This is a genomic window from Pseudomonas sp. BIOMIG1BAC, assembly GCF_001705995.2.
In the GTDB taxonomy this organism is placed as follows: domain Bacteria; phylum Pseudomonadota; class Gammaproteobacteria; order Pseudomonadales; family Pseudomonadaceae; genus Aquipseudomonas; species Aquipseudomonas sessilinigenes.
On sequence record NZ_CP049045.1, the window covers coordinates 3391717 to 3449387 of the forward strand.

26 protein-coding genes (1 of these 26 running past the window's edge) are annotated in these 57671 nt (G+C 61.7%); 19 read left to right on the forward strand and 7 right to left on the reverse strand.

The genetic code is table 11. The annotated features are described in order from the left end of the window. From ATY02_RS15965 to ATY02_RS15975, 3 genes are all read right to left on the reverse strand, one after another. A protein-coding gene (locus tag ATY02_RS15965; protein ID WP_164823679.1) for a non-ribosomal peptide synthetase crosses the window boundary here: on the reverse strand, positions 1–10119 show its 5' portion. Its footprint begins 9282 nt before the window's first position; only the first 10119 of its 19401 coding nucleotides appear in the window; it begins with the start codon at positions 10117–10119; its stop codon lies off the left edge, out of view. Next, positions 10116–29357 carry a non-ribosomal peptide synthetase gene (locus ATY02_RS15970; RefSeq protein ID WP_164823680.1) on the reverse strand — a complete coding sequence of 6414 codons (19242 nt, stop codon included), beginning with the start codon at positions 29355–29357 and terminating at the stop codon, positions 10116–10118. The genes ATY02_RS15965 and ATY02_RS15970 overlap by 4 nt, the downstream gene beginning before the upstream one ends. Before the next feature lie 462 nt (positions 29358–29819). Continuing rightward, positions 29820–31517: a cyclic peptide export ABC transporter gene (locus ATY02_RS15975; protein ID WP_068588121.1), complete on the reverse strand. Its 1698-nt coding sequence runs from the start codon at positions 31515–31517 to the stop codon at positions 29820–29822. Between the two features lie 309 nt (positions 31518–31826). On the opposite strand from ATY02_RS15975, the gene ATY02_RS15980 reads away from it, so the two are divergent. The 5 genes from ATY02_RS15980 to plcR (ATY02_RS16000) all read left to right on the forward strand — a co-directional run bounded on the left by ATY02_RS15980 (position 31827) and on the right by plcR (ATY02_RS16000) (position 37676). Continuing rightward, positions 31827–32648 carry a helix-turn-helix transcriptional regulator gene (locus ATY02_RS15980; protein ID WP_068588118.1) on the forward strand — a complete coding sequence of 274 codons (822 nt, stop codon included), beginning with the start codon at positions 31827–31829 and terminating at the stop codon, positions 32646–32648. Positions 32649–32710: 62 nt separating this feature from the next. Next, a complete protein-coding gene (locus ATY02_RS15985) occupies positions 32711–34150 on the forward strand; it encodes an efflux transporter outer membrane subunit (RefSeq protein WP_124347615.1) in 1440 nt (479 codons plus the stop codon). Continuing rightward, positions 34147–34341 (forward strand): hypothetical protein, encoded by a 195-nt coding sequence (locus ATY02_RS15990; RefSeq protein ID WP_068588115.1) that lies wholly within the window; start codon positions 34147–34149, stop codon positions 34339–34341. The genes ATY02_RS15985 and ATY02_RS15990 overlap by 4 nt, the downstream gene beginning before the upstream one ends. A 478-nt stretch (positions 34342–34819) precedes the next feature. Next, positions 34820–36826, forward strand: coding sequence for a neutral/alkaline ceramidase (locus tag ATY02_RS15995; protein WP_068588110.1), 2007 nt, complete (start codon positions 34820–34822; stop codon positions 36824–36826). A 409-nt stretch (positions 36827–37235) separates the two neighbouring features. After that, positions 37236–37676: a phospholipase C accessory protein PlcR gene (gene plcR / locus ATY02_RS16000; RefSeq protein ID WP_068588107.1), complete on the forward strand. Its 441-nt coding sequence runs from the start codon at positions 37236–37238 to the stop codon at positions 37674–37676. Positions 37677–38291: 615 nt separating this feature from the next. Here the strand turns inward: plcR (ATY02_RS16000) and ATY02_RS16005 are convergent. After that, on the reverse strand, positions 38292–39272 hold the full coding sequence (locus ATY02_RS16005; RefSeq protein WP_010466230.1) for an IS5-like element IS1384 family transposase: 981 nt from the start codon (positions 39270–39272) through the stop codon (positions 38292–38294). Between the two features lie 28 nt (positions 39273–39300). Here ATY02_RS16005 and ATY02_RS16010 point away from each other — a divergent pair, with 28 nt between their 5' ends. The 13 genes from ATY02_RS16010 to gspD all read left to right on the forward strand — a co-directional run bounded on the left by ATY02_RS16010 (position 39301) and on the right by gspD (position 52112). Next, the gene (locus tag ATY02_RS16010) at positions 39301–41475 is read left to right on the forward strand and encodes a phosphocholine-specific phospholipase C (RefSeq protein ID WP_083236080.1); all 2175 of its coding nucleotides are present in this window, start codon (positions 39301–39303) and stop codon (positions 41473–41475) included. Between the two features lie 17 nt (positions 41476–41492). After that, positions 41493–42089, forward strand: a complete 597-nt coding sequence (plcR, locus tag ATY02_RS16015) for a phospholipase C accessory protein PlcR (protein ID WP_164823681.1) — start codon at positions 41493–41495, stop codon at positions 42087–42089. 73 nt (positions 42090–42162) lie between these two features. After that, positions 42163–43863: a type II secretion system ATPase GspE gene (gene gspE / locus ATY02_RS16020; protein ID WP_068576968.1), complete on the forward strand. Its 1701-nt coding sequence runs from the start codon at positions 42163–42165 to the stop codon at positions 43861–43863. Between the two features lie 2 nt (positions 43864–43865). Continuing rightward, positions 43866–45077: a type II secretion system inner membrane protein GspF gene (gene gspF / locus ATY02_RS16025; protein ID WP_068576966.1), complete on the forward strand. Its 1212-nt coding sequence runs from the start codon at positions 43866–43868 to the stop codon at positions 45075–45077. A gap of 12 nt (positions 45078–45089) precedes the next feature. Continuing rightward, positions 45090–45512, forward strand: coding sequence for a type II secretion system major pseudopilin GspG (gene gspG / locus ATY02_RS16030; protein ID WP_068576964.1), 423 nt, complete (start codon positions 45090–45092; stop codon positions 45510–45512). A gap of 2 nt (positions 45513–45514) precedes the next feature. Next, the gene (locus tag ATY02_RS16035) at positions 45515–45979 is read left to right on the forward strand and encodes a GspH/FimT family protein (RefSeq protein ID WP_068576962.1); all 465 of its coding nucleotides are present in this window, start codon (positions 45515–45517) and stop codon (positions 45977–45979) included. Then, positions 45976–46356: a type II secretion system protein gene (locus tag ATY02_RS16040; RefSeq protein ID WP_068576959.1), complete on the forward strand. Its 381-nt coding sequence runs from the start codon at positions 45976–45978 to the stop codon at positions 46354–46356. Before ATY02_RS16035 ends, ATY02_RS16040 begins: the two co-directional genes overlap by 4 nt. After that, the gene (locus ATY02_RS16045; RefSeq protein WP_068576957.1) at positions 46353–46964 is read left to right on the forward strand and encodes a prepilin-type N-terminal cleavage/methylation domain-containing protein; all 612 of its coding nucleotides are present in this window, start codon (positions 46353–46355) and stop codon (positions 46962–46964) included. The genes ATY02_RS16040 and ATY02_RS16045 overlap by 4 nt, the downstream gene beginning before the upstream one ends. Beyond that, the gene (locus tag ATY02_RS16050; protein WP_068576956.1) at positions 46961–47674 is read left to right on the forward strand and encodes a type II secretion system protein GspK; all 714 of its coding nucleotides are present in this window, start codon (positions 46961–46963) and stop codon (positions 47672–47674) included. Before ATY02_RS16045 ends, ATY02_RS16050 begins: the two co-directional genes overlap by 4 nt. Continuing rightward, positions 47671–48768 carry a PilN domain-containing protein gene (locus tag ATY02_RS16055; protein ID WP_083236073.1) on the forward strand — a complete coding sequence of 366 codons (1098 nt, stop codon included), beginning with the start codon at positions 47671–47673 and terminating at the stop codon, positions 48766–48768. Before ATY02_RS16050 ends, ATY02_RS16055 begins: the two co-directional genes overlap by 4 nt. After that, on the forward strand, positions 48743–49342 hold the full coding sequence (gene gspM / locus ATY02_RS16060; RefSeq protein ID WP_068576953.1) for a type II secretion system protein GspM: 600 nt from the start codon (positions 48743–48745) through the stop codon (positions 49340–49342). Before ATY02_RS16055 ends, gspM begins: the two co-directional genes overlap by 26 nt. Continuing rightward, on the forward strand, positions 49339–49875 hold the full coding sequence (locus ATY02_RS16065) for a DNA utilization family protein (RefSeq protein WP_068576952.1): 537 nt from the start codon (positions 49339–49341) through the stop codon (positions 49873–49875). The genes gspM and ATY02_RS16065 overlap by 4 nt, the downstream gene beginning before the upstream one ends. After that, positions 49872–52112, forward strand: a complete 2241-nt coding sequence (gene gspD / locus ATY02_RS16070) for a type II secretion system secretin GspD (protein ID WP_068576950.1) — start codon at positions 49872–49874, stop codon at positions 52110–52112. The genes ATY02_RS16065 and gspD overlap by 4 nt, the downstream gene beginning before the upstream one ends. Before the next feature lie 538 nt (positions 52113–52650). On the opposite strand, the gene ATY02_RS16075 is transcribed toward gspD, so the two are convergent. Beyond that, positions 52651–53697, reverse strand: coding sequence for a hypothetical protein (locus tag ATY02_RS16075; RefSeq protein ID WP_141698214.1), 1047 nt, complete (start codon positions 53695–53697; stop codon positions 52651–52653). Positions 53698–54406: 709 nt separating this feature from the next. Between ATY02_RS16075 and ATY02_RS16080 the strand changes: the two genes are divergently transcribed. Next, positions 54407–54730, forward strand: a complete 324-nt coding sequence (locus tag ATY02_RS16080) for a hypothetical protein (protein ID WP_068576948.1) — start codon at positions 54407–54409, stop codon at positions 54728–54730. Positions 54731–55006: 276 nt separating this feature from the next. Here ATY02_RS16080 and ATY02_RS36100 read toward each other — a convergent pair whose 3' ends face one another. Next, positions 55007–56692 carry a hypothetical protein gene (locus ATY02_RS36100; protein WP_228022296.1) on the reverse strand — a complete coding sequence of 562 codons (1686 nt, stop codon included), beginning with the start codon at positions 56690–56692 and terminating at the stop codon, positions 55007–55009. A gap of 129 nt (positions 56693–56821) precedes the next feature. Beyond that, entirely contained in the window at positions 56822–57256 is a 435-nt protein-coding gene (locus tag ATY02_RS36105) for a hypothetical protein (RefSeq protein ID WP_228022297.1), read from the reverse strand. Between the last annotated feature and the right edge of the window lie 415 nt (positions 57257–57671).

Consider the following 57671-nt stretch of genomic DNA (forward strand, 5'->3'; position numbering starts at 1 on the left):
CAGGGCGGTCCGCAGGATATCGTGACGGGCAATCACTGCCTGCAAGGCCTGGGCAAATGCATCCAGGCGCTCGCGACTGTCAAATGCAAACAGCGCGTGCTGCTGGTATGGATCGCCGTGGCTGGCGGTGACGTGGTGATACAACAGGCCTTCCTGCAACGGTGCCAGCGCATAGATATCCTGCACGTTGGCCACGCCGCCCGGTACACCGGCGACCACACGATCAATGCCCGCCTGGTCCAGGTTGGCCAAGGGCAGCATGTCAGGCGTGATGCGCTCACAGCCCAGGCCGATGCGATTGGCCGGTGCCGCGGTCATGCGCCCGTTATCGACGGCCGCCGCCAAAGCGGCGAGTGTCGGCTGGCTGAACAGGACCCGCACATCGGCGCTGAGCTCGACCTGGCGCATCCGCTCGATCAGGCTGACCGCCAATAGCGAATGGCCGCCCAGTTCGAAGAAGTTGTCGTGGCGCCCGACTTGCTCAACCTTGAGCACATCGGCCCAGATCTGCGCCAACAGGGTTTCGATTTCGCCCTGGGGCGCTTCGTAGCCACGGCTGAGCAGTGCGTCCTGATCGGGCGCTGGCAAAGCCTTGCGGTCGACTTTGCCGTTGTTGGTCAGCGGCAGGCTGTCCAGACGTACGTAGGCGGCCGGAACCATGTAGTCCGGCAGTTGATCGTGCAAATGGTCGCGCAGGGTTTCAATGTTGATGGTTTCGCGTTCGGTGAAATAAGCCACCAGGCGCTTGTGCCCTGGTTCATCCTGACGGGCCAGTACCACCACGTCCTTGACCTGGGGGTGTTCGCCCAGGCGCGCTTCGATCTCGCCCAGTTCGATACGGAAGCCGCGAATCTTCACCTGCTGGTCGTTACGCCCCAGGTACTGCAGGGTGCCATCGGCACGCCAGGCCACCAGGTCGCCGGTGCGGTACATCAGGCCGCCGTCGTTGAACGGGTCGACCAGGAACGCGTGGGCCGTCAGGTCGGTACGGTTCAGATAACCCAGGGCCACGCCCTGCCCGCCGATGTACAGTTCGCCGGCGACACCCACCGGCACCGGTTGCTGACGGGCATCGAGTACGTAGGCGCGGCTGTTGCCGACCGGTTTGCCGATCGGAATGCTGCCCTCGTCCGCACGCTGAATTTCATAGGTGGTCGAGAAGGTGGTGGCTTCGGTGGGGCCGTAGCCGTTCAGCAGGTGCTTCGGTGCGCCGTCCCTGAGCACGCGGGCGATCACGCTTGGGTCCAGCACATCGCCGCCGACAATCAGGTAGCGCAGTTGCGGGAATACCGGCAACAGGCCCTCGGCGTACTGATGGAACAAACCGGCGGTCATCCACAGCACGCTGACCGACTGCTCTTGCAGCAAGGTCGCAAAGGCCTCACGGGACAACAGCGTGTCCTGATCGACCACCACCACTGCGCCGCCGTTGAGCAACGGTGCCCATACGTCGAGGGTGCTGGCGTCGAACGCCGGGTTGGAGGCAAAGGCCACGCGGTCCTGGGGATTGAACTCGGCATAACCGTTGTTGATCACCAGTCGCGTGATCGCCCGGTGCGGCACCAGCACGCCTTTCGGCGTACCGGTAGAGCCGGAGGTGTACATGATGTACGCCGCGGTTTCCGATGACTGCTCCAGGCTCGGGTTGTGCTCGGATTCCGTGCTCAGGTCGAGGCGGTCCAGGTCCAGACGATGGCCAGCCACCTCGGTTGTGCTGGTGGTCAACACCCAGCGGGCGCCGCTGTCTTCAATCATGAAGGCTTGGCGATCCGTCGGCGCATTCACATCCAGCGGTACATACACCGCCGCGCACTTGCTGATCGCCAACTGCGCCACCAGCAAATCCAGGGAGCGTTCCAGCAGGATTGCCACCCGCTCACCCGGTGCTGCGCCGAGCTCCAGCAGGTGGTGGGCCAGTTGGTTGGCCCGCGCATTCAGTTCACCATAGGTCAGTGAAACTGCACCCTGCACCGCCGCCACGGCGTGCGGGGTTGCCGCTGCCTGCTGCTGGAACACGTCGTGCACGGTCTGCCCGTCGGGATAGGCACGTGCCGTGGCGTTGAATGCCTGCAGCACTTGCCGCGCTTCTTCCTCCGGCAACACCGTGACGTGCTCCAACGGCAGCTGCGGCGTCTGCTCCAGTGCCTGCACCAAGTGCGTGACGGCGGTCAGCAGGTAGTCACAAATGCGGCGCGCCTCAATCGGCGAGACCACCAGCGCGCTGAGATTGAACTGCTCGCCCAGGTCATCGACGCTCAGGGTGATGGGGTAGTTGGTGCGTTCTTCGGCGTGCAGCAGGTACATGCCGTGCCACGCCTGGTCCATCTCCACCGCGTCTTCGACCCCGGCACTGTGGCGGTAGTTGAGCAAGGCATTGAACAACGGCGTGGTGGCCGCGACTCCGCTGCAACGCTGGGCCAGGGCCAGTGAGGCATGTTCATGCCCCAGCAATGCCGTGAGCCGCGCATGGGTGGACTTGACCGCCCCCTGCACGCTGACCTGTGCCACGTCCACGCGCAGCGGCAAGGTATTGATAAACATCCCCAGCGCCCGGTCCGCCCCCTCGCCGCCTTGCATGCGCCCCAGCAGCACGGTGCCGAACACCACATTCTGACGACCCGACAGCGTGCCCAATACACGGGCCCAGGCCAGGTGGAACAAACTGGCGGCACTCACGCCGGCCTGACGCGCCTGCTCACGCAGCCGCAGGCTGAGGTCGACGTCCAGCAAGTGCGTGGCCTCGCCCACACCGTGACCTTCGCCCTGCACATCCTGCAGGCCGAACGGCAAGGTGGGCTCATCGAGGGTGCCGAGCATCTCGCGGAAAAACGCCTCGTGCTCCGCTTCGCTGCTGCCCAGCCGGGCCTGCGCCACATAATTGCGGTAAGGCACGGCATGCCCCAGCGCCTCGCCGTGGCCCAGCAGGATCTTGCGCATTTCCTGCTGCACGGTATCGAGCGCGGTGTGGTCCATGACCAGGTGATGGAACATCAGCACCGCGACGATGCGCCGGTTGGCCGGGTCCTGGGCGTAGACCATGCGCATCAAGGGGGCCTGAGTCAGGTCGAGGCGATAGTGACGGGCGTCGAAACGCTCGCGCAGTTGCGCCAGCACGTCACCTGCCGCTGGGTCGCATACGACCTCCTGCACCACCAGTCGGGCCTTGCGCCAGACCACTTGCATCGGGCTTTCCAGACCTTCCCAGACCAGGCCGGTACGCAGGATGTCATGCCGGTCGATGACCGCTTGCAGCACATCGGCGAACACCTGGAAACGCTCAAGGTTGTCGAAGCCGTAGCTTGATTGCAGCAGGTAAGGGTCACCTTCGTCGGTACGGATATGGTGGTAAAGCACCCCTTCCTGCAACGGCGCCAAGGGATAAATATCCTGCACATTGGCCACGCCGCCCGGTACCGAGGCGACAATGCGGTCGATGCCGGCCTGGCTCAGTTGGGCCAGCGGTAACAGTGCCGGGGTGATGCGCTCGCAGTCAGGGGTAATCAGGTTGGCCGGCACGGCCACCTCCCGTCCGCTGCCAACCGCAGCCGCCAGCGCGGCCAGGGTTGGCTGGCGGAACAACACGCGCACATCGGCGCTGAGCTCGACCTGGCGCATGCGCTCGATCAGGCTCACCGCCAATAACGAGTGGCCACCGAGTTCGAAGAAATTGTCGTGGCGCCCTACTTGCTCGACCTTGAGCACATCGGCCCAGATCTGCGCCAGCAGGGTTTCGATTTCGCCTTGGGGCGCTTCGTAGCCACGGCTGAGCAGTGCGTCCTGATCCGGCGCCGGCAAGGCCTTGCGGTCGACTTTGCCGTTGTTGGTCAGCGGCAGGCTGTCCAGGCGCACGTAGGCGGACGGGACCATATAGTCCGGCAGCTGGTCATTCAGATAGTCGCGCAGGGTTTCGATGTTGATGGTTTCGCGTTCGGTGAAATAAGCCACCAGGCGCTTGTGCCCTGGCTCATCCTGACGGGCCAGTACCACCACGTCCTTGACCTGGGGGTGTTCGCCCAGGCGCGCTTCGATCTCGCCCAGTTCGATACGGAAACCGCGAATCTTCACCTGCTGGTCGTTACGCCCCAGGTACTGCAAGGTACCGTCGGCACGCCAGGCCACCAGGTCTCCGGTGCGGTACATCAGGCCGCCGTCGTTGAACGGGTCGACCAGGAACGCATGGGCCGTAAGGTCGGTACGGTTCAGATAACCCAGGGCCACGCCCTGGCCGCCAATGTACAACTCGCCGGCGACACCCACTGGCACCGGCTGCTGACGGGCATCCAGCACATAGGCGCGGCTGTTGCCGACCGGCTTGCCGATGGGAATGCTGCCCTCGTCCGCACGCTGAATTTCATAAGTGGTCGAGAAGGTGGTGGCTTCGGTGGGGCCATAGCCGTTGAGCAGGTGCTGCGGTGCGCCGTCCTTGAGTACGCGAGCGATCACGCTTGGGTCCAGCACATCGCCGCCGACAATCAGGTAGCGCAGTTGCGGGAATACCGGCAACAGGCCCTCGGCGTATTGATGGAACAGGCCAGCGGTCATCCACAACACGCTGATTGACTGCTCTTGCAGCAAGGTCGCAAAGGCCTCACGGGACAACAGCGTGTCCTGATCAACCACCACCACTGCGCCGCCGTTGAGCAACGGTGCCCACACGTCGAGGGTACTGGCATCGAAAGCCGGGTTGGAAGCGAAGGCCACGCGGTCCTGCGGGTTGAATTCGGCATAACCGTTGTTGATCACCAGCCGCGTGATCGCCCGGTGCGGCACCAGCACGCCTTTCGGAGTGCCGGTGGAACCGGAGGTGTACATGATGTACGCCGCAGTTTCCGACGACTGTTCCAGGCTCGGGTTGTGCTCGGATTCCGCGCTCAGGTCGAGGCGGTCCAGGTCCAGACGATGGCCAGCCACCTCGGTCGCGCTGGTGGTCAGCACCCAGCGGGCGCCGCTGTCTTCAATCATGAAGGCTTGGCGATCTGCCGGGGCGTTCACGTCCAGCGGTACATATACCGCTGCGCACTTGCTGATCGCCAACTGCGCCACCAGCAAATCCAGGGAACGCTCCAGCAGGATCGCCACCCGCTCACCCGGCGCTGCGCCGAGGCCCAGCAGGTGGTGGGCCAGGCGGTTGGCGCGGTTGTTCAGTTCACCATAGGTTAGTCGCTGCCCATCCTGCACTGCGGCCAGTGCCTGAGGCTGCGTGGCCACGAGCGCTTCGAAAACCCCGTGCACCGTCAGCGCGGCAGGATACGCCCGTGTGGTGGCGTTAAAGGTCTGCAGCACCTGTTCGCGTTCAGTCGCCGGCAATATCGCCAGGGCCTGCAGCGCCGTGGTCGATGACTGCTCCAGCGCCTGCACCAACTGCTCCAGCGCCTGGTGTACAAAGCCGCACACCCGTTGCGCGCCGATCTGAGCCAGCGTCAGTACGGTCAAGCTGAAACCGTCACCCCACTCGTCCACGTTCAAGGTCAGCGGGTAGTTGGTGCGCTCCTCACCGCCGAGCCCTTCCATACCCTGCCAGGCTTGCTGGACTTGCTCGGAGCCCTCGGCCACGGCGCTGTGCCGGTAGTTCAGCAATGCACTGAACAACGGCAAGGGCGCGGTCACCTGGCTGCAGCGTTGCGCCAAGGCCAGCGACGCGTGTTCATGCCCCAGCAACGCGCTGAGGCGCACATGGGCCTGGCGCACGCCGGCACGGGCATCGCGGTGGTCGATATCAAGACGCAGGGGCAAGGTATTGATAAACATGCCCAATGCCCGTTCCGCGCCTTCACCGCCGAGCATTCGGCCCATCAGGACGGTGCCGAACACCACGTTCTGCTGGCCGGTCGCGGCCGCGAGCACCTGTGCCCAGGCCAGGTGAAACAGGCTGGCGGCACTGACGCCAAGCTGACGCAACTGGCCACGCAGGCGCCGATCGAGTTCGGCATCGACCACCAGGTGCGCTTCTTCGATATGTTGGGCATCGCCTTGCACATCTTGCAGGCCGAAGGGCAAGGTCGGGGTGTCGATATCCCCGAGCAGCTCGCGAAAGAACGCCTCATGCTCCTGCTCGCTGACACCCAGGCGCGCCTGGGCCACGTAATTGCGATAAGGCACCGGTTCGGCCAGTTGCACAGCCGGGTCCACCAGGTAGGCCTGCATTTCCTGGCTGACCACCTCCAGCGCGGTATGGTCCAGGGCGATGTGGTGGAACAGCAGAATCGCCGCCACACGCTGCCGGGCCGGGTCCTGGGCATACACCAATTGCATGAGCGGCGCGCTGGCCAGGTCGAGACGATGTTGGCGGGCCCCAAACCGTTGCTCAAGCTGGGCCATCACATCGTCGCCTGTTTCTTCCAGCGGCACCTCTTGCACATCCAACTCAGCCTTGCGCCACACCACTTGTACCGGGGCCGGCAGGCCTTCGAGCACAATCGCGGTGCGCAGGATGTCGTGTCGATCGATCACGCGCTGCAGCGCCTGGGTAAATGCCTGCAAACGCTGCATGTCGGTAAAGCTGAAGCGCGCCTGCAGCAGGTACGGATCACCCTGCTCGGCGCTGAGGTGATGGTACAGAATGCCTTCCTGCAGCGGAGCCAGCGGGTAGATGTCCTGCACGTTGGAGGCGCCACCCGGTACGCTGTCGACAATCCGGTCAAGGCTGGCCTGGTCGAGGCTGACCAGTGTCAGCAGGTCCGGGGTAATGCGCGTGCACCCGGGCTGAATGCGGTTGGGCTCGACCGTCACTTCACGGCTGTGGCCAACGGCAGCGGCCAATGCTGCCAGGGTTGGCTGGTTGAACAGCACGCGCACGTCGGCCTGCAAGCCCGCCTGGCGCATGCGGCTGATCAGGCCGACCGCGAGCAACGAATGCCCGCCCAGTTCGAAGAAATGATCATGGCGGCCCACGCGCTCGACCTTGAGCACTTCGGCCCAAATCTGCGCGAGTGCGACTTCCACCTCACCCACCGGCGCCACGTAGTCACGGCTCAGTTGTGCGCTTTGATCCGGTTCCGGCAGCGCCTTGCGGTCCAGCTTGCCGTTGGCCGTCAGCGGCAGGTTGTCCAGGTGCATGTAGGCCGCCGGGACCATCGCGTCCGGCAATTGGGCTTGCAGGTAGCGGCGCAGCTGCTCGATATCCAGCGCCTGACGCGCGGTGAAGTACGCGATCAGACGTCCGTCGCGGGCAATCACCACAGCCTCGCGCACATCGGGATGTCCGCCCAGGCAGGTCTCGATTTCGCCGAGTTCGATCCGCACACCGCGGATTTTCACTTGGTCGTCGTTACGACCCAGGTAGTCAAGGCGGCCGTCAGCCAGCCAGCGCACCAGGTCGCCGGTGCGGTACATGCGCGCCTGCGGGTCGGCGCTGAAGGGGTCTTTCAGAAAACGTTCGGCGGTCATTTGCGCACGGTTCAGGTAACCGCGGGCCACCCCGGCACCGCCCACATAGAGTTCACCGGCGACGCCCAGCGGCACCGGCTTGAGTTGTGCGTCGAGCACGTACACCTGGGCATTGGCCACCGGCTTGCCGATGTGCAGGGGCTGCCCGGCTTCGATCACGCCGGAGGTCGCTACAATCGTCGCTTCGGTCGGGCCGTAGTTGTTGACCAGGGTGAAGCGCTGCGCCTGGGTGAACTGGCGCAGGCGGTCGCCGCCGATCAACAGGGTCTTGAGGGTCGGGTGTTGCAGGTTCTGGCTGAAGGCGTATTCAGCCACCGGTGTGGGCAGGAAACTGACGTCCAGCGGCTGGGCCAGCCACCAGGTGAGCAGCGCATCGATGTCTTCGTTGCCCTGCGCCGCCGGTGGCAGATGCAAGGTGGCGCCCACGCACAGCGCTGGCCAGACTTCCCAGGCCATCGCGTCAAAACCAAATCCGGCGACGCTGGACGTGTGGCTGCCGGCGTTGAGGTTGAAGGCCTCGCAATGCCAGTTCACCAGGTTGTCGAGGGTCTGGTGCTCAACCATCACGCCCTTGGGCAAACCCGTGGAACCGGAGGTGTAGATCACATACGCCAGGTGTGCCGGGGTCAGGCCGGCAATCTGTGGGTTGGCGCGCGCGGGGCCTGCCAGCAACAGGCGGTCAAGTTCGAGTACCGGTACGCTCATCGCCGGCAAGCGCTCGGTCAGCCCCGGTTGCACCAGCACCACCACCGGAGCGCTGTCTTCGAGCAAGTAGCCGATGCGGTCCGGTGGATGGGCCGGGTCGACGGGTACGTAGGCCGCGCCGGCCTTGAGGATGGCGACCAGACCCACCAGGGTTTCCAGGCTGCGACGCGCACAGATCGCCACGCGATCGTCCGGCTGCACGCCCAGTTCGATCAGGCGATAAGCCAGGTGGTTGGCTTGCCGGTTCAGTTCGGCATAGCTCAGCGTCTGGCCCTCGTACACCACCGCAGGCGCCTCGGGGCTGCGTTCTGCCTGCTGTTCGATACGCTGGTGAATGGTCAAACCGCGTGGGTAGTCGGCATGGGTCTGGTTGAAACCTGCCAGCACCTGTTGGCGCTCGGCATCCGGCAACACCGACAGCAGGTTGACGGGAGCCTGCGGGTTTTGCTCCAGCGCCTGGATCAGATGGTCCAGGGCGGTATGCATGTAGCCGCAGAAGCGTTGTGCGCCCAGCACCGGCAAGGCCTGAACGGTAAAGGAAAAACCGTCGCTGTACTCATCGACGCTCAGGGTCAGCGGGTAGTTGGTGCGTTCTTCGGTATGGAAGAATTCGATGCCGCGCCAGGCCTTTTCGGCCTCGTCACTGGTGTGGGCCACCGTACTGTGACGGTAGTTAAGCAAGGCACTGAACAAGGGTTGCGGTGCGGCGACGCCACTGCAGCGTTGCGCCAGCACCAACGGTGCATGCTCGTGACCGAGCAATGCGGTCAGCCGTGCATGGGTGGCCTTGAGCGCCACCTGGGCGCCTTGTTCAGCGATATCCACCCGCAGCGGCAAGGTATTGATGAGCATGCCCAGCGCGTGCTCGGCGCCCTCGCCTGCCTCCATGCGCCCCAGGAACACCGTGCCGAACACCACGCGCTGTTTGCCGGTGACGGCCGCCAGCACTTGCGCCCAGGCCAGGTGGCACAGGCTCGCGGTACTCACGCCCTGCTGACGGGCCTGTGCACGCAGGCGCAGGCCCAACGTCGGCGCGACGGCCAACACGGCCTCCTCCAGGGCATTGCCATCGCCCTGCACATCTGCCAGGCCGAACGGCAGTGTCGGCTCGTCCACCTCGCCGAGCATGTCGCGAAAGAACGCTTCGTGCTGTTGTTCAGTCACGCCCAGGCGCGCCTGCGCCACGTAATTGCGGTACGGCACCGGCTTGCCCAGTTGCGCGGCGTGGCCCAGCAGGTATTGCTGGATTTCATGCTGCACCACGGCCAGCGCGGCATGGTCGGAGATGATGTGATGCAACATCAGCAAGGCCAGCCAGCGCCCATTCTGTGGGTCATGGGCATAGGCGATGCGGATCAGCGGTGCCTGGCTGATGTCGAGGCGAAAGTGCCGGGTGTCGAAACGCTGCTCCAGTTGCTGGCGAATATCACCGTCAGCCGGGTCCAGCACGAGCTCTTCAACCTGCAACTGGGCCTGGCGCAGCACGACTTGGTGGGGCTCGTCGAGCCCGTCCCAGATGACGGCGGTCCGAAAGCTGTCATGGCGGTCAATCACGCATTGCAGGGCCTGGCTGAAATCGTCCAGGCACTGGCGGTTATCCATGCCGATGACGCATTGCAGCACGTAGGGATCGCCCTGCTGCGCCGACAGGTGGTGGAACAAAATCCCCGATTGCAGCGGCGCCAGCGGGTAGATGTCCTGGATGTTGGCGGCCCCGCCGGGAATGTGCGTGACGATAAGGTCGATGGCCGCCTGGTCGAGTGTGGTCAGCGTCAGCATGTCCGGCGTGATCCGCGTGCAACCGGCGACGATGCGGTTGGCCGGAATGTCCACCTGCCCGGCGCGCTGTGCCGTGTACTGCCCGGCATTGATCAAGGCGATCAGTGCCGCCTTATGCTCACGCAGCGAGGCGAGCACACTCGGCTCCTTCAGTGCCTGCTTGTTGCCCTGTACGACGAGCTGGTCACCCTTGACGGAGAGCTGAACGTCTTTTTCTTTTAATGTCGCCAACAGTTCGAGAACACTCACAGGACCATCTCCATTCTTTCGGTAATTTCGGCGTATTCCCAGAGCGTGGGTTGCTCGAACAGCGCCTTGACGTTCGCATCGATGCCATCCTGGCGTAACCGCCCGATCAGGCTGACAGCCAGCAGTGAGTGGCCGCCCAGTTCAAAGAAGTTGTCGTGACGACCGACTTGCTCCACCTCGAGCAATTCGCACCAGAGCCGTGCCAGGGCGATTTCCGTCTCGCCCACCGGTGCCTCGTACTCGCGCACCAGTACCGACGTGCTGTCCGGGTCCGGCAGCGCCTGGCGATCCACCTTGCCGTTGGGGCTCAGGGGCAGCGCGTCCAGCAGCACATACGCCTGGGGCACCATGTAGCTCGGCAACTGTGCTTGGACCTGCGCTCGCAAGGCCTGGATGTCCAGGCTCGATGGCGCGCGGCAATAAGCGATCAAACGCTCGTTGCGCACCAGCACCACGGCCTCCTGCACCTCGGCATGGGCGACCAGGCACGCCTCGATTTCACCCAGTTCGATGCGCAAGCCGCGCAGCTTGATCTGGTCGTCGTTACGGCCCAGGTATTCGATATTGCCGTCGGCCAGGTAACGCACCAGGTCGCCGGTTTTGTACAAGCGCCCGCCCGGGTTGAACGGGTCGGCCAGGAAGCGTTCGGCGGTCAGGTCATCGCGCCCCAGGTAACCGCGAGCCACCCCGGCACCACCGATGTACAGCTCACCGGCAACCCCCAGCGGCAGCAGCTGCAGGTGCGCATCGAGGACATAAGCGCGGGCGTTGGCGATGGGTTTGCCAATCGGCACTGCATCGAGTGGGCCTGGGTCATTGAAGGTCCAGGACGTGCTGTCGATGGTTGCTTCCGTCGGCCCGTACAGGTTGACGATGCCGTGGGTGGTCAGTGCACGGGCCTGCATGGCCAACTGCGGGTCAAGGGCTTCACCGCCGCTGAACAGGTAGCGGCAGCGCACGCCCGTCTCGGGCAATTGCACCAGCAGGCGCAACAGGCTCGGCACGAACTGGGCAATACTCACGCCCTGCTCCACCAGCGTACGTGCCATGTGCTCGACATCCCGCGAAGCCTCGGCCGGCAGCAAGACCAGGCGCGCGCCGATGGCCAACGGCGTCCAGATTTCCCAGACCGAAGCGTCGAACGCCACCGAGGTCCGCTGCAGGATCCGGTCTGTGGCATCGAAGCCAAAAGTCCGCGTTTGCCAGTTGATGTGGTTGACCAGCGAGCCGTGCTCCACCATCACGCCTTTGGGACGGCCGGTGGAACCTGAAGTGAAGATCACATAGGCCAGGTCATGGGCCGTGGCCAGGGCGGGCGGGTTGTCGAGCGGCTGCCCTGCCAAAGCGGCATCCGCCAGGTCAACCAGCGGCACCGCCGTATCGCCCAGCACGCCACGGGTGGCGTCCTGCACCAGCACCGCCAGCGGCTGGCTGTCCTGCAGCGCGAATGCCAGGCGTTGCGCCGGGTATTCGGGGTCCAGCGGCACATAAGCGGCGCCGGACTTGAGGATGCCCAGCAAGCCGACAATCAGCTCCAGGCTGCGTGGCATGCAGATCGCCACGCAGCTATCGGCGCCTGCGCCAAGGCTGCGCAAATAATGGGCGACGCGGTTGGCCTGCTCGTTCAGGTCGCGGTAGCTCAACTGCTGGTCGCCCAGCACCACCGCAATCGCCGCCGGGGCCCGAGCGGCCTGGGCCTCGATCATCTGCACCACGGTGGTATCGCGTGGGTAATCGGCGTCGGTGGCGTTAAACCCGAGCAGGCTCTCGCGCTCGGCAGCAGGCAATACCGACAGCTGCGGCAAGGTCGTACCCGGCGCCGTTTCCAACGCATCCACCAGGCTGCACAACGCCGCCTGCATGTAAGCGACGACCCGCTCCGGATCCGCACCACACACCTGCGCCGTCAGCCGGAAACCATCACCCCTGTCGTCCACGCTCAAGGCCAATGGATAGTTGGTGCGCTCTTCCCCGGCCAGGGTTTCGATCCCCACCCAGGCGTCACGGGTTTCGTGCATGACGCCATCGCTGGCGCTGTGACGGTAGTTGAGCATCGCACTGAACAACGGTGAAGGCGCCACTACGCCGCTGCAACGCTGGGCCAGTGCCAGCGAGGCGTGCTCGTGCCCCAGCAGCACCGACAAGCGGGCGTGAGTGGAACGCACCCCGGCACGTACGTCCTGGTGATCGAGGCTCACCCGCAACGGCAAGGTGTTGATGAACATGCCCAACGCACGGTCGGCGCCGTCGCCACCCTGCATGCGCCCCATCAGCACGGTGCCGAACACCACATCCGGTTTGCCCGAGGCAGCACTCAAGACCCGTGCATAAGCCAGGTGGAACAGGCTGGCGACGCTGACGCCCAGCGTCCGTGCGGCGGCGCGCAGGCGCAGGTTCAGGGCGGCGGGCACGTCTTGCCCGGTTTCCCTGACGGCATGACCGTCGCCTTGTACGTCCTGCAGGCCGAACGGCAGGGTCGGCTCATCGATATCGCCGAGCATCTCGCGGAAGAACGCTTCGTGCTCCTGCTCATCCGTGCCCAGGCGCACCTGGGCCACATAGTTGCGATACGGCATGGCCGGTGCAGGTGCGGCGGTTGATCCGGCCAGGCTGGCAGCGATTTCGCGGCTGACCACCTCCAGTGCCGTGTGATCCAGCGCCATGTGGTGGAACAACAGTACCGCCACCGTGCGCCCGTTGTGCTCATCCCGGGCGTAGGCCAGGCGCAGCAACGGCGCCTGGCTGACATCAACGCGGTAATGACGGGCATCAAAACGCGCGTGCAGTTGGCTCAGCACGTCGCCGTCAGCCGGGTCGAGGATCACCTCTTGCAGTGGCAACCGGGCGTTGCGCCACACCACTTGCGCCGGGGTGCCGAGATCCTCCCAGGCAATCGCGGTGCGCAGAATGTCGTGCCGGTCGATCACGCCCTGCAAGGCCTGGGCAAAACGCTGCAGACGTTCGACGCTGTCAAATGCCATTTGCGATTGCAGCAGGTACGGGTCGCCCTGCTCGGCGGTGATGTGGTGGTAGAGAATGCCCTCCTGCAAGGGCGCCAGCGCGTAGATATCCTGCACGTTGGCCACGCCGCCCGGTACCGTGGCGACGATGCGGTCGATGCTCGGTTGATCAAGGTTGATCAACGGCAACAACTGCGGGGTGATGCGGGTGCAATCCGGAGTAATCAGGTTGGCCGGCACGGCCACCTCGCGTCCGCTGCCAACCGCAGCCGCCAGCGCGGCGAGTGTCGGCTGGCTGAACAAGACCCGTACATCGGCGCTCAGGCTGGCCTGGCGCATCCGTTCGATCAGGCTCACCGCCAGCAACGAGTGGCCACCCAGTTCGAAGAAGTTGTCGTGGCGCCCTACTTGCTCGACCTTGAGCACGTCGGCCCAGATCTGCGCCAGCAGGGTTTCGATTTCCCCCTGGGGCGCTTCGTAGCCACGGCTGAGCAGTGCGTCCTGATCGGGTACCGGCAAAGCCTTGCGGTCGACTTTGCCGTTGTTGGTCAGCGGCAGGCTATCCAGACGCACATACGCGGCCGGGACCATGTAGTCCGGCAGTTGATCGTGCAAATGATCGCGCAGCGCTTCGATTTCCACTCGGCTGCGTTCAGTGAAGTAGGCCACCAGGCGCTTGTGCCCTGGCTCATCCTGACGAGCCAACACCACCACGTCCTTGACCTGGGGGTGTTCGCCCAGGCGCGTTTCGATCTCGCCCAGTTCGATACGGAAGCCGCGAATCTTCACCTGCTGGTCGTTACGCCCCAGGTACTGCAAGGTACCGTCGCCACGCCAGGCCACCAGGTCACCGGTGCGATACATCAAACCGCCGTCGTTGAACGGGTCGACCAGGAACGCGTGGGCCGTAAGGTCAGCACGGTTCAGATAACCCAGGGCCACGCCCTGCCCGCCGATGTACAGCTCGCCGGCAACCCCCACCGGCACCGGCTGCTGACGGGCATCGAGCACGTAGGCGCGGCTGTTGCCGACTGGTTTGCCAATCGGAATGCTGCCCTCATCCGCCCGGGTGATCTCATGGGTGGTCGAGAAGGTGGTGGCTTCGGTCGGGCCATAGCCGTTGAGCAAGTGCTGCGGCGCGCCGTCCTTGAGTACGCGGGCGATCACGCTTGGGTCCAGCACATCGCCGCCGACAATCAGGTAGCGCAGTTGCGGGAATACCGGCAACAGGCCCTCGGCGTACTGATGGAACAAACCGGCGGTCATCCACAGCACGCTGATTGACTGCTCTTGCAGCAAGGTCGCAAAGGCCTCACGGGACAACAGCGTGTCCTGGTCAACCACCACTACCGCACCGCCATTGAGCAACGGTGCCCACACGTCGAGGGTACTGGCGTCGAACGCCGGGTTGGAGGCGAAGGCCACGCGGTCCTGCGGGTTGAACTCGGCATAACCGTTGTTGATCACCAGTCGCGTGATCGCCCGGTGTGGCACCAGCACGCCCTTCGGTGTACCGGTAGAACCGGAGGTGTACATGATGTAGGCCGCGGTTTCCGATGACTGCTCCAGGGCCGGGTTGTGTTCCGGCTGCTCGCCGAGATCAAGGGTATCCAGGTCCAGACGGTGGCCAGCCACCTCGGTCGCGCTGGTGGTCAACACCCAGCGGGCGCCGCTGTCTTCGATCATGAAGGCTTGGCGATCTGCCGGAGCATTCACGTCCAGCGGTACATATACCGCCGCGCACTTGCTGATCGCCAACTGCGCCACCAGCAAATCCAGGGAGCGCTCCAGCAGGATCGCCACCCGCTCACCCGGCGCTGCGCCGAGGCCCAGCAGGTGATGGGCCAGTTGGTTGGCCCGCGCGTTCAGTTGCGTGTAGCTCATTGAAACCGCGCCCTGCACCGCCGCCACGGCGTGCGCACGCGCAACCACTTGAGCTTCAAACACGCCATGCACGGTCTGCGTCGATGGGAAGTCCGTCGCGGTGGCATTGAATGCCAGCAACACCTGATCACGCTCTGCCGTCGGCAGGATGCTCAAACCGTCGATCGGCGCATCCGGGGCCTGCTCCAGCGTCAGCACCAGTTGCTCCAGCGCGTTGTGCATGAACCGGCAAACACGCTGCGCGCCCACAGACGCCTGCGTCAGCATGTTGAGGCTGAAAGCATCGCCCAACTCATCAACGTTCAATGCCAGCGGATAGTTGGTGCGCTCCTCGCCGCCGAGCACCTCGATACCGTGCCAGCCTTCCAGGTTTTGTGTGTCGCTCGGCTGGCTATGCCGGTAGTTGAGCAGCGCACTGAACAACGGCGCGGGCGCCGCCACCCCGCTGCAACGCTGGGCCAGCGCCAGTGAGGCATGCTCATGCCCCAGCAACGCGCTCAGGCGTGAGTGAGTGGCTCGCACACTGGCGCGCGCACCTTGCCCGGCAAGGTCGATACGCAGCGGCAAGGTGTTGATGAACATGCCCAGGGCACGCTCGCTGCCCGCGCCGCCTTGCATGCGGCCCATCAGCACGGTGCCGAAGACCACCGTGTCCTGGCCCGAGACGGCCGCCAGCACTTGCGCCCACGCCAGATGGAACAGGCTCGCGGCGCTGACCCCCAGTTGCCGTGACTGCGCCCGCAGGCGCAGGGCCAATGCGGCGTCTACCGCCAGCGAGCGTTCTTCGATGCCGCCGGCGTCGCTCTGTACGTCTTGCAGGCCGAAGGGCAACGTCGGTGCGTCGATATCGGCCAGTTGTTCGCGGAAGAACGCTTCATGGGCCTGCTCGCTGACGCCCAGGCGCGCCTGGGCCACATAGTTGCGATAGGGCACCGGCTCGCCGAGGGCTTGCTGGCTGCCCGACAGGCTCGCCTGCACCTCGTGGCGCACCACGTCCATGGCTGTGTGGTCCAGGGCCAGGTGATGGAACAGCAAGATCGCTGCGATCCGCTGGTTCGCCGGGTCTTGGGCGTAAACCAGTTGCATCAGCGGCGCCTGGCTCACATCCAGACGCGTGCGCCGGGCATCAAAGCGCTCGTGCAACTGGCTCAGCACATCCCCGTCGGCCACATTCAGGGCAATGGCCCGCACCGCCAGCCTGGCGCTGCGCCACACCACTTGCATCGGCGTGTCCAGGCCTTCCCAGACGATGCTGGTACGCAGGATATCGTGACGGTCCACCACCGCCTGCAACGCTTGGGCAAACGCGTCCAGACGGCCTTTATCGGCAAAGCTGAAACGCGCCTGCAACAGGTAGGGGTCGCCTTGCGCGGCACTCAGGTGGTGATAAAGGATGCCTTCCTGCAACGGCGCCAGTGCGTAGATATCCTGCACATTGGCCACGCCGCCCGGCACGGTGGCGACAATACGGTTGATGCTCGCCTGGTCAAGGTTCGCCAACGGTAAATGGGCAGGGGTGATCCGGGTGCAGTCAGCACTGATCAGGTTGGCCGGTACCTGTACTTCATCGGCGTTGCCCAGCTCCCTCGCCAGGCCCGCCAGTGTCGGTTGGTTGAACAGGTTGCGCACGTCGGCTTTCAACCCGGCCTGGCGCATGCGCCCGATCAGGTTGACGGCCAGCAAGGAGTGCCCGCCCAGCTCAAAGAAGTTGTCATGGCGACCGACACGCTCGACCTGGAGCACCTCGGCCCACAGCGCAGCCAGGGCGACTTCCACCTCGCCTTCAGGCGCCTGATAAGCCTGGCTGAGCACGGCCGATTGATCCGGCTCCGGCAAGGCCTTGCGGTCGAGCTTGCCGTTGGCCGTCAAAGGCAGGTTGTCGAGCCGCACATAGGCGGCCGGTACCATAGCGTCGGGCAGCCGGGCTTGCAGCCAGTCGCGCAGGCTGTCGAGGTCGAGCGCCTGGTACTCGGTGAAGTACGCCACGAGGCGGCCATCCCGGGCCACAACCACGCCTTCGCGCACATCCGGGTGCTCGCCCAGGCAGGTTTCGATCTCGCCCAGCTCAATGCGCACACCGCGAATTTTCACCTGGTCATCGTTGCGGCCCAGGTAGTCGAGCGTGCCGTCTTCCAGCCAACGGGCCAGGTCACCGGTGCGATACAGGCGCGCATCGGGGGCGTGGCTGAACGGGTCCTGGATAAAACGCTCGGCGGTCATCTGGGGGCGGTTGAGGTAACCGCGCGCCACACCGGCACCGCCGACATACAACTCGCCCGTGAGGCCCCGCGCAACCGGTTGCAGGTGCTCATCCAGCACATACACCTGAGTGTTGGCGATCGGCCGGCCGATATGCAGTGTCCGGCCCGCGTCTATCCGCCCGGAAGTCGCCACTACCGTGGCTTCGGTCGGGCCATAGTTGTTGACCAGGGTAAAACGCTGCGGCGTGCTGAAGTGACGCAGACGATCACCGCCGACCAGCAGGGTTTTCAGGGTCGGGTGTTCAAGGTGCTGGCTCAAAGCGTATTCAGCCACGGGCGTGGGCAGGAAACTGACGTCCAGCGGCTGCGCGGCCCACCATGACAGCAATGCATCGATGTCCTCATGGGCCTGCTGTGCCGGTGGCAAATGCAGGGTGGCGCCCACGCACAGGGCCGGCCAGATTTCCCAGGCCATGGCGTCAAAGCCGAAACCGGCGACACTGGAGGTATGGCTGCCGGCGTGCAGGTCGAACGCCTCGCAGTGCCAGTTCACCAGGTTTTCCAGGGTGCGATGTTCGACCATCACGCCCTTGGGCAAACCGGTGGAGCCGGAGGTGTAGATCACATAAGCCAGGTTCGTCGGGGTCAAACCGGCCACGCTCGGGTTGCTGGTCGGCTGGTGGTGCCACTGATCGCCGTCCAGCGCGATCACCGGCCTGTCGGTGTCGCCCAACAAGTCGCGGGTGCCTGACTGGGCCAGAACCACCTGCGGGGCACTGTCCTGCAACAGGTAACTGATGCGTTCCTGCGGGTGGGCCGGGTCGATAGGTACGTAAGCCGCACCGGCCTTGAGGATCGCCAGCAGGCCCACCAGTGTTTCGAGGCTGCGACGGGCGCAGATGGCGACCCGATCGTCCGGGCTCACGCCGTGTTCGAGCAGGCTGTGCGCCAGCTGGTTGGCACGTCTGTCGAGCTGACGGTACGTCAGTTGAGCATCGCCCTGGCGCACGGCAATGGCCTCGGGCTGCTGCACGGCGCGGGCTTCAAACAGCGCGTGAATGGTCTGGCCAACCGGGTATTGCCTGGCACTGGCGTTCAGGTCCTGCAGCACCCGTTGGCGCTCGCGGGTCGAGAGGATCGGCAACTGATTCACCGCTACCTGAGGCGTGTGTTCCAGCGCTGTCACCAGGTTCACCAGGGCCGTGTGCATAAAGTCGCAAATACGCTCTGCACCGATCTCGTCCACGGCCAGGGCGACCAGGCTGAAGTCATCACCCAAGTCGTCCACGCTGAGGGTCAGCGGGTAGTTGGTACGCTCCTGGGCGGCGAAGAACTCGATGCCTTGCCACGCCCGCTCATCCTGTTGCACCGCGGCAATGGCGCTGTGTCGGTAGTTGAGCAGTGCGCTGAACAGCGGTTGTGGCGCCGCCACCGCGCTGCAACGCTGGGCCAGTGCCAGTGGCGCATGTTCATGGCTCAACAGTGCGGTGAGACGACCATGGGTCGCCTGCGCCGCAGCGCGCACGCCCTCGGAGCCGACGTCGACGCGCAGAGGCAAGGTATTGATAAACAAGCCCAGGGCCTGTTCAGCCCCCTCGCCACCTTGCAGGCGACCGAGCAGTACCGTACCGAACACGGCGTTGTCGCTGCTGCACACCGCGCCCAGTACCCGGGCCCACGCCAGGTGGAACAGGCTGGCCGCACTCACCCCCAATTGGCGGGCTTGCCTGCGCAGACGCTGGCTCAGCTCGGCCTCGAGCGGCAAGGCCGACTCGCGCAGTTGGCTGCCATTACCCTGCACATCGCGAACGCCAAACGGCAGCGTCGGCTCGACGATATCGCCCAGCAAGTCGCGGAAGAACGCCTCATGCTCCGCCTCGCTGACACCCAGGCGGGCCTGCGCCACGTAGTTGCGATAAGGCTGTGCCTCGGCCAGCGGTGCGGCCTGCCCTTGCAGGTACCCCTGCACTTCCTGGCGCAGCAGCTCCAGTGCCGTATGGTCCATGATCATATGGTGGAACATCAGCACCGCCAGCCAGCGATCGTTCTGCGGGTCGGCAGCGCAAGCGATGCGGATCAGCGGCGCCTCACTGAGGTCCAGGCGGTGATGGCGGGTGTCGAAACGCGCACGCAACTGCTCCTCGATGGCCCCCTGCGCCGGGTCCAGCGTCAACGTTTGCACCACCAATCGGGCTTCGCGCAGTACCACTTGCAGCGGCTCGGCGAAACCGTCCCAAAGCACGGCGGTGCGCAAGGCATCGTGGCGGTCGATCACCCGTTGCAAGCCCTGGCTGAAGGCATCCAGGCGTTCGCGGCTGCTCAGGCCAATCATGGCCTGCAGCACGTACGGATCGCCCTCGGCAGACTGCAAGTGATGGAACAGGATGCCCGCCTGCAAGGGGGCCAGCGGGTAAATATCTTGCACATTGGCCACGCCACCCGGTACCTGCTCGACGATGCGGTCAAGGGTCGGTTGGTCGAGCACCACCAGCGGCACCAGGTCGGGGGTAATGCGTTGGCAATCGGCGCCGATGCGGTTCGGCGGCACCATCACGTGGCTTCGCGCACTGCCCATAGAGGCTGCGAGCGCAGCCAGCGTCGGCTGGCCGAACAACGCCCGCACATCGGTATTCAGGTCCTTCTGGCGCATGCGCCCGATCAGGCTGACCGCCAGCAGTGAGTGGCCGCCCAGTTCAAAGAAGTTGTCGTGCCGCCCTACCCGCTCCACGTTCAGCAGTTCGGCCCAGAGCTGGGCCAGGGCGATTTCGGTGTCACCTTGCGGCGCCTCGTATTCATGGGTGCGCAGCGCGGCCATGTCCGGTGCCGGCAGCGCCTTGCGGTCCAGCTTGCCGTTGGGGCTCAGCGGGAACGCGTCCAGGTGCACAAACACCTGCGGCACCATGAACTCCGGCAGTTGCGCAAGCAGGTGGGCGCGCAGCTCGTCAGTGGCCGCCGGCACGCCGGTGTAGTACGCCACCAGGCGTTTGTCGCCCGGCACGTCTTCGCGGGCCAGCACCGTGGCCTCCAGAATCTGCGGGAATTCGCCCAGGCGTGCCTGGATTTCCCCCAGCTCGATACGCAAGCCACGGATCTTGACCTGATCGTCGTTACGCCCCAGGTATTCGATGTTGCCGTCCGCCAGGAAACGCCCGACGTCACCGGTGCGGTACAAACGGCCTTCGCTGAACGGGTCTTTGAGGAAGCGTTCGGCCGTCAGGTCCGGGCGGTTCAGGTAGCCACGGGCGACCTGCACGCCACCGATGTACAGCTCGCCACTGACGCCCAGCGGTACCGGCTGCATGTGCGCGTCGAGTACGTACATACGGGTGTTGGCGATGGCCTTGCCGATCGGGGTGTTGTCCGGGGCCAGCACGGCGTTGCAATCCCAGGCCGTGACGTCCACTGCCGCTTCGGTCGGGCCATACAGGTTGAACAGCTGGCTGCCCGGCAGTTGCTGCTTGAAGCGCCGCACCACGCTGCCCGGCAGCGCCTCGCCGCTGCACATTACCCGCACCAGCCCGGCCGCCTGGCTGACATCGCCATGGGCCAGGAACACGTCAAGCATCGACGGCACAAAGTGCAAGGTGGTGACCTGCTCGGCCTCGATGATATCGCACAGGTATTGCGGGTCTTTGTGCCCGCCAGGGCGCGCCATGACCAGGCGCGCACCGGTGAACAGCGGCCAGAAGAACTCCCACACCGACACGTCGAAACTGAACGGGGTTTTCTGCAGCACGGTGTCGTCGGCACCGAGGCGGTACTCTTCCTGCATCCACAGCAGGCGGTTGACCACCGCGCTGTGTTCGTTGATCACGCCCTTGGGCTTGCCGGTGGAACCTGAGGTGTAGATCACGTAAGCCGCATGCTGCGGGGTCAACGCGGCAACCGACGGGTTGCTTAACGGCAGGTGCTGCCAGTGGGCGTGATCGAGATCCACCACTGGTACCGCGATGTCACCCAGCAAGGCGCGGGTGGCGGTTTGCACCAGTACTACAGCCGGGGCGCTGTCTTCAAGCATGTAGGCCAGGCGATCCTGCGGATAGGCCGGGTCCAGCGGCACATACGCGCCGCCAGCCTTGAGGATCGCCAGCAGGCCGACCACCATGTCGGCGCTGCGCTCGACACAAATCGCCACCGGCGAATCCGGCTGCACGCCGTGCGCCTGCAGGTGATGGGCCAGGCGGTTGGCCTGGGCGTTCAACTCGCGGTAGCTCAGGCGCTGGCCGTCGGCCAACACGGCAATGGCCTCGGGGGTGCGTTCAACCTGGGCTTCGAACAGGCCGTGCAGGGTCTGTTGCAGTGTGTAATCGCGGGCGGTGGCATTGAACGCCACCAACAGGGTTTCACGCTCGGCATCGGGCAATACCGGCAGGTGCTGCACGGCGGTATTCGGTGCGTTTTCCAACGCTTGGACCAGGCTGTGCAAGGCGGTTTGCATGTAAGCCGCTACACGGGCAGCGTCCACGCCCGTGGCCTGTACGCCCAGCTGGAAGCCTTCGCCCTGGTCATCCACCGAGAGCATGCACGGGTAGTTGGTGCGTTCACGCACTTCGAACACTTCGGTACCGGCCCAGTACTGCGGCCCTTCGCTTTCCAGCAATGGGCTGTGGCGGTAATTGAGGATCGAACTGAACAGCGGCGACGTCGCCGGTACGCCGCTGCAACGTTGCGCCAACACCAGCGGCGCATGCTCGTGACCGAGCAAGGCGGTCAGCCGCGCATGGGTGGCCCGCACCGCTGCACGCACACCGGCTACGCCGGCATCCACGCGCAGTGGCAAGGTATTGATGAACATGCCCAGGGCGCGGTCGGCGCCATCGCCGCTCTGCATGCGGCCCAGCAGCACTGTGCCGAATACCACGTCGTCCCGTGCGCTGACGCTGGCCAGCACGCGGCCCCAGGCCAGGTGGTGCAGGCTGGCGGCGCTGACGCCGAGGTGACGGGCCTGGGCCCGCAGGCGGCGGCACAGGTCCGGGTCCAGGTTCAGGCGCGCTTCCTTGACACCCAGGCCATCGCCCTGCACTTCTTGCAAACCGAACGGCAACGTTGGCTCGTCAACATCGCCCAGCATCTCGCGGAAGAACGCTTCATGCTGCGCCTGGCTGACGCCCAGCAGGGCCTGGGCCACGTAGTTCCGGTACGGCATGGCCGCGCCCAACTGCGCAAACTCGCCGTTGCGAAAAGCCTGGACTTCTTCGCTGATGACATCCAGGGCCGTGTGGTCCATGGCGATGTGATGGAACAACAACAGAGCCAGCCAACGCTGATTGGCTTCATCATGGGCGAAGGCCAGGTGCATCAGCGGTGCTCGGCCCAGGTCAAGACGCGTGAGGCGCGGGTCGAAGTGCGCGCGCAACTGCTCCAGCACACTGCCTTGGGCGGTATCGAAATGCAGCTCTTCAAGGGCCAGTTCAGCGTGGCGCAGCACCACTTGCACAGGGCGTTCCAGACCCTCCCACAACAATGCAGTGCGGGTGATGTCGTGACGTTCGACAACCGCTTGCAGGGCCTGGGCAAAGGTGTCGAGCTGCTCGCGACTGCCCAGGGTAAATGTGGCTTGCAGCAGGTACGGGTCGCCCTGCTCGGCGGTGATGTGGTGGTAGAGAATACCCTGCTGCAAAGGTGCCAGCGGGTAGACGTCTTGCACGTTGCGCGCGCCACCGGGCACCCGCGCGACAATCCGCTCGAGCTCGTCCTGGCTCAGCTCGATCAGCGTCAGCATGTCGGCGCGCAACTGCGTACAGTCCGCCGGAATGCGGTTGGCCGGCACCTGGATTTCACTGCCGCCGCCCACCGCAGCCGCCAGTGCTACCAGGGTCGGTTGGCCGAACAGCACGCGCACGTCGGCGCTCATGCCCAACTGGCGCATGCGCTCGATCAGCTTGACCGCCAGCAACGAGTGGCCACCGAGTTCGAAGAAATTGTCATGGCGGCCCACACGGGCGACGCCCAGCACCTGGGCCCAGAGATCGGCCAGGGCCGTTTCAGTGGCGCCTTGAGGGGCCGCGTACTCACGGCTGGCAAACGCCTCGACCTCCGGCACCGGCAACGCACGACGGTCCAGCTTGCCGTTGGGCGACAGAGGCAACCGGTCCATCTGTACATAGGCGGCCGGGATCATATAGTCGGGCAGCAGTGCCTGCAGGTGCGCACGCAGCTCATCAATGCCCGGCGATGCGCGTTCGGCCTCGGCCGTAAAGTAGGCAACCAGGCGCTTGTCACCCGGGCTGTCCTCACGCACCAGCACCGCGGCATCGCGAATGCCGGCGTACTGGGCCAGGCGCGCTTCAATTTCGCCCAGCTCCACACGAAAGCCGCGGATCTTGATCTGGCCGTCGTTGCGGCCCAGGTAATCAATTTCACCATTGGGCTGGTAGCGCCCCAGGTCGCCGGTTTTGTACAGGCGGCCGCCCGTCACGAACGGGTCGGCCAGGAAGCGCTCGGCCGTGAGGTCATCACGGTGCAAATAGCCGCGCGCCACACAGACGCCGCCGATGTAGATTTCGCCGGCCACGCCCAGTGGTACAGGCTGCAGCTGTTCATCCAACAGGTAGATACGGGTGTTGGCCACCGGCACGCCAATGGACGGCAGCACCGGCCATGAGGCGGCATCGCCGTCCAGGGTCAGGGCCGTGGTCACGTGGGATTCGGTCGGGCCATAGTGGTTGTGCAGGCGGCAACCCGGCAGGCGCTGGAACAACGCACGCATCTGCGCACTGATGCGCAGCTGCTCACCCGCGGTGATGACATCGCTCAGTGCACAGGCCAGAGCGCCCAGTTCCGGCTCATCGGCCACCGCTTCTGCCAGCGCCTGCAAGGCAATGCACGGCAGGTACAAACGCTGGATGCGCTGCTCGCAGATATGACGGAACAGCTGGCGGAAGTTAAGCCGTACATCACCATGGATCAACGACAGTTCACCCCCGGCACACAGGGTGCTGAAGACTTCCTGGAATGCCACGTCAAAACCCAGTGCCGCAAACTGCAACGTGCGCTGAGCCTCGCGGCCATCCGCCACGGTCTGCGCGATCTGCCACTGCATGAGGTTGACCAGCGGCCCGTGGGGCATGGCCACGCCCTTGGGCTGGCCGGTGGAGCCGGAGGTGTAGATCACATACACCAGGGCGTCAGCCTGCAGGCCTTGCACCAGCGGGTTGTGCGCAGGTTGTGCGGCGATGCCGGCCGGGTTGTCCAGACACAAGGTGGGCACACCCGCCGCGCCGAAACGCGGCATGAGGGATTGCTGGGTCAAGAGCGCCTTGGGCGCGCTGTCGTGGAGCATGTAGGCCAGGCGTTCGTCCGGATAGGCCGGGTCCAGCGGCACGTAGCCCGCGCCCGCCTTGAGAATCGCCAGCAACCCGGCAACCATTTCCAGGCCGCGTTCGGCGCAGATCGCCACACGATCATTCACACCGATGCCATCGGCGACCAGGCGATGGGCAATGCGGTTGGCCAGGCTGTTCAATTGGCCGTAGCTCAAGGCCTGCCCTTCGTACGTCACCGCAATGGCGTCAGGCTGGCGCAGCGCCTGGGCCTCGAACAGCGCATGCACGGTGGCCGTGGCCGGGTACTGGGTGTCGAAGGCGTTGAAGTCGCCCAGCAGGTGTTGCCGTTCGGCATCGGGCAACAACGCCAGGCTGTGCAGGGTTTGCTCCGGCTGGTGCTCGAGCGCGTCGGCAATGGCTTCCAGCACGCGGTGCATGTAACCGCACACGCGTTGCGGGTCGACACCCGCCACTGCCTGCACGCTCAGGCCAAAGGAGTCGCCGAGGTCGTCCACCGACAGCATCAACGGGAAATTGGTGCGTTCTTCACCGCCGAGCATTTCCACGCCCGCCCACTTCAAGGCTTTGCCCGCATCTTCGGCCGACTGCGCGCCGACAGCCGCGTGCCGGTAGTTGAGCAAGGCGCTGAACAACGGTGTAGGCGCGGCCACACCGCTGCAACGCTGGGCCAGGGACAACGGCGCATGTTCGTGGCCGAGCAAGGCAGCCAGGCGCGCGTGGGTGGTTTTCAGCGCGTCTTCCACGCCCTGACCGCCCGCCTCGACGCGCAACGGCAAGGTGTTGATGAACATGCCAAAGGCGCGGTCGGCGTCTTCGCCACTGCTCAAGCGGCCCATCAATACCGTGCCGAACACCACGTCGCGGCGACCGGACAAGTGCCCCACCACCTGGCCCCAGGCCAAATGATGCAGGCTGGCGTTACTGACCCCCAGGCGCCGTGCCTGGGCGCGCAGGCGCTGGCCCAGTTGCGCGGCCACCGGCAAGTTGGCCTGCTGGATACCCTGGCCATCGCCCTGCACATCCTGAAGCCCGAACGGCAGGCTCGGTTCATCGACGTCGCCGAGCATCTCGCGGAAAAACGCTTCATGGGCGGCCTGGCTGATGCCCAGCCGGGTCTGCGCCACATAATTACGGTAGGGCACCGAAGGCGCCAACTGGTCAGCACGCCCCTGCAGGCAGGCTTCGATTTCCGCGCCAAGCAGCGCCAGCGAGGTGGCATCGTCGATCAGGTGGTGGAACTGCAGCACCGCGACACAGCCCTCACCGCCCGGTTCCTGGGCGAAATGCAACGCCATCATGGGCGCGCGGGTCAGGTCCATGCGTGTGTGACGCGGGTTGAAGCGTTGGGTGAGCTGCGTGGCCAGATCTTCGGCCGAAGGCGCCAGTTGCACCTCCTGCACCGGCAGGCGGGCTTCACGCCAGACCACTTGCACCGGCTCGTCCAGGCCTTGCCAGGCGACCGACGTGCGCAGTATGTCGTGACGGGCGATCACCTGTTGCAGGGCTTCGACGAAATCCACAAGGCGTTCGCGGCTCTCCATGCGCAGCAGCGCTTGCAGCAGATAGGGGTCGCCCTCGGTGCTGGTCTGATGGTGGAACAGAATGCCTTCCTGCAACGGCACCAGTGCGTAGATGTCCTGCACGTTGGCCACGCCGCCGGGAATGCCGGCGACCAGGGTGTCGATTTGCGCCTGGGGCAGCCGGACCAGCGGCAGCATGTCCGGGGTGATGCGTTGGCAGTCGCGCGCAATGGCATTGACGGGCACCTGCACCTGGTGCCGGTTGCCAGCGGCCGCCGCCAGTGCGACCAGGGTCGGCTGACCGAACAGCACGCCCACATCGGCGTTAAGGCCGACCTGGCGCATGCGCTCGATCAACTTCACCGCCAGCAGCGAGTGGCCGCCCAGCTCAAAGAACTGGTCGTGGCGGCCCACCTGCTCGACTCCGAGCAACTCGCTCCAAAGCCCCGCCAGGGTAGTTTCCAGCGCGCCCTGTGGGGCCTGATATTCACGCCGCGCAAACGCTTCGGCATCCGGTGCCGGCAACGCCCTGCGATCCAGCTTGCCGTTGGTGGTCAGCGGGAAGCTGTCCAGCGTTACGAAGGCGTTGGGCACCATGTAATCGGCCAGGGACACCAACAACTGCGTGCGCAACGCGGCGGCTGAAGGCTGGGCACCCTCGGCGGCAATCAGGTAGGCCACCAGGCGTTTATCACCCGGCTCGTCTTCACGCACGACCACCACCGCTTCACGCACGCCGTCGCAGGCCGCCAGACGGGCTTCGATTTCACCCAGTTCAATACGGAAACCCCGGATCTTGACCTGGTCGTCGTTACGCCCCAAGTAGTCGATGCTGCCATCCGCCTGCCACCGCCCCAGGTCGCCGGTGCGGTACATACGCGCACCGGGCGTGGGGTCGAAGGGGTCATGCACAAAGCGCTCGGCGTTGAGTTCAGGGCGGTTCAGGTAGCCACGGGCCACGCCCGCACCGCCCACGTACAGCTCCCCTTCGACACCGTGGGGCACCGGCCGGCCCTGGGCGTCGAGGACGTACAGGCGCAAGTCCGGAATACGCCCGCCGATGGGGCTGGTACCGACCAATTGCGCATCCGCTGCTTCCAACGCCCGGTACGTCACGTGCACGGTGGTTTCAGTGATGCCGTACATGTTCACCAGTTGCGTGCCGCCGTTGGCCATGCGTGCATACCAGGGCTTGAGAATCGCAGGCTCCAGGGCTTCGCCACCAAAAATCACCTGGCGCAGGGAGTGCTTCAAGGCACTCTGGCCCTGTGCGGCGATCAACGAGCGAAAGGCGCTCGGCGTCTGGTTGAGGATGGTGACGCCCGCGCTGCACAGCAGCGCGTAGCATTCGTCCGGCGAGCGGCTGGTGACTTGCGGCACCACCAGCAATTGGCCGCCGTGAATCAGCGCCCCCCAGATTTCCCACACGGAGAAATCGAAGGCGAACGAGTGGAACAAGGCCCACACGTCCTGATCGTTGAAACTGAACCAGGCATCGGTGGCGGTAAAGAGCCGCGTGACGTTACCGTGTTCGATCATCACGCCTTTGGGCAAACCGGTGGAGCCTGAGGTGTAAATCACATAGGCCAGGCTGGCTGCGGTGAGGCCTGCAACGTGCGGGTCCTGTATCGATTCCTGGTGCAGGCTCGTCGCGTCCAGATCAATCACCGGCACCGTGAGTTCGGCCACCAGTGCCTGGGTCGCCGCCTGCACCAGCACCGCTACCGGCGCGCTGTCCTGCAAGGTGTAACTGATGCGTTCCTGGGGGTACGCCGGGTCGATCGGCACATAACCGGCGCCGGCCTTGAGGATGCCCAGCAGCCCGACGATCATTTCCAGGCCGCGCTCAACGCAGATCGCCACCCGGTCATCCGGGCGCACACCCAGGCTTAACAGACGGTGGGCCACCCGGTTCGCGCGATGGTTCAATTCGGCGTAGCTCAAGCGCTGCTCATGGAAAACCACGGCGGTCGCATCAGGTCGAGAAGCTGCCTGGGCTTCAAACAACCCATGCAGGGTGGCATCGCTGGCCGGCGTACTGGAGCCGGCGTTCCACTGTTGCAACAGCGCGCGATCGCGCTCGGTGGTCAGCGAGAAGTCATTCACCGCCAGCGCGGCATTCTCCAGCGCTTGCTCCAGCACGTAGGTGAAGCGCTCCGCCAGGCATTCGATTTCCTCGGCATTCAAATACGCTTCGTTATAGACGTAGTGGGCCCATGCCTTGTCTTTCAGGTTGCTCGCACGCAGGTGAAAAGCCAGAGGCATCTGCTCGTGGCTGTTGGTGACCTTGACCGAGTCGCCCAGCCCTTGCGCAAACTGGTACAGATGGTCGTCCTGTTCGTAGGACAAGGTCACATCGAACAGCTGCCCGCTTTCGTTGCGCAGGTTCAAGCCACTCAAGGGGAAACGCTGGTGCCGGTAATCCTGCTTGAGCCCGTCGCGCACGGCACAGATCACCTCGCCAAAAGTCAGCTCGCGACCGAGGCTGAAGCGCACCGCGCTGACCTGGGTAAACATGCCAACGGTGCCTTTGAACTTGCCCGTGCGGTTGAGCAAGGGCAGGCCCACCACCCATTCATCGCGCTGCGTCACGCGGGTGAAATAGACATACATGGCAGCCAGCAGCACATGGTAGGTCGAGGCCTGGAAGTCTTTGGCCAGCTCTCCCATGCGCTCATGTAAAGCCACCGGGAACGGCCGTGCGTAATGTCGGCCCGGGGCCTTGCCCTTGGCGAATTGGTTGTGATGGCGCGCCGTGAACAGCGGCTCCGGCAGGCTCTGGTACTTCGCCTGCCAGTATTCACGGTCCTTGGCATAGCGCGCTGACTCACGGTAGCGCAGGTCGTCGTGGATGAAGTCCACGTAAGACGTGGCTTCCATATCCGGCTGCCGCGCTTCGAGCAGGTCACTGTACAGCGCGCCAAGCGATTGCAGCATCTCACCGAAGGCCCAGCCATCGAGGATGATGTGGTGGGCCTGGTTGATCGACCAGTAATGGGTGTCGGCCAGTTTGATCAGGAAAAACCGGCACAGCGGTGCCTCGGTCATGGGGAATGACCGCGCCATGTGCTCTTCAACGAAGGCCATGGCCGTGCTGACGGGATCGGTCTGGGTGGAGAAATCCAGAAATGGCACGTCGACCTTGATCGCCGGCACGAACGCCTGCAACGGCACGCCATCGGCATCCGTCTCGTCAACCAGAGTGAGGCGCAGGGCATCGTGCTTGTCCACCATCAACTGCACGGCACGCTGCATCACTTCGGGGACGATCGGCCCCTGGATTTCCAGGTAGTTGCCGATGTTGTACAGCGGCGAATCACCCTGGCTGATCTGGTCGAGCCAGATGGCTTTCTGCGCGGCGGTCAGCGGGAAGGTTTGAGGCTTCATACGATCACCTGCGCCACAGCGGCAAAAACGAGTTTGGAAAGGAGTTTTTTCGCGACAAGGTCGCCCATGGCCACTGCAGAAAAACGTTTCATAAAAGCCTTCTCAGAGTTTTGTCAGTGCCACCTGGGTCACAGCGCAGCAGCGAGGGAAGTTGAGGCGAAAAAATTGTTAAAAACGCCAACTCAAAACATCAGCAAGGGTGGGCTGGCCAGCAGAGCTTCACGCGGCTGAAACAGCCACCCACAGCACGACCTGATGAGCGCATTGGCAAATTTAAGCACTCGGTTTTTTGGCTGTATGTCACCCCAAACCCGGACAATCGGCGGACATTGAATTATTTTTTAAAATCAGCTCTATCTATTTGATAAATATGATTTTTTAAATACAAAAAAAAGCACGAGGCCGATAGCCTTGAAGGCTACGGGCGTCGTGCAAATGGACGGCCTGCGGCAACGCCTGGAATCAGGCGCGGCGATCCTGGGCGATGAGGCTTACATCGGAGACAATATGGCCATCCAGCAGCTTGATCACTCGATCGGCCAACTGGAAGTATTGATCATCATGAGTGATGATCAGAATGGTCTTACCGCGGCGTTTGAGTTCCGGCAGCAACTCCTCATAGAAGAAGCGTTTGAAGGGTGGATCCTGGTCTGCCGCCCACTCGTCAAGCACATACACCGGGCGGTCTTCCATGTAGGCACACACCAGGGCCAGGCGTTTTTGTTGGCCGTAGGACAGCTCTTTGGTCGTGGAATAACCCAGCCCTTCGATCTTGATCTTGTCGGCCAGCCCCAGCGCGCCGAGGTACTTTTGCGCCAGGTCCGGGTTGACCTCTTCGCCTTCCGGGCCAATCAACCGGTTGAACAGATGAAAGTCGCTGAACACTGCGGAAAACAGGTCGCGGTAGTCGCTGCGGTTGTCATCATTGACGGCAACGCCATCCAGCAGGATCTGCCCGGACTGAGGCACGTACAGCCCGCACAAGGCCTTGACCAGGGTGCTTTTGCCGCAGCCATTGCCACCGATGATGTAGATCAACTCACCGCGGTTGATGGTCAGGTCGACCGGCCCGAGGGCAAAGCCGCTCTCGGCCTCGGCACCGCGGTAGTTCATCACCACGCCTTTGAGGGTGATTTCCTGCCAGTGCTTTTTGTGTTCAAGGCGCAGGACATTGCTGGTTTCCGGCTCGCCTTGCTCGGCATGGTGCTCATTGATCAGGAAGCCGAAATCGGCCAGGCGGGTGATCGCAATCCGGCCCTGCGCGACCACCGGCATGGTGCTGATCAAAAGGCCCAGCGGCCCGAGGATGTACATCACGGTCAGGACGCTGGCGGTCAGCACCTGGCTGTCGGTGCTGGTCAGCAGCGGCAAGGCAAACACCAGGCTGCCAATCAGCAGGGACTGAGTGACCAGCCCCATGTTTTCCGCACCCAGGTACCACAGGTGTTCGATGAAGTTGAAACGCGCTACCCGCGTCGACGATTCCTTGATCGCCGAACGGCCAAACCAGCGCCGACGGATGCCGTTGAGCTTGAGTTCCTTGAGGCCAAAGACCAGACCGTGGGTATGCTCGTTGAAGGCCGTGAACTCATCACGCACACGGCCAGTGAACTTCACCCCGCCAAGGAACAGAAACACATACAACACCGCGCCCAGCACCAATAGCGCCAGCGTCAACGCAAACACCGTCCATGACAGGTAGGCCAGGTAGGCCAGGCCGAACATGAATACCGTGGATTCCACCAGCATCACCGGCATCACCAACAAGGTGGCGTTGAGTTGCGGAATGTCAGTGGTCAACAGTGTCAGCACATTGGGTGGGCCACGCCGATCGACTTCCTCAAGGGGTGAGGAGAGGATTTTCTGACACAGCGCGATGCGCAGGCGCGTCATCAGCTTCATGTTGGCGTAAGCGGGAAACAAGGTCGCGCCGTTACGAAACGCCAGCGCCACCACGCTCAAGCCAATAAACCAGTACAGCAGGTGCAAGCGCGACCCCTGCTCGTAGATAGCCTGGTTGACCACGTTAACCACCGCGATCGCCGCCACCCCACTGACGATGCCGGTGACCAGGGAAAAGAACGCCAGCCAGGGATGATTTTGCCAAAGCAGGCGCAAGACCGAGCCCGGCTTGGGCGGCTTTTCATGCTCTTTGTTCATGGACCAACTCCTCAAATACACGCAAGACCGGGCATAGCCTGCCACACAAGCCGCTGCTACCGGCCCTGTTGCCGGCGCCGCCAAGTGTACGGATTGGCGCAAATTCGGATGTCCCCGAAAGCCTGTACAAAACATGGACCGAGACAAAACACACCGCCGAGGCGGACGGCCCTCCGAATGTCCCAGCTTTCCATTGCAGACCGGCGCAGCATGAATGGGCCTAATACGGTCCCGAGCCGGACCCTTCAGTAGTGAAGATGGCTGTTCTGATCGCTCACCCACCTCTTCGCTACCAAGGATGATTGGACTATGGAAATGACGAGCAGCATTCAAAATGCGGACAGCCCACACTTCTATTTCGTACTCGGCGAACTGGTTTCCAGTACCGACCAGGATCACTTCGCACTCAATATGCTCAAGCTGATCGACAAGTTCCTGCCGGTCACGGCGTTGACACTCAGCGAGTGGACCCTGGACGAGTCAAACAGCAGCCTGGTCGATATCAAGCCTCTGGGCACCGCCGGCGACCCCGCCGACATCCCCGTACAACGAGCAGAAGCGAACGGCGCCAACGCCAACCCTCCCCTGCTCAAGGAAGTGCAGGAGATGGAGGGCTCGTTGCTGATTCGCCTGAATACGCGAACCAAAGGGGCCGCGGGCAAGGTGCCACGCGTTGCGGCGCACGAATGCACACTGGTATCGCGCGATGGCAGCCGACGCTGCGTGGTGATGCTGTATCGGTCCCAGACGCAGAAGGATTTTTCCTTGAGCGAATTGTCGCGTCTGAAAAACCTCTCCGAAGCCTTGCTGCCATTGATTGAAAGCTATGCCCAGTTCAACCGCCAAAGTGCGCTGCGCAAAATCGGCAGCTGGATGGCGATCCCGCTCAGCGAAACCGAACCGTCGCACATTCATCGTGAGTTTCAAAAGCGTCTGTCGCTGTGCGATATCACGCTCTCAACCCGCGAACAGGAAGTTTGCCTCGGCTTGCTCAACGGCGGAACCGTGCCGGAAATAGCCGAGAAACTACGTCTCAAGAACAGCTCTATCGAAACCTATCTCAAGCGTGCAACAGCAAAGCTTGGGGTCAGCGGCCGACATGGATTGACCAAGTGGGCGGTCGGCGCCTGACGACATTCAAGAGGCGGGTTGCTGCGCTGCAACCCGTGTTCCCCTTCACATGAGGCTGGCCAATGAACAAGTTTGCTTTCTCTGCGGTGGCGGTTGCAGTGGTACTGAGCGGGTGCTCACTGATCCCTGACTACCAGCAACCGGCAGCTCCGGTGACCACGCAATACCCGCAAGGCCCGGCCTATGCCGCCGCTGCAGGTACCGTCAGCGAAGAGGTTGCCCGCCAGGGCTGGCGCACATTGTTCCATGACCCCGCCTTGCGGCAGTTGATCCAGACCGCCCTCACCGAAAACCGCGACCTGCGTGTGGCGGCGCTGAATGTCGAGGCGTACCGCGCCCAGTACCAGATCCAGCGCGCTGACCTGTTCCCGGCGGTCTCGGCGACGGCAGGCGGCACCCGCCAGCGGGTACCGGCCAGTATCACGAAGACCGGTAAGGCGGCGATCACTTCGACGTATTCCGCGACCCTGGGCATCAGTTCCTATGAGCTGGATTTCTTTGGTCGCATCCGCAGCCTCAGCGAGCAGGCGATGCAGGCGTACCTGGCCACCGAGCAAGCGCAGCGCAGTGCCGAATTGAGCCTGGTGGCCAGCGTGGCCAATGCTTACCTGACCTGGCGTGCCGATCAGGAATTACTCGCGCTGACACGCCAGACCCTCGCCTCTTATGAGGAAAGCCTGCGTTTGACGACACGCAGCCTGCAGGTGGGTACAGCGTCGTCGCTGGATGCCGCCCAGGCGCAAACCAGTGTCGAGAACGCCCGCGCCAACCTCGCGCGCTATGAGCGACAAGTGGCCCAGGACCGCGATAGCCTGACGTTGCTGGTTGGCACCGCACTGCCGGAATCCCTGCCGAGCCTGCCGCTGTCGAGCAACCTGATCGCCCGAGTACCCGCCGGCCTGCCGTCGGACCTGCTGCAGCGCCGCCCCGACATTCTGCAAGCCGAATACCAGCTCAAATCCGCCAATGCCAATATTGGTGCGGCCCGCGCAGCGTTCTTTCCCAGTGTCAGCCTGACCGCCAACGCCGGCGCGTCCAGCTCGCAACTGTCGAGCCTGTTCAAGGGTGGTTCCGGCAGCTGGACATTCCAGCCGCAGATCAACCTGCCCATCTTCAACGCCGGCAGCCTGCGCGCCAGTCTCGACTACGCCAAGCTGCAAAAAGACATTGGCGTGGCCCAGTACGAGAAGGCTATCCAGACCGCTTTCCAGGAAGTGTCCAGCGGCCTGGCGGCACGCCAGACTTACGACGACCAACTGAACGCCCAACGCGACCTGGTGCAGGCCGACCAGACCTATTACAACTTAGCTCAACGCCGCTACCGCCTGGGCCTGGACAGCAACCTGGTGTTCCTCGACGCGCAGCGCTCGTTGTTTTCGTCACAGCAGGGGCTGATTACCGACCGTTTGGCGCAGTTGATCGCCGAAGTCAACCTGTACACCGCCCTCGGCGGCGCATGGGGGGAACCGACCCAACTGGCCGCTGCCGAGACGCGGCCATGAGTACCTTCGAGCCCGGGCAATATGTGCGCCTGCGCTCGGGGGGCAAAAGGATGCTGGTCAAACCGCCACCGGAGGCGACGCCATTGCCGCACTCCACACTGGTGCTGTGTGAGCACGAAGAGAAAAAACGCACGGTGCAGGGGTTTTACATCGCCACCAACCTGAAGCTGGCGAGCGACCCTCAACAGTAAAGCCACCCCGGCACACAGCCGAGGTGGTTTTTTTATGCTGACCGGCTCAGTCGCTCGCTTGCGACAACGGCCTGGCCACCTGTTCCAGCGCCTTGCCCTCCCCCAGACCGCCCGCACCAGCACCGCCAGGCACAGCATTGCAGCACCCATCCAAATAGCCGATGAACAGGCTGCTGCGTTTGTGGCTCTGGTTACCGAAGCCTGACTTCAACACCAGATCGCTCGCGCACTGATTCGCCCAGGTGCTGCGCAATATCCGTTTTGGGCCGCCTTAAGCGTGGCCGATTCCTTATAACGCTACAGCTGGCCCTGAGAGTCCCGTTTGTGTCCGTAAATACCCCATCCCTCTGAACCGGACTGTTCTAGTTTCTACCAGCCCCTGATCAGCGGCTCGGTCTTCAGTGCAGGCTCGCTTCCAATGAGCCTGGTAACGCTGGGTTATCTTTCGCACACAAAAACAATACACAGGGAGATTCAAATGAGTATCCGACTGTATCGTTCTGTTCTCGTTGTCATCACCTGCTTGTTATGTTCAACCGGCTTTGCTGGCGAACAACCTTATCGATTCGGCTTGGGCAAAGCTGATATTACCGGCGAAGCAGCGGAAGTCGGGATGATGGGGTACTCCTCCACCGACCAGAAGACCGGTGGTATTCATACGCGGCAATGGTCGAGGGCGTTCATCATTGAAGATGCGGCCACGGGCAAGCGGCTGGTGTACGTCAACACCGACCTGGGCATGATTTTCCAAGCGGTGCAGCAAAGTGTGTTGCGCACGTTGGAGAAGAAATACCCTGGGATCTATAACGAAAACAATGTGATGCTGGCGGCCACTCACACTCACTCAGGTCCCGGTGGCTTTTCCCATTACACGATCTACGACTTGTCGGTACTGGGCTTTCAGGAAAAGACCTTTAACGTGATTGTCGATGGCATCGTGCGCTCAATTGATCAGGCCCATCAACACATGCAGCCTGGCCGATTGTTTTATGCCAAGGGTGATCTCACCAATGCCAGCAAGAACAGGTCGCTGCTCTCCCACCAGCGCAATCCGGATATTGCCGGCTACCTAGATGGTATCGACCCGGAAATGACGGTATTGAAGTTCGTCGACCAACAGGGCGAGATGGCCGGAGTCATCAGTTGGTTCCCTGTGCACGCCACGTCCATGACCAATAACAATCATCTGATTTCTTCTGATAACAAAGGCTATGCGTCCTACCACTGGGAACACGACATCAGTAAGAAACCGGGGTTTATCGCCGCCTTTGCCCAGACCAATGCCGGCAATCTGTCGCCCAACTTGAACTTGCGCCCAGGCTCCGGGCCAACCGAGAACGAATTCGCCAACACCAAGGAAATCGGCTTGAGGCAGTTCAACAAAGCCTATGAACTGGCCACCGGGCCGACCGAGGAAGTGACCGGGAGGCTCGACAACCGCTTTCAGTTTGTCGACTTCCACGGCCTGACCGTACGCCCTGACTACACCGATGGCACACCGAAGACGCTGTGTATTGCCGCCTTGGGCAGTAGCCTGGCGGCCGGCAGTACGGAGGATGGCCCTGGCCCACTGGGCATCAGTGAAAGCAATAATCCGCTGCTGTCTTTCCTCGGCGGCTTGCTCACTGGTGTGCCGTCCAAAGAGCTGAAGAAGTGCCAGGCTGAAAAACAGATACTGGCCGATACCGGCAACAAAAAACCCTTTCCCTGGACCCCCAATGTGCTGCCGATCCAGATGTTCCGCATCGGCCAACTCGCCGTACTGGGTGCACCGGCCGAGTTTACGGTGATGTCCGGTGTACGCATTCGCCGGGCAGTACAAGCCATCGTCACACCCATGGGAATCAACCATGTGATCTTCAATGGTTATGCCAACGCCTACTCCAGTTACGTCACCACTCGCGAGGAATACAGCGTCCAGGAATATGAAGGCGGTTCGACGATCTTCGGCCCCTGGACCCAGGCCGCCTATCAACAGCTGTTCACCGACATGGCCAGCGCCATGCGTGACAATCGGCCGGTCGCCAGTACCGCCCAGCCACCTGACCTGTCCTGCTGCTTGTTGAACTTCCAGACTGGCGTCGTCACCGATGCCCCCTATATCGGCACCTCGTTCGGCGATGTATTGCAGCAACCGGAAAAGATCTACCACCGGGGACAAACCGTGACGGTGGCCTTCGTCACCGGACACCCGAAGAACAACCTGCATACCGAAGAAACCTTCCTGAGCGTGTACTACACCTCAGCCGACCCCGCCCGTGACAATCCGGCAATACGCGTGGCGACCGACAACGACTGGGAAACCAAGTACCGCTGGGAACGGGTCGGTATTTCTGCATCGAAGGCGACTATTTCCTGGGATATTCCGCAGGATGCCAAACCCGGCTTCTACTACATCAGCCATGGCGGTGATCAGAAGAATGTCTGGGGCACTATCAGTGCCTTTACAGGAACTACCCGAAAGTTTGAAGTGGTGGCTGATTGACCCTCGGCTGGTAATACGTTACTTCTGGCAGGGTTCGTTTGTTTGTTCATCAGGGATGACTATCAAGTGCTGGTCGCCTGGCCTGCACTTGATACTCTCGTCGCATTCGCTATCAATAAGCGTCGCTTTCAAGATGGTTCTCTTTAATATCGCCACTCAAGATAGCGCCACCCTACTTGTAAACAACTGTCCACTCACCCCGTTGGACATGACCCGAACCTGGCTGCTCTTGACTCGTTGTTATTCTGACCCGGCAGTCATTATCAATGAGTGCCGGCCCTACCCAGGAACCTGGGTATTGATGAGTTGTTTTGTAATATTTGTACCCTACCCTACCGGCCACTGAGTACAGGGGCTTAATCGGCTCGAGCTCGACAACACACGCACTCTTTTCTTCAGGGAACCGACCATGGTTGAAAGCAAAGTGCTAGTCGCCAACATCACCACGTTTTCTCAATCGGCCAGCGCGATGCCGGAGGCGGAGCGCAAGCAGCGCGCGGAAAACTTGATAGAGGAAATAAAAAGTGCCGTCGCCAAAGGGGCGAACCTGAACCAGGCCTACGCCCACGTTCAAGAACTGACGCCGTACATCGAGCCTCAGCCCAATTCCCTGGAGGCCTTGAACTACAAGCTCTGGATGGAGCTCAAGGACAGCCATACCCCGCCGCTGCCCTGCGCCGCTCAGCGCGAGCAGATCAGCCTCTACGCGAAAGCCTCTGAACAGGTGATTGATGAGGTGCTCGATAGCGTTGAAGACGAAGAGCAACAGCACAGCCTTATCGAAGAAAGGCTCAGCGCACTGCGCAAGCAGATCTTTGGCATGGAAGAACCTCAGTTCCTGCTGCAATAAAGGGCCGCTAGTGGGACGTCGACTATTTAAAAATCAAATCTGTGTCTTTCAAAGTCCGCTTTTTGTCCTTTAATGCCCTGGTAGTATTTGCGGCGCAACCCTCAGATTAGAAACGATAGGAGCCTCTTGGAAGAAAGCGCTTATTGGGCCGATAAAAATAGCCATGCCCCATAAAAGTGCATCTTATCCTTTGCTGGATTTCATGCCTTGAATAGCTGCCTGGGTGTCGTCTTTACTATGAGTAACTGTCGCATTTGAAATGCCAGGGCTTAACTTTGCAACAGAGCATAGCCTGGCACTTGCGACTAGAGCTTCGAGAAAATAGCGGTCTATTTAATAAAAACATCAAGAAAGAACAATAAGGTCGACCTTTTATGAGGGCGTTTCCCCAACGCACCTTACAGGAAGCTTATCGATGACAGACGCCCCAAAGTTTCATCGTCGTACTTTTTTGAAAGGCAGTGCACAAGGGATGGTCTGAAGTAGCCATGTATTTCCCCGGCATACCACCTAGCGCAACTTTTAAACTCGCCAAATGATCAAAAAACAATCAATTCGACGAGTATTTCTTACGTTTTCGCCACCCGGACCCCACTCCGGTGGCCATTTCCCGCATTACAGGCGCACCTCTCCTGCATTCGTCAGTAAATGTCGGCGCGCCATCCACAGGTTCGACAGAGCGAACAGTGTCACCAGTTGCGCCGTGTTTTTGGCCAAGCCGCGAAAGCGCACCTTGGTGTAACCGAACTGGCGCTTGATTACCCGGAACGGATGCTCGACCTTGGCGCGCACCTGAGCCTTGGCCTTTTCAATCTTGCGCTTGGCTTTGTACAGCACGCTGCGCTTATCGAGTTTTTTGTAGGTGCTGCGGCGTGCCGCCACCTGCCAGATAACTTCACGTCCTTCATGCTCGGGCCGCTTTTCGACACCGGTGTAGCCTGCATCGGCGCAGACCACGTTTTCGTCGCCATGCAGCAATTTGTCCACCTGGGTGACATCCGCCACATTGGCCGCCGTGCCCACTACGCTGTGCACCAGACCCGATTCGTCATCGGCGCCGATGTGGGCCTTCATGCCAAAATAATACTGGTTTCCCTTCTTGGTCTGGTGCATTTCCGGGTCGCGCTTGCCGTCCTTGTTCTTGGTCGAACTGGGCGCATTGATCAGCGTTGCATCGACGATGGTGCCCTGGCGCAGCGACAGGCCGCGGTCGCCCAGATAGCCATTGATGACAGCGAGGATGCCGGCCGCCAGCTCGTGTTTCTCCAGCAAGCGGCGGAAGTTGAGAATGGTGGTTTCGTCGGGGATGCGCTCCAGGTTCAGCCCGGCAAACTGGCGCAGGATCGTGGTTTCGTACAGCGCTTCCTCCATCGCTGGATCGCTGTAGCCGAACCAGTTCTGCAGCAGATGCACACGCAGCATCGCCATCAACGGGTAGGCCGGACGGCCACCTTCACCTTTCGGATAATGTGGCTCGATCAAAGCAATCAAGCCCTTCCACGGCACCACCCGATCCATCTCGATCAGGAACAACTCCTTGCGGGTTTGCTTGCGCTTGCCAGCGTACTCGGCGTCGGCGAAGGTCATCTGCTTCATCGGGAAACTCGGTGGGTGGGGTCGCGGTATTTTGCCAAATCAGAAAGTCTTTTTCAGAGTTTCCCAAGCTGCAGCGCTGGCCGGAATGTCCGGACTTTTTCCCGAAACCATACGACGCGCACTGGCCATTGAGCCGGATGTGCGCAGCGGCACCCTTAAGGATGTCGACCATGTGGTCATCCTGATGCAGGAAAACCGCTCGTTTGATCATTACTTCGGCCACCTCAATGGCGTTCGTGGATTCAACGACCCTCGGGTTATCAAGCGCGCCGATGGCAAGTCGGTGATGCATCAAACCTACAAAACCACCGAATACCTGCCTTATCACTTCGACACCAAGAACGTTCACGCCCAATGGTTAGGTTCGCAGAACCACGAATGGTCGGCGTTTCACGGGACCTGGAACGAAGGCCGCAACGACCAGTGGACGGCGATCCAGGACTACACCGCCATGGGCCATTTCAAGCGGGATGACATCCCGTACTACTATGCCCTGGCAGACGCCTTTACTTTGGGTGAGGCCTATCACCAATCGATCATGGGCCCCACCAACCCCAATCGCCTGTATCACATGACCGGCCGCACCGCGCCTACCGGCGATGGCAAGAATGTCCAATACACCAACAGCATGGGCGACGGCACCATCGGTGTGAGTGGTTCTGTGGACTGGACCACCTACCCCGAACGCCTGAGCGAAGCCAATATCAATTGGCGTATTTACCAGGAAGGCGGCTACCAGTCGTCTTCACTCTGGTGGCTCTACCTCGATCTCAAATGGAAGTGGCTCATACAGGAGGACAACAATTACGACTGCAATGCCCTGGCCTGGTTTAAACGCTTCAAGGAGTCAAAACCCGACTCCGATTTGTGGCAACGAGCCATGGTCGCTCGCGGAGTGACCAAGTTGCGCGAAGACGTGCAAAACAACACCTTGCCACAAGTGTCTTGGATCGTGCCGCCGTACTGTTATTCGGAACACCCTTGGTGGGGGCCCTCCTTCGGTGAATACTACGTATCGAAGATTCTCGAAGCCCTGACCAGCAACCCCAAGGTCTGGGCCAGGACCGTATTCATCATCAACTACGATGAAGGCGACGGTTATTTCGACCATGTGTCCGCTGCCGTGCCGCCATGGAAACCGGGCACCGGCATTTCGGCCGTCGACACCCAAGGCGAAATCGAAAGCGCCACCCAGTTGCCCATTGGCTTGGGTCCGCGCGTGCCGGTACTGGCGATATCGCCGTGGTCCCGAGGTGGAAAGGTCAGTGCCGAAGTCTTCGATCACACCTCTGTGCTCAGATTCCTCGAAAAACGCTTCGGCGTTACCGCGGACAATATTTCCCCCTGGCGCCGGGCGGTTTGCGGTGACTTGACCTCGCTTTTCGACTTCACCGGGAAAACCGATAGCAGCGTTCCCGCCAACCTGACCAACCTGACTGAAACCAAAGCCCGTCAAGATGACGCCTACTACAAGCAGTACTATCGCTCCTACCCTTATTACACCAACCCGAAGACGTTGCCGGGCCAGGAAACCGGCCAGCGCGACGCCCTGGCAGTGCCCTATGAGTTGCATGCCGAGGTCAGCGTCGCCGCCAGCGATGGCAGCTTGCTGCTGAGCTTGAGAAACGACGGCATGGTCTTGCCGGAAAACCCTTACGCACGTTCGGCTGCGGTCTTTCAGGTGCACTCCAACGAACGGGGTGCCCCGGCGTTCTATACGGTGACCAGCTACGATATCTATGCACAAACAGACCGTAGAAGCCGCGGCCAGACCGTTATCGAAAACCTGAAGGATCGTATCGACGCGAACGGTCGCTACGGCTTTGAAGTACGTGCACCGAATGGCTTCTATCGCGAATTTACCGGCAATAACCAGTTGGCCAAGACCCTCGCCCGGCCTGAAGTTTCAGTCAGCTACCAGGGGATGCAGATTGTCCTGACGATCAAAAATACCGGGGTACTGGCCTGTACGGTGACGGTGAAATCCAACCCCGCGTACAAGGGCGATACGGTGCACACCCATGAGCTCAAGCCGGGTGAAAGCCTGACCGATGTCTGGTTGCTGCGCAGCAGTTCCGGCTGGTATGACCTGACCCTTACAGCCACCAACACCGAAAGCAACTTCTCGCGCAGGCTGGCTGGGCATGTTGAAACCGGTTTGCCAAGCCGGACCGATCCACTCTTGGACATCATGCCGTCCTGATGAAAGGAACCTTCAAGATGAAAGCCATTCTTTTAGCGGTGTGTGCAGCGCTGATCGCCTACCTGGTGCTCTTTCGCCAGCCGGCGGACACCGTGGTGGAACAAGCGCCCAGCGTCGCCTCAAGCCCGGTGAGCAATACCAAACCGGCCGCGCCTGCGCCAACCGCCGACAGCCAAGCGCCAGCGTCGCTGGAACAGGAAATCGCCGCGTTCTCGCAAACCGCCAACACCTTGCCGGCCGCCGAGCGCCGCCAGGTCGCCGAGCGCTTGATCAACGAGCTGAAAACCGCGGTCAGCAACGGCGAGGACTTGAAGAGCGCCTATGCCCAGGTCGAACGGCTGACGCCAAACATCGAGTCCGCCCCCAAGTCACTGGAGAGCTTGAACTACAGCATCTGGATGGACATGAAAGACCACGCCACGCCACCGGCTCCCCCCTCGCCTGCCCAGCGCCAGCAACTGGATACCTACCAGCAGGCGGCGAACCAAGCGATTGACGAAGTGCTCAAGACCGTCGATGGCGACGAGGCACGACGCGCCGCCATCGAGGAAAAACTCAAGGCGCTGCGCCTGGAGATCTTCGGCAGCAGTGCCCCGCAGCCGCTGAGCCATTAAGGCACCTTGTCACCCCGTGACGACGCACGGTCGCCATGGGATGACAAGGTCTGTTCACCGACGGAATCCGCTGATGGCCATAGCCGACTCACCCACACTGACCACGCAAGCTATCGATTGGCTGGTAACACAGGGGCACTTGAAAGGGGCCGAGGTTGCACAAGCCAGACAGCTGGAGGCCGACGCGCAACAACACGAGTTGCCCGAGTTGCTGATTCGACTCGGCCGGCTCTCGGAACAAGACCTGGCAACGGCCTGGTCGACCCTGCTGGACATTCCCTTGTTGCATGGCAGCGACGCGCCGCCGCTGGAAGGTGGTCTGCCGGACGTCTCGCCACGGTTTCTGAAACACTACGGCGTGGTGCCTTTGCCGCCCTTCGACCATCAACTGCACATATTGGTGAGCAACCCGGCCCAGCGCTATCCGATCCTGGCTCTGGAATATGCCAGCCAGCTCACGGCGCGCCTGTCGATTGGCCTGCGCAGTGAGATTGAGCAATTGATCGAGCGTTATTACGGCCAGGGCCGCTCGGCCATGGGCACGCTGATCGAAAACCTCGGCGAGAGCATCGACAAGAGCGACGATATCGAACACCTCAAGGACCTGGCTTCCGAAGCCCCGGTGATCCGGATCGTCAACCTGTTGTTGCAACGAGCGGTCGAACTGGGCGTCTCGGACATTCATATCGAACCCTTCGAAAACCAGCTCAAGGTGCGTTACCGCATCGATGGAACCTTGCAGGAAGGCGAGGCGCCTCCGGTCAGTTCGTCGGCGGCGGTGATTTCCCGGATCAAGATCATGGCGCACCTGGACATTGCCGAACGACGCCTGCCCCAGGACGGGCGCATGATGTTGAGGATTCAAGGCAAGGAGCTGGACCTGCGGGTCTCGACGGTGCCGACCCGGCACGGCGAATCGGTGGTCATGCGGCTGCTGGACCGGGACAAGGTGACCTTCGACTTTCCCAGCCTGGGCTTCGATGGCCAGCGCCTCCAGCAACTCCTCGACTTGCTCGAGCGCCCCCATGGCATTCTGCTGGTGACCGGCCCCACCGGCTCGGGCAAGACCACCACCCTGTACACCGCGCTGACCCGACTCAATACCAGCGAACGGAAGATCATCACCGTCGAGGATCCTGTCGAATACCAATTGGCCGGGATCAATCAGATTCAGGTCAAGCCGACCATCGGCCTGGACTTCGCCGGGGCGTTGCGCTCGATTGTCCGCCAGGACCCGGACGTGATCATGATCGGTGAAATACGCGATCTGGAAACCTGTCGGATCGCCATCCAGTCGTCATTGACCGGCCATCTGGTGTTATCGACCCTGCACACCAATAGCGCCGCCGCCAGTATTACCCGCTTGCTGGACATGGGCGTGGAAAGCTACCTGATCGCCTCGACCGTCAGCGGGATCCTCGCTCAGCGCCTGGTGCGACGGCTGGACCCGCAATGGCGCGAAGCCTTTGAGGCGCCTGCGCAACTAATCGCCGAGCACCAGCTGGATCGCTACACCGATGAGCGTCCGATCCGGCTGTACCGCCCCAGGGCCGACGCTCCGGGAACCGGTTACAGCGGACGCAGTGCCGTTACCGAGTTGTTGGTGATGAATGAGCAAATCCGCTCGCTGCTGATGCGTCACGCCGACGCTGCTACCTTGGAACAGGCCGCTCGCGCTGCTGGTTTGCGCACCTTGCATGAGGAAGGCCTGCGCCAGGCCCTGGCGGGTATCACCTCACTGGAAGAGGTATTGCGCATCACGCGCAATGACTGATCATGGAACAGTATCAATACAAGGCACTGGATGCCGACCACAACACCGTGAACGGCCATCTTGAGGCCAGCGACCCGCAGGCCGCCGCGAGCCAGTTACAAGAGCGTGGCCTGCTGGTCCTGCGGGTACAGCGTGCCAGCGGCGCTACGGGCTTGTCTCGCCCCTCCTGGTTGCGCTCCTCCCCTTTCAGTCGCGAGGAGCTCAGCCGTTTTACCCAGCAGCTCGCGACGTTGCTCGGGGCTGATCAGCCGCTGGAACGGGCGCTGGGTATCCTGATTCGGCAACCCGGCAAACCCGCGGCTCGGCAATTGATCGAGCGCATTCGCGACCGGGTCAAGGCCGGGCAGACGCTGTCAGCAGCCATGGCCGTCGAACAGCCGTCCTTTACCCCGCTGTACTTGAGCCTGGTTCACGCCGGCGAAGCCGCCGGGGTGCTGGATCAAAGCCTCGGGCAACTGGCGAGCTACCTGGAGCGGACGCAGGCCATTCGCACCGAAGTCATCAACGCCTTGATTTACCCGGCCTTCCTGGTGGTAGGAGTGCTCGGCTCGCTGGTGTTGCTGCTGGCCTATGTGGTCCCACAGTTCGTGCCGATTTTCGACGGCCTGGGTGTGCCTGTTCCGCTGCTGACCCAGCTGATCCTCGACCTCGGGCAGTTTATTTCCAGCTATGGCCTGCATGCATTGGCGCTGCTTCTCGGGCTGGCTTGGACAGCGCTGAGCTACATGGGCCGGCCCGGGAACCGCTTGAAATGGCATCGATACCTGCTGCGGTCACCCCTGGCCGGCGGCTTGTTGAAACGCCTGGAAACCGCACGGTTCGCCCGGACCCTGGGCACCTTGCTGGCCCAAGGCGTACCCCTGATCAATGCCCTGGACATCAGCCGGCAAGTCGCCAATAACCTGGCGATGAACGCCGCCGTGGCAAACGCCACGGTCAAGGTCAAGGACGGCCAGCGGCTGTCGACGGCATTGGAGGCGGAACAACGGTTGCCTGACCTCGCGATCCAGATGATCGAAGTGGGTGAAGAGTCCGGGACACTCGATGGCATGTTGTTGAAAGTGGCGAGCATTTTCGATGAAGAGGCCAAGCGCAGCATCGACCGATTGTTGGCCGCGCTGGTCCCCAGCCTGACCGTGGTCATGGCGGCGTTGGTGGCGGTGATCATGCTGGCCATCATGCTGCCGCTGATGAGCCTGACCAGTAACCTTTGACCGGAGACGTTAATGAAAACCACTCGTTCACTGCCCAAGCGCCAACGCGGCTTCACCTTGCTGGAGATGCTGGCGGTCATTGTCTTGCTCGGCATTGTCGCGACCATCGTCGTTCGCCAGGTCGGTGGCAATGTCGACAAGGGCAAGTACGGTGCCGGCAAGGCGCAACTGGCCAGCCTGTCGATGAAAATCGAAAGCTATGCGCTGGACGCCGGGTCACCGCCGCCCACCCTCGATGCGCTGCTTGCCCGCCCCGCCAATGCGTCCAGTTGGAACGGTCCGTACGCCAAGGCCAGTGATCTGAAGGACCCGTTCGGCCATGCATTCGGCTATCGCACACCCGGCCAGCACGGTTCGTTTGACCTGATTTTTTACGGTCAGGATGGCCAGCCCGGCGGCGACGGCTACAACAAGGACCTGGGCAGTTGGGAATAGCCATGCCTGCCATCCGGCCGGCTCAACAGGGCTTCACCCTTCTGGAAATGCTGGTGGTGCTGCTCCTGGTTGCCGTGGGTTTCGGCCTGTTGGCCTCGGGTATCTCCCAGGGGCTCAAGAGTGCCCAGGAGCGTCAGGTCAAACGTGATCTGAGCCTGGCGTTACGCCAGGTACGAAGCCAAGCCATCAGCGCTGGACAACCGGCCTCCCTGCGCCTGGATGTGCTGCGCAACAGCTATCAGATGCCCGGTAAGACACCGCGCCACTTGCCGGACGGCATGACCCTGCGCCTGACGACGGCGGCCACTGCCGATAGCGATGGAGGGGCAGTCGGGCTGATCACCTTCTACCCCAACGGCGGCTCGACTGGCGGGCACCTGTATCTGGCGCGCGGCAGCCAAGCGACGCGCATTGATATCGACTGGCTCACCGGACGGGTCGACTGGCGGGGTGGGCAACAGCCATGACGCCTTTACCTCCCCGCCAGCAGCGTGGCTTTACCCTGGTCGAATTACTCGCGGCGATTGTCGTCCTGAGCATTGGGTTTGCAGTCGTACTCAACACCCTGGGTTACGCCACCCAGGCACTGGCGCGGGATGGTCAGACAACCCGAATGGCGCTGATGGCCACTTCGCTGATGGCCGAGTATGGAGAAGGCCTGGGCAGCGGCGCCCACCTGGAAGGGACTCGCGACGGTGTCCAATGGCGCCTGAGCGCCACCCCACTTAGGGGTGAGGGGGCCATTGTCCTTGACCAGCTAGAACTCATGCTGGTCAAGGGCAGCCGGCAGGAACGCTTTGTCACGCTCAAGGCCATCAAGCGTCCTGCGGGGGGCCTGCCATGAGGCAAGGCCAGCGCGGGTTTACGCTGCTGGAAGTGCTGCTCGCCCTGAGCTTCCTCGGCTTGCTGATGGTGTTGGTCGGCTCCGCCCTGGGCTCCGGTAATCACTTGCTGCTGCTCAGCGAAAAACACACCGATCGCCTGACCCAAGTGAGGACCGCGCAGAACTTTCTGCGCAGTGCACTCCAGCAGGCGCTGGCCGAAGATTTTGGCCACGCGGCGGATCAAGAACAGGTGTTCGAAGGAGAGCGACAACGCATGCGTTTCGTTTCTCCGATGCCCGCACAACTCGCTGCTGGCGTCCAGGTGCATACCCTAGAAGTGGTGGCCGGCCCGGCTGGTGTCAGTCGCTTGCAAATCAGTTTCAGCCAGGACCGCACGGATGGGCTGCATCCCTGGGGCAATCCCCAGATCCTGGTGCAGGAGGCTCAGGATCTGCGCTTGAGCTACAGAGGCCTGGACCCCAACCACCAGCCGACCGCCTGGCTGGAGCGCTGGCCCTGGCCGGACCGTCTGCCCCAGGCCGTGCGTATCGACGTCGATACCCGCGGAGCCGGCCTGTGGCCCACGCAAATCGTGGCGTTGCGCCTGGATTCCGAGGTGACCCCATGAGTCGCCAGCGCGGCGCCGCATTGATCATGGTCTTGTGGGCCATCGCCCTGCTGGGACTGATGATGGGCAGCCTGGTCGAGATACTGCGCCTGGAAAACCGCCAGAGCGCTTTTGCGCTGCAACACAGCCGCGCCCTGCTGGCCGCACAAGCGGGCCTGGCGTTGGCGGTCGAAGGGTTGTTTGCCTATCCGGCGCGCACGGTGGCTGACGGGCGTGTGTACTCATTGCCCTTCGAACAGGCCACGCTGAGCCTTAAAGTCAGCAGCGAGCGCGGCAAACTGGATTTGAATTTTGCCGCGCTGGACAGCTTCGCACGCCTGGCCCATGGCCTCGGGGCAACCGCCGAACAGGCTCGGCAATGGAGTGAAAGCCTGGGCCAACAGCGCAGTATCGGCCCCCTTAAAGCACTCGAACAGTTGCAGCAGTTACCGGGCATGGAGGCACGCCTGTATGAGCGCTTGCTACCGCACCTCACGTTATGGTCCGGCCTTACGGTACCGGATGTGGATGTGGCCAGCCCCGAACTGCTGGCCTTGCTCAAACTGTCACGGTCAAAGGTCGCGCTCCAGCGGGGCCCTGAGTCGGTGGTCAACGTGCGAGTCCTGGCGACGCTGGAGAATCAGGTTTCGGCCTCTCTGGAGGCCGTGGTTTTTCTCTCACCACAAGGAAGCGGTCAACGACCGTATCGGGTGCTGCGCTGGAAAGAATGAATCTGCTGATCCAGCCCCTGGCTGACCGGCTACAGCCCCTGATCCGCTGGCTACTGCTGCGCTGGCGAGGGTCGCCGCTGCCTGGATTCCTTGCTTGGTGGCGGGCAGAACTCCTGGCCTGCCTGCCCGCCTCCTGGCGAGCCAGGATCAACCCCGAGAAAAAACAGCCGTTGCTGTTTTCACGGGACGAGCGTTTCTGGACCGGGGACGTTGGGCAACTGCAACCGGCCACCTCCCCATCGACATCGGGTACACCGATCCTGGTCCTGTTGCCGCACCAGCGTTTGCTCCATGAAGTGTCGCTGCCGGCGGCGGTGGCCCAGGACCTCACCTCGATGCTGTCGTTCGAGATGGACAAATACACCCCATTCAAGGCCAGCCAGGTTTATTTCGACTGTGTCCGCCTGCCCTCTGCCCACGACTCGCTGATCCGCATTCGCCTGGCCGTGGTCAGCCGTGAACGGCTGGATGCACTGCTCGATCAGGCGCAACAGGCCGGTCATTCGATCATGGCGGTTGATGTGCTGGATGAGCACGGCACACGTTTGCACGTCGACTTGCTGGCACCCCATCGCCGGGCCCGCATACGCCGCTCGCTGATGCGGCCAGCTCCGGCCCTCGCGCTGGTCGCCCTGGCCCTGGCGCTGGCCTGCCTGCAACTCTGGTTGCACAACCGCCAGCAGGCCCTTGAAGACATGCGGCAGCAGGTCAAGACCCTGCAACAACAAACGCAACAGGTCCAGGCGCTCAATCAGCAGATCGACGACACCTTCGATGCTCAACGCTATGTCGTGGAACGGCGGGCACAAACCACCTCAATGGCGGCGCTGCTCAATGAATTGAGCCAATGCATCCCGCTCAATACCACCCTGGAGTCCCTGAACATCAACCCGGACGGCCAGGTCAGCCTGATCGGCCAAAGCAGCCAGGCCAGCGCCCTGATCAGCGCCATGAAAGCCTGCCGTAGCCTGGAAGGCATCAATTTCCAGGGCGTCATCCAGCCAGACCCCGTCACCGGTCAGGACCGCTTCAGCATGCTCGCCACCCTACGCAAAGCGGAGGCCAGCCATGCGCCTGCGACCAACCCCCGCTAGCCAGCGCGTCCTGGCCCTGGCCCTGGCCGCTTTGAGCCTGGTCGGGGGGTACTTTCTGACCTTGCATGTTTGGTTCAGCCAGCCTTTGTTGGCCATTGCCGATGAGATGGCGCTGCTACGCCACAACCAGCAACGCTACGTGGCATTGTCCAGCCAGCGTCCTGCACTGGAGCACTCGCTGGCCCAGGTCAGGCGCTCATCCGTGGGCAATGAAAACCTGCTGGCCGATTCCGACATGGGCGCGGCCACCGCACAACTGATGCAGTTGATCGCTGCCGATTTGCAGGTATTCGCCACGGTGGGCGATGGCTGCACGCTGACCAATCGAACCCCGGTGCCGGTCACCCAGCAAGGGCCCTATCGGCAAGTCAGTGTGCGGATCAACCTCGAATGCGCCATCGAGCCTCTGGCCGGTCTGCTGCATCGCCTGGAAAACGGCAAGGTCTCGCTGTTCATCGAGTCCTTCCGGATCGAGAAAAGCCGGGGCCAGCTTGCCAGCTCAAATCGCCTGGCCGCACAACTGCTGATCAGCGCATACCTGCAAAACCCAACGCCAAAAGGAGCGACGCCATGACGCGCTTGTCGCCCTCGCTTCGTTGGCTGAGTGCAGCCGTACTGGGCCTCTTGGGGTTACTCCTGACCTTGCTCAACGGCGTTGGAACCAAGGTTCAGTGGCTACCTGCACTCGATTCATCGGCAGCCCCGGTGAAATCGGCCGTCACTGCCGGGCCCATGCCCGTGGCGCTGTCGGCGTATGAATACACCTGGAAAAAGCCACTGTTCAACGCCCATAGGCAGCCTGACCCGCCACCCTCCCCAGCCACCGACAAGGCGCCATCGTCGCTCAACGGCCTGAGCCTGACCGGCGTCATCGCTTCCGGAGCCCTGCGCAAGGCCTTTTTCAAGACCAGCGACGGGCAACAGCTGGCAGCCCTCGAACAGCAACAACTGCCCAATGGCTGGCGAGTCGAGCGGATCGAACCGACACACGTCACGTTGACCCAGGGCGCCAACACCCAAACGCTGAAGCTGCTGCTATTGAAAGTGCCGCAGAACACACCGTCTCTCCCCTCTTTGCCTGACACTTCCAAGGACAGCGATCTGTGAGAAAACGATTCATCTACACTGGCTTGGCTGGCGCGATAGCGCTCTGTGGTTGTACAACACCCGCCACCGACAGCGCCCGGGACGACAAGCTGATCAAGGAAGCCTTGTCCGGCACCGGTACTGATCGCGCACCGCTGCCGATCCCGGCGCCAAAAGCATCGCCAATGGCGATCATCACACCGCCGACCACGACCCGGGTTGTCCAGGGCAACCAGCACTTCATCAATAAAAAACCGTCAGCGCTGCCCCAAGCCGCGACGGCATCGCAAGAGCCAGGCGTCACCTTCAACTTCGCCAATGTTTCGATCCAGGCCGTGGCCAACACCATCCTGGGTGATGTGCTGAAGGAGAACTACAGCATCGCCCCGGGTGTGGCGGGCGACGTCACCTTCTCGACCTCCAGGCCCGTCGACAAGAACCAGGCTTTCTCGATCCTGGAAACCCTGTTGGCGCTGACCAGGAACGCCATCATCCGGCAGAACGGCAGTTACGTTGTGCTGCCGGCGAACACGGCGATCGCCGGCCGGCTCGCGCCGCAGCTGGCATTGCCACAACCCGGCAGCGGGATGACGGCCCGGTTCTTTCTGCTCAACTATATTTCCGCACCGCAAATGCAAAAGCTCTTGCAGCCCATGGCCCGGGAAAATGCCTTCGTGCAGGTCGATGCCGCCCGCAACCTGCTGATCATGGCGGGCACTCCCGATGAGCTGAACAACTATCAGCAGACCATCGACACCTTCGATGTCAATTGGCTCAAGGGCATGTCCGTCAGCGTCTTCGGGCTCAAGCACGCCAACGTCAGCAAGTTGATGCCTGAGCTTGAGCATTTGTTCGGAGCGCAAAGCACGACACCCCTGGCCGGGATGTTGCGTTTCCTGCCGATCGAACGTACCAACTCCATCGTGGTGATCTCTTCTCAGCCGCAGTACCTCAGTGATGTCGGACGCTGGATCGAAGCCATTGACCAAGGCGGCGGCAATGAACCGCAAATGTATGTGTACGACGTGCGCAACATGAAGGCCACTGACCTTGCCAAGTACCTGCGGCAGATCTACGGCAATGCAAAAATCACCGATGAGCCGGCCGCCCAGGTAGCGCCCGGCCTGCGTACGGTCACCCTCTCGAGCAATGGTTACGGTACTGGCAGCGACAGCAGCGGCAATGTTTCAGGCCTGCCATCGGGCATCAATGGGATCGGTGGTAACGGCAACGCTGAAGGCACCAACGCGGCACAGCCGGAAGAAGAGTTCGAGGCCAGCAGCGAGGATCAGGCGCAGGCCGAAAACGCCACGAGCAACGAAACATTCGACAATTCGGTGCGCATCACGGCCCAGAAAAGCAGCAACCAGTTGTTGGTGCGCAGCCGGCCGGCACAATGGGCTGAAATCGAGTCGGCGATACAACGCCTGGACAATCCCCCCCTGCAGGTGCAGATCGAAACACGCATTCTCGAAGTCAGCCTGACCGGTTCTCTGGAGCAAGGCGTGCAATGGTACCTGGGGAACCTGGCGGGCAACTCGACCACTCCTGGCGTGCAGAACACCTCGGGTAGCCAGGGTGCGTTGGGCGGAGGCGGCGTCGAGGTGAAATCGGCTTCGCTGTTCTACTCTTTTGTCAGCAACAACTTCCAGGTGGCCTTGCGAGCGCTGGAAACCAGCGGCAACACCAAGGTGCTCTCGGCGCCATCGCTGGTGGTGATGAACAACCAGCAAGCGCGGATCCAGGTGGGCAACAACATCCCCATCAGCCAGACCACCATCAATACCGGGGTCGGTGCCATCCAGACCAGCTCCGTGCAATACGTACAGACCGGGGTGATCCTCAATGTGGTGCCACGCATCAACCCCGGCGGCTTGGTGTACATGGACATTCAGCAGCAGGTCAGCGACGCCACGCCGACCGCCAGCGGCGGAACCGGCACGACGGCGACACCACCGGCCAACCCCACCATCTCGACCCGCGCGGTGTCTACTCAAGTCGCCGTGCAAAGCGGCCAGACTGTCCTGCTGGGAGGCCTGATCAAGCAAAACCAGGTAGAGGCCAATCGCAGCGTACCGTACCTGGGCAAGGTGCCAGGCCTGAAGTGGCTGTTCGGCACAACCACCCGCAATGACGACCGGTCGGAACTGATCGTGCTCATCACCCCACGAGTGATCACCGGCAACAGCGAGGCGCGCCAGGTGACGGATGAGTATCGCCAGCGCTTCCAGCTTATCCAGCCACTGCAAAAACTTTGAAAGATCAGGACGCTGAAAAGCCTGTGCAGCGACTGTCCAGGACGATCTTCATAAAAACCACGCGCAGCTGCGTTTGACGGTGGATTGAGCACCTTTGGGTGGGATGCCCACATCTGGTGATATCCCACAAAGGCGCGTTAGTAGCGCTGCTTCATGAGCATACTCTATACAAGTAACCCTGCAGCCCCCTGAGACTAAAGGGCCGGTTGACTTATGAATCTGTGATATTGCCCTTATAAGTTGAAGGTCATGTCATGGTTGTTCATACCGTGCCTAAGCCACTGATTCGGCAAACCTGTGAGTGCTACCAGTTGGTCGGGAGCCACCCTCAGTTTATCGGAAAGCTATTTAGCTCCAGCACATGCTCTGCTTTCCTCGATAGAGACCTTCTCGCCAAACGTTCAACCATTAAACAGCTGCTTCAATACGTAGATGACCTTCATGGAGAAAAACTGACAACCAAAGCGGTTACCCATAAATCTTTAGTGCTCCTGAATGCCCCAAAGCCATTACGTCGGTAAGGCTATGAATTTTTATATTATCTATCCAACCTACTATCACAGCAGTAATTTACGTACGATATTTTCTTCTGTTCTTTTCTCGATAACGCCGAATTTTTTAATTTTGTGCTCATCGACAGATTGTGGTGTTGGGTGGTTATATCCTTGGTGCGTCCCTGCGGAAAAAAAGCGGGCGAGCCAGGCACGCAATTAACAACAGATCTCGAGCTTGCTAAGTCGCCATGATGGGGAACAATCACCGCGCTGTAGGTTTCATCGAGCAGCTCCTTGATACCAGTATTGGCATCTGTTGCGAACCGTTCATAGGCGTAGTCACCAGGAGCCAAGGCAAGCTTGCCCCCTCTATAAAAAGTTGTAACTAAACACTGCCCATTACTGTCAAGCTTACTGGGGGAGCTTCGGTAAATCCGAAGTGAAGTGTCTGCAGCAAGTTTTATAAAAACATCATCTGTCTGTACAATTTTATTCTTGATATTCTTATCATTGAATACTGGTGGCTGATCTCCGGAGGGTACGTAGATTTTCTCTATTTTTCCTCTAAGATACTTATCCCACGCAAGAATTCTCCAATGATCCGAGTCAAAGTGGGAAATCAGTAAGCTTAGGCTCTTCAAATTTTTTGTGGCGTCGTGCAGATCATTAGCCAATGTAGGATATTTTGGCCGAACTACCGGCTTACCAGCCCCCAAATCTAAGAGCATTCCCCACAAGCCATTGTGAACTATGGAGCACATTCCCTGCCCTACATGAAATGACTCTAATACAAAGTCACCACCAAAATATTCACGTGCTAAATTTAGGCTCAGCACAGCAGACTTCGCACCATCTGCGACCCAGCTCCCAGATGAAATCAAAGACTCCCTTATGAAGGAAATCGATTGACTGGGCGTCCGAGCAGTCAACTCTGGATCATTAATTTTATCAATAGATTTTATTTCGAAAAACTTTGGGCGCTCTTCTGAAAAGGTCGAGTAGAGGTAGTTAAGCTCATGAGGTCTCGGTTTGATATGCAGTGCATACCATTGATTGGTCTGCTCCGGAATGTCTTCTAAGGCGTATATCAAATCTCGAGTATCCCTATTCGGCGGCAGCTGATGAAGTATCTCCGCAAACTTCCATAAATCGACATCTATAATGAAAGTTTCAATGCCGTCTTCTTTATTTATATTTTTTTGCTTGCGGATTTTATGCCCCTATAAATCTTATGCATAGACCTCCTTGCAAATAATCTTTGCTTGCACGGAACGTATCAACCCTACAGTAGAGGAGATTGTCGTCTGAGTATTCTTCTGGTGGCACACTATCCATAGCTGCTCTCTACTAAACTACAAGCGATCAACACCCCGAAAATTGGGAGCATTATGTATCGAAATCAACGAAAAGTCAGTGCTGAAGCGTTATGAACTCTCTATCGTATTGCTGAGTCTGGTGGCTCCCACGGGGTCGGAGCTACTGTATGCACTCACATCATCTGGCTGAGGGCGAGACGCTGATGTAAATTTTATCTCAGACTTAACTCTGGCCTAGGCTCAATGGATATTGAGCCAGCCCGGATCACTCCTCGTAATACGCAGCCCGGACCGCATCTCTGGGCTGGTTCAGCTTTCCTCCCTGCCAGATAAAAGTGGGTGTTGAGCGCCTCAGTAATGACCGTTTGTCGCATGGCTATTTGCTATTAACCATGCCTACTACAGTGATCTTGCGTCACCGTCGGGTACCAGAAAGCTGGGCACCCATCGTAATCGCCAGTCAATGCAGAATGGAGTTCTCATAATGGCCATCAGCGCTGTCGTAAACGCAGTCTTCAACATCGATAACAAAACCTACACTGCCTCGCTCGCCATCCCCAGTTCCGCCCCTACAGCGGCAGCACCGTTCCTGTTCAGCGTCGTTTCCCAGGCTCCCGAAGCTGGCGGCAAGACGCCGGACCCGGAAACCCTGCTGGAAGTCGCCGTGGGCACGACCAATCAGGTGTACGTCGCCGTGTCGCCACCGATGGACGTGATCTCGGGCGCGATCGGCAGCGATGTGGTCAAAGACCTGAACGTGGTCGTCTCGGAAGGTACCTACAATTCCAAGACCCACACCTTCAGCTGAATCACGCTCGCCTACGTGGAGGGGCAAGAGTCATTGCCCCACTACTTCGTACCTCGCCTGCGGGAGGGCCGCTCGCCCATGGATATCCGCGTATCGGCACATTTTGCTTGGTCAGAGATTTTCGGTGGCAAGTTCGCCACCCAGAGCAAGTGCCAACTGGACTTGTCACGCCAATACAGCCTGATCTACGCGGACCTGGCCTCCGCTAGTTCTGGCGGGATGGATGTTCTTGAGCTGATCAACAACGCCTTCAATACGCAACTGCCCACCGGCCGCTTACTGGTACAGGATGCAGGCTTCTTCACCTTCAGCCATTTCGGCAGCGGTACGCCGCCCAGCGGCACGAATCTGTTCAGCATTTTTCCACAAACGCCGGTTCCCACGAGCGTGGCGAAAACCACGCTGACCATGGATAACACCTGCGGGTTCTGGCTGACGGTCAGCCTCAAGGACATAGAACTGTTCGGCAGCCTGGTGCAGATCGGTTACGACACCTCGGCAGGCGCCGGTGACACGCTCTCCTTGTCCGCCGTACTTGCCAGCGGCAGCGCGGCTGGCACCGCAGTCAAGCAAGCGTTCTACACAGCGGCGCTTCCCAATATCAAGCTGTTTGGCCTGTTCGGTTTTGAGAACATCAAAATCAACTATCAGTTCACCACGGCCAGGCAACTGAGCGTCATCGGCAACCTCAGCGTCTCGGTGTTCGACAACAACTATGCCTTTAGCGGTGCGCTGGTTTCCGACGATGTAAACAAGACCTTCGCCGCCTGCCTGCAGTCGGCTACGCCTGACGCCAGCATCCCCACATTGTTCGGTGGGGCCATGACCGGCATATCGTTCAGCAACCTGATGTTCGGCGTCTTCGCTCGCTATGGTGGCCCCAGCGCACAGAAGAACTTTCAGGTACAAGGCACCGTCAAGGTGGGGTCGGCCCAGCTCACCGGATACATCTACCTGCAGAACACCACCCCTCAGGTGGCCAGTGTCAAAGTCGACAAGACCCTCTCGATCGGTGATGTGTTCAACCAATGCATCGGTGAAGCGGTGTGGCCCAGTTCGCTGGTCAACATCGTGTTCAAGGCCGGCAGCCAGCTCTACTACTGCAAGACGGCCGCCAGCCAGCCATTGAGCCTGGATACGTTCGCCTGCCCCATCGCGCCGGGCACATTGCCTGCCGCGCCTCCGGCCAGCAGCATCGCCTACCAACCGGGTTTCAATATCCAGGCGCTGTTTGACCTGACGCTGGTCACCACCTTCGAGGTGGTTGGCAACATCCAGATCGCCAAGGACGGTGTCACCGCTTCCATCGCCCTGGGCAATCCCATCGACATCTACATCCTGACCATTGCCGCGCCGAAGGCGACCAGCGCCACTGGTGGCCCGGCACTCGCCATCTCCACGGTCTCGGGCAAGCAGTCGATGGGGTTTGCTGGCAGCTTGTGGTTCATGCAGGCATCGTTCGGCGTCGATGTCAGCGTGATGACCAGCAAGAACAGCAAGGGCAACATGCAGATCGACGGCACGCTCACCTCTCTGTCCGATTACTCGCCGTTTCTGCCGAAAAATGTCTCGCTGGGTGTGCGCTACAGCAAGGATGGTGGTTTCCAGGTCACCAACTGGCCAAGCTTCGACTACCTGACCCAGGCGATAGACTTCATCAAGACACTGCAAAAGCTGTCCGAACAAGGCAGTTCCGGCTGCGGTAAGTTGGTAGATTTCGCCTTCAAGACCTTGCTCAAATCGACATTCAAAATCAGCGTGTCGTTCAGCACGCAGGACAACGGCGTCAGCCTGCAACTGGATGGCAAGTACACCCTGACGATCGCCGACACCTCGTTGACCGCCGCAGCGATCCCCTTCCCTGGCATTGTCTCGATTCCCCTGCCTAACTCGATCAAGATGTCGGAGCTCGGGGCCTATATCGACCGCGCGCTGGCCAGCGCGGCGGAATCGTTCGTGCAAGGCCTGCTCAAGAACAGCGAGGCCATTGCCACCTTGATTGCGCTGACGGCGGGCAAGGCTGCCGCCTCTTACGCAGCCACGCTGGCATGCCAGCAACTGATAGACGGCGCCGCCGCCGACGCCGTGGCTTCAACCGCAGCTTCGGCACTGGCCGCATCCGAAGCGGCCGCCGCTGGAGCCGCGGGCGCCGCGGCGGCGGTAGCAGGTGCGGTTGCGAGCATCATCGCAATCGTTGGCGGAACCGGTACGGGGACGGGCACTGGAACCGGCACAGGCACTGGAACCGGTACGGGCACAGGCACTGGAACGGGCACCGGAACCGGCACGGGGACGGGCACCCAAAGCCCGCCCGACCACCCCAGCGTCAGCGTCGCCAACCGGGTAGTGACACTCGCCTGGGGCGGTGGCCAGGGGAACGCCGGCTATCATGCGCAACTGCTCGACAGCGCAGCAAAAGTCCTGCTCGACCAACCTGGCCTGGACGTCGCCGCGCGCGACACCCATTTCGATTTCGACGCCCAATGGCTCCCCGGCCCTTACAAGGCCCAGGTGCAGGGTACTCATGGCGATGCCAAGACGGTATGGGTCGGTGCATCATTCCAGCGTCTTGCCGCACCAACAGCCCTGCAGGCGCACAACGAGAGCAGCATCATCGCACCTGACTGTGGAGTGATGCTGAGCTGGGCGGCCGTGTCCGAAGCGCAGTCTTATGTCCTCTCCAGCGTGCATGGCGGTAGCACCTGGGTCCCCGACCGGAACATTACGCCCCCCCAACCGCAACAGCCACCGCCTACGCAGTGCGTCGTCACCTTCGAGGCGGCGGCGCCTGCCGGCAACTTTGGCTTCAGCCTGGTGACACACGGCAGCAGCACCACCGTGGCTAGCCCGGCCAGCGACGTGCTGACCCTGGTTCGCCTGGACCAGCCGTTGAACCTGCAAGCCAGCAGTGCCGGCAGCAACGTCACCCTGCGCTGGCAAG

Coding starts and splice junctions, on each gene's coding strand:
- ATY02_RS16045 (WP_068576957.1), top strand. CDS start 46,353: ATGAGGCAAGGCCAGCGCGGGTTTACGCTGCTGGAAGTGCTGCTCGCC.
- ATY02_RS16040 (WP_068576959.1), top strand. CDS start 45,976: ATGACGCCTTTACCTCCCCGCCAGCAGCGTGGCTTTACCCTGGTCGAA.
- ATY02_RS15975 (WP_068588121.1), bottom strand. CDS start 31,517: ATGAACAAAGAGCATGAAAAGCCGCCCAAGCCGGGCTCGGTCTTGCGC.
- ATY02_RS16005 (WP_010466230.1), bottom strand. CDS start 39,272: ATGAAGCAGATGACCTTCGCCGACGCCGAGTACGCTGGCAAGCGCAAG.
- plcR (WP_068588107.1), top strand. CDS start 37,236: ATGGTTGAAAGCAAAGTGCTAGTCGCCAACATCACCACGTTTTCTCAA.
- ATY02_RS36105 (WP_228022297.1), bottom strand. CDS start 57,256: ATGAGTACCCTGCACCTGGGCCTTGTAAGGGCCGGGGAGCCATTGGGC.
- gspM (WP_068576953.1), top strand. CDS start 48,743: ATGCGCCTGCGACCAACCCCCGCTAGCCAGCGCGTCCTGGCCCTGGCC.
- gspE (WP_068576968.1), top strand. CDS start 42,163: ATGGCCATAGCCGACTCACCCACACTGACCACGCAAGCTATCGATTGG.
- ATY02_RS16050 (WP_068576956.1), top strand. CDS start 46,961: ATGAGTCGCCAGCGCGGCGCCGCATTGATCATGGTCTTGTGGGCCATC.
- ATY02_RS15980 (WP_068588118.1), top strand. CDS start 31,827: ATGGAAATGACGAGCAGCATTCAAAATGCGGACAGCCCACACTTCTAT.
- gspF (WP_068576966.1), top strand. CDS start 43,866: ATGGAACAGTATCAATACAAGGCACTGGATGCCGACCACAACACCGTG.
- gspG (WP_068576964.1), top strand. CDS start 45,090: ATGAAAACCACTCGTTCACTGCCCAAGCGCCAACGCGGCTTCACCTTG.
- ATY02_RS16065 (WP_068576952.1), top strand. CDS start 49,339: ATGACGCGCTTGTCGCCCTCGCTTCGTTGGCTGAGTGCAGCCGTACTG.
- ATY02_RS16080 (WP_068576948.1), top strand. CDS start 54,407: ATGGCCATCAGCGCTGTCGTAAACGCAGTCTTCAACATCGATAACAAA.
- ATY02_RS15995 (WP_068588110.1), top strand. CDS start 34,820: ATGAGTATCCGACTGTATCGTTCTGTTCTCGTTGTCATCACCTGCTTG.
- plcR (WP_164823681.1), top strand. CDS start 41,493: ATGAAAGCCATTCTTTTAGCGGTGTGTGCAGCGCTGATCGCCTACCTG.
- ATY02_RS15990 (WP_068588115.1), top strand. CDS start 34,147: ATGAGTACCTTCGAGCCCGGGCAATATGTGCGCCTGCGCTCGGGGGGC.
- ATY02_RS15985 (WP_124347615.1), top strand. CDS start 32,711: ATGAACAAGTTTGCTTTCTCTGCGGTGGCGGTTGCAGTGGTACTGAGC.
- ATY02_RS15970 (WP_164823680.1), bottom strand. CDS start 29,357: ATGAAGCCTCAAACCTTCCCGCTGACCGCCGCGCAGAAAGCCATCTGG.
- ATY02_RS16055 (WP_083236073.1), top strand. CDS start 47,671: ATGAATCTGCTGATCCAGCCCCTGGCTGACCGGCTACAGCCCCTGATC.
- ATY02_RS16035 (WP_068576962.1), top strand. CDS start 45,515: ATGCCTGCCATCCGGCCGGCTCAACAGGGCTTCACCCTTCTGGAAATG.